The organism is Streptomyces sp. NPDC046866 (assembly GCF_040704625.1).
In the GTDB taxonomy this organism is placed as follows: Bacteria; Actinomycetota; Actinomycetes; order Streptomycetales; family Streptomycetaceae; genus Streptomyces.
Window position 1 is genome coordinate 1 of the sequence record NZ_JBEYXN010000035.1, and the last position, 48,167, is coordinate 48,167.

The following is a 48,167-nucleotide window of genomic DNA, read 5'->3' on the forward strand; positions in this document are numbered from 1 at the left end:
TCGCGAAGCGACGCGACCGCAGGGAGCGCCCTTGACGGGCCGGCGCGAACCGAAAGGACAATGGGCGGCCGGGACGCCCCCGGACACCCACCGACCCCGCCCCACCGTGACCCGCCCCTCCTAGGCACCGCCCAGCAGGGCCACCCCGCCCCACCGTGACCCCGCCCCCAGCCCCCGCCCGGCAGCGCGCCGCCGCCCTTACCCGTACAGTCCCGCGAACCACCCCGCCACAGCCCTCGTGTGCAGGGGGAAGGCGAGCTCCGTCGGGCCGTGCAGCACGTGCCAGCCCGTGGTTTCGTCCGTGGCGGCCGACGGGGGAAGAGAGGCCAGCGGGCGTGTCGGCAGGAGGCCGAAGAGGAGCAGGTGGCCCGCCGGGGAGCTCATCGCGTCGGCCAGGGTGACCTCGGCCGCCGGGGCGTGGATGCCCGTCTCCTCGCGCAGCTCCCGTACGACCGCCTCCCGCCAGTCCTCGCCGAAGTCCATGAAGCCGCCCGGCAGGGCGATTCCGCCCCGGGCCGGCACGATGGTGCGGGTGATCACCACGAGCCCCGTGCCGGACCCGTCCTCGACGGGGAGCAGGGTGACGGCGACCGGGAGCGGGTTGCGGTAGGTGACCGCGCCGCAGGAGCCGCACGTACGCGGCCAGTCGGTGGTGTCGAACAGCACTCCGCAGGTGGAGCAGTGCGAGTCCCTCACGTGTGCCGGCATGCGGCGATGGTATGCCAAGGCACATGCGGATGACGGTGGTTGCAGGGTGTGCGGCGCTGCTGCTCGGCGGGTCGTCGGGGCCTGTGGGATCGGCACGCCCCGGGTTCACGGCGCTGGCGGATGTGGATCCGAGCATCGCGCAGGACATCCGGTACGCGGGCGAGCACAACTTCACGGGCGGGGTCGTCGACGGGTACGAGGAGCCCGTGTGCCTGCTGGCCCGGCCCGCGGCGGAGGCGTTGCGCCGGGCGCAGCGGGTGCTGCTGAGGCGCGGGTACGCGCTGCTGGTCTACGACTGCTACCGGCCGCAGCGCGCCGTGGACCGGTTCGTGCGGTGGGCTGCGGATGAGGGCGATCAGCGGACGAAGGCGGAGTTCTATCCGGACGTCGACAAGGGGCGGCTGATTCCGGAGGGGTACATCGCGGCGAAGTCCGGTCACAGCCGCGGCAGCACGGTGGACGTGACGATGACGCGGCTGCCGTTGCGGCGATCCGTGGACATGGGGACGGCGTTCGACCGGTTCGATCCGCTCTCCCACACGGACGATCCGCGGATCACGGGGGCGGCGCGGGCCAATCGGCGGTTGCTGGTGCGGGTGCTGGGGGCGGAGGGGTTCGTGAACCTGCCGGAGGAGTGGTGGCACTTCACCTACAAGCCGGAGGCGTTCCCCGACACATACTTCGATTTCCCGGTGGCCGTGGCGTCCGTGCGGCGGCCTTGAGAGGTGGCCTGGTGGGGTCGGGCGTACGCAGGCGCGAGTGCCGCACCGAACCCGTGGCCGGTGCGGGCGCACCGTGGCAGACTTCTGACGGATCGTCAGACACTGCTCGGGAGGGGCCTTGGAACGCACACGTACACCCGTCGTGAGCGGGTGGTTCACCGAAGACGACGCGGGCCGCGCGCAGGGCGGGTTCCGCCTGCTCGGCACCCGCTGCTCCGCCTGCTCCGCGGTGTTCTTCCCCCGCGAGGACGCGTACTGCCGCAACCCCCACTGCGCCGGCGACGGCCGGCTGGAGGAGGTCCCGCTGTCCCCGCGGGGCCGGGTGTGGTCCTACACCGACGGGCGCTACCGGCCGCCCGCGCCGTACGTGTCGGATCCGGACGCGCCGTGGGAGCCGTACACGCTGGTCGCGGTGGAGCTCCCGGCCGAGGGGATGGTGGTGCTCGGGCAGGCGGCGCCCGGGATCACGGTGGCGGATCTCGCCGTCGGGATGGAGGTCGAGGTGGTGGGCGGGGTGCTCAACGAGACGGCCGACACCGCGTGGACGACCTGGCACTTCCGGCCGGTGGGCCCGGCCGACCCCACACGACCGGCCGACCCCGCGCGACCGGCGGACCCCGCGCACCCGACACCCCCCGCGCCCACCGGAGGCCGGTCGTGAGCACCGACGTCGCCGTTCTGGGAGCGGGCATGCACCCCTGGGGCAAGTGGGGCCGGAGTTTCGTGGCGTACGGGCGGGCGGCCGCCAAGGCCGCGCTCGCCGACGCCGGGCTGGACTGGACCGACGTGCAGTCCGTGGTGGGGGCGGACACCGTGCGCTCCGGGTACCCGGGCTACGTCGCGGGCGCGACCTTCGCGCAGGCCCTCGGCTGGCAGGGCGCGCGGGTGACCAGCGTGTACGCGGCCTGTGCCTCGGGGGCCCAGGCGATCGGGACGGCCCGCGCGCAGATCCTGGCGGGGCTGGCCGACGTCGTGCTGGTGGTCGGCGCGGATGCGGCGCCCAAGGGGTTCTTCGCCCCTGCGGGCGGGGACCGGCCGGACGATCCGGACTGGCTGCGCTTCCGTGTGCTGGGGGCGACGAACCCGGCGTACTTCGCGCTGTACGCACGCCGCCGGATGGCCGTGCACGGGGACACGCCGGAGGACTTCGCGCTGGTCAAGGTGAAGAACGCGGCGGCCGGCGCGCTCAACCCGCTGGCCCGCTACCGGTCGGCGGTGACCGCGGAGGAGGTCGCGCAGTCGGCGGTGGTGGCCGATCCGCTGCGGCTGCTCGACATCTGCGCCACCTCGGACGGCGGGGCGGCGCTGGTGCTCAGCAGCATGGAGTTCGCGCGTGCGCGCGGGGCGGCGGACCCGGTGCGGATCCGGGCGGTGTCGACGGTGACGCCGACGTATCCGCGTACGGTGCTCGACCTGCCGGACATCGCCACCGACTCGGTGACGGGCGCCGGGGCGGCGCGCGGCGCCCACCGCGCCGGCTCCTTCCGGGCGTCCATCGCCCGGGCCGCGTACGAGGAGGCCGGCCTCGGCCCGGAGGACCTCTCGCTGGCCGAGGTGTACGACCTGTCCACCGCGCTGGAGCTGGAGTGGTACGAGGACATCGGCCTGTGCGGCGCGGGCGAGGGCGCCAAGCTCGTACGGGAGGGGGCGACCGCGCTCGGCGGGCGGATCCCGGTGAACACCAGCGGCGGGCTGGCCTCCTTCGGGGAGGCGGTGCCGGCGCAGGCGATCGCGCAGGTGTGCGAGCTGACCTGGCAGTTGCGGGGTACGGCCGGGCCGCGGCAGGTGCCGGGGGCGCGGGCCGGGATCACCGCGAACCAGGGGCTGTTCGGGCACGGGTCGGCGGTCGTCGCCGTGCGGTGAGCGGGCGCCTGCTGAACAGGCGTTGTTGTGCGAACGCTTGACGGCCCCCGGCCGCAGGTTCACACTCGCTCCACAGTCTCGCGCCGCGCCCGACGCCGCGACCGAGGCCCCTGGTCCCCCCATGTGAGCCGCGGCCCGTACCCCAGTCGGCGGGGGTACGGGCCGCCTCCCGTCACGTCCGTCCCCTCGGTCAGGTCACGTCCGTCCCGTCCGCCAGGTGCCGTCCGGTCCGTCAGGTCAGGTCCCGGCCGTCAGGCTCTGCCGGCGGGCGCGGGCCAGGGACATGGCGTGCTCGACGACCCCGACCAGGACGTCCTTGACCGATTCGCGGTCGCGGGCGTCGCACAGCAGCACCGGCACCTCGGGATCGAGGTCGAGCGCCTCCCGTACGGTCACCACGGGGTGGCGTTCGGCTCCGTCGAAGCAGTTCACGGCGACCGTGAAGGGGATCTCGCGGCGCTCGAAGTAGTCCACGGCGGCGAAGCAGTCGGCGAGCCGGCGGGTGTCGGCGAGGACCACGGCGCCGAGGGCGCCCTGGGCCAGCTCGTCCCACAGGAACCAGAAGCGGTCCTGCCCCGGTGTGCCGAAGAGGTACAGCACCAGGTCCTCGCGCAGGGTGATGCGGCCGAAGTCCATCGCCACGGTGGTGGTGCTCTTGCCCTCCACTCCCCCGGTGTCGTCGATGCCGATGCCCGGCTCGGAGAGGGACTCCTCGGTCCGCAGCGGCCTGATCTCGCTGACCGCGCCGACCAGGGTGGTCTTGCCCACCCCGAAGCCGCCCGCGACGAGGATCTTCAGGGTAAGCGGCTCGACCGGCGACACGGCGTGCATGGCACCGGTGCGGCTAGAGCGCCCGAAGGCCATCGATCACCTCACGCAGAATGGATTCATCGGGCAGTTCGGCCGGCGGCACCGGCCGGGTCACGTGGACCAGTTCCTCGTCGGCCAGGTCCCCGATCAGGACCCGTACGACCCCGACCGCGAGGTCGAGTTCGGCCGCCAGCTCGGCGACGGACTGCGCCCGCCGGCGGCACAGGTCGAGGATGTGGGCGTGTTCCGGGGACAGGGTCATGTCCCAGACCGGATCGTCGGCCGCCGGCTCGGCGATGACGAGCGCGATCAGGTCGAGGCGGTGCCGGCCGGCGTGGCTGGTCCGGCCGCGGGTCATGGCGTACGGGCGCACGACCGGGCCCGCCTCGTCGTCGAACCAGTGCGGGTGCGCGGGCTGCGGCTCCTGCGCCGCGCCCGCGGCACCCGGGGCGTCGTGGACGTCCTCGCCGTGCCGGCCGTCCCGGCCGTCTTGGCTGTTCTGGATGGTGTGGCCGTCCTGGGTGTCCTGGAGGTCGTGGCCCGATTCGCTCATGCGGTACGACTCACCCTCCGGCTGGCCCGGAGCGCGGCGCGGTCGACAGGTGGTCGCCCACCCGCTTGACCATCAGGGTCATCTCGTACGCGACCTGGCCGACGTCGGAGTCGGCGTCGGAGAGCACGGCCAGGCAGCTGCCGTCGCCGGCGGCCATCACGAAGAGGAAGGCCTCGTCGAGCTCGACCACGGTCTGGCGGACGCTGCCGGAGTCGAAGTGGCGGCCGACGCCCTTGGCCAGGCTGTGGAAGCCGGAGGCCACGGCGGCCAGGTGCTCGCTGTCCTCGCGGGTCAGGTCCTTGGAGCTGCCGGTGGGCAGGCCGTCGCCGGAGAGGACCACCGCCTTGCGGATGCTGCCGACCCGGTCGACGAGCTCGTCGAGGAGCCAGTTGAGCTGGCCGGAGCCGCGGCTCCGGGTGTCGTTGCCGGTCTGCGGTGCGGTCATCGACCGTCCCCCTCGTTCTCGTTCCCGCTCGCGGGACCCGTGGCGGCGCTGGTGCCCGCCCCGGGCTCGGACTGCTGTGCGTGCTGTGGCTTCTGCGGCTGGTCGGGCTGCTGGGCCTGGTCTGCCTGGTGCTGCTCTTGCCGGTCCTGCTGTTCGCGGCCCGCCGTCCAGCCCCGCTGGAGGGCGGACATGCGCAGGCGTACGTCCTCGGCGTCGCGCTCGACCACTGCGTCCGGGGCGGCTTCGGCGGGTGCCGGGGCCGCGGCGGTCTTCAGCTGGGGCGCGAGGCTCGCCTGGCGGACGCGCTTGGGCAGCCCGCCGGGGCCGGTGGCAGTGGCCGGCCGGGGGCCCGCCGCGGGCTCGGGCGCCGGCTGCGGGACCACCGAGACGGGGCGGGGCTCGACCCGGCGCCCGTGCTCGGCGACCAGCGTCGGGGCGGGCCGGCGGCGCGGCAGCGGCACGGGCCCGGAGCCGCGGGCGGCCTCGGGGCGGGAGCCGCGGACCGCGTCGGCGCGGTGGCTCTCCAGCCGGACCGGGCCGGTGGGGGCCAGCGGCTCGCGCTCGCGGTCCCGGGTGCCCTTGCGCTCGGGGCGGGACAGGTCGGCGGGGCGCAGGCCCAGCAGGGCGCTGCGCGGGGTGCCGTGGGGCGGGGTCTCGTCGTCGAGCGTGGCCATGGCGGGGCGGCCGCCGACGCCGGAGAGGCCCGCGATGCCGGTGCCGAGCTCGTCGAGGGCGGCGGTGTCGTCGAGCCCGTCGAGGCCGAGGGCGCCGAGCGGGGCCTCGAGCTCGACCGGGCCGCGCGGGCCGCCGGCGGCCAGGGACTTCCCGGCGGAGCCGCGGTGCACGGCTGCGGCGGCGTGGGCGGGGCGCCGGCCGGCGGTGACGCTCCTGCCGTGCTTTCCGCCGTCGCCGAGGCGGGCGCCGGCCCCGTGGGTGTCGGGGGCCTCGGTGAGGAGGACGGCCGGCAGGAACACCACGGCGGTGGTGCCTCCGTACGGGCTGGGCTGGAGGACGACCTTGACGCCGTGGCGCTGGGCGAGGCGGCTGACGACGAACAGGCCGAGGCGGTCGGTGTCGGAGAGCTCGAACTCGGGGGTCTCGGCGAGGCGGAGGTTCGCGTCGAGGAGTGCTTCGGGGTTCATGCCCAGTCCGCGGTCGTGGATCTCGAGGGTGAACCCGTTGGCGACCCGTTCGCCGTGGACCTGGACGGCGGTGTGCGGGGGCGAGAAGACGGTGGCGTTCTCGAGGAGTTCGGCGACGAGGTGGGTGACGTCGGCGACGGCGGGGCCGGTGATGCCGAGGCGGGGCAGGCGGCGTACCTCGATGCGCTCGTAGTCCTCGACCTCGGCGACGGCGGCGCGGACGACGTCCATGAGCTGGACGGGCTTGCGCCACTGGCGGGAGGGGGCGGCGCCGGAGAGGATCACGAGGCCTTCGGCGTGGCGGCGCATGCGGGTGGTCATGTGGTCGAGGCGGAAGAGGTCGGCGAGCTCTTCCGCGTCCTCGGTGCGCCGCTCCATGGTGTCGAGCAGGGTGAGCTGGCGGTGCAGCAGGACCTGGTTGCGGCGGGCGAGGTTGACGAAGACCTCGGAGACGCCCTTGCGGAGTTCGGCCTGCTTGACGGCGGCTTCGACGGCGGCGCGCTGGAGGGTGTTGAGGGCCTGGCCGACCTGGCCGACCTCGTCCTTCTCGTACTCCAGGCGGGGGGCCTCGGTCTCGACGTCGACGTGCTCGCCGGCGGCGAGGCGGCGCATGACCGCGGGCAGGCGGACGCCGGAGACCTCGTGGGCCTCCTTGCGCAGCCGGGAGAGGTCGCGGATGAGGTCGCGGCCGATGCGCACGGACATCACGAGGGAGACGGCGAGGGCGATGAAGCCGAGGACGCCGGCGAGGGCGGCCTGGAGGAGGACGTCCATGGCCACGGGTTCGACGCGCTTCTGGTAGCGGTCGCCGGCGGCGGTGCCCATGGCGGCGAGGTCGTCGAGGACCTTGTTCGCTGCCTCGTCCCACTGGGCGGCGGTGAGGGTGCGCGGGTTCTTGCCGGGGCCGCCGGCGAGGAAGCGTTCCTCCGCGTCCCGCAGGGGTTTGGTCTCGGGGCCGTTCCAGTACTGCTCGAAGAGGGCGCGGTCGGCGCCGGGGAGGATCGCGAGGTTGAACTCGTAGAGCAGGGTGCGGTTGGCGGCGAAGTCGGAGACGTGCCGGATGTCGGTGGCGCTCACGTTGCGGGCGGCGAGGGCCGCGGCGATGACGGCGTCCTCGCGGGAGAGGGTCTCGCGGGCGCGGGTGATGCCGACGAGTGCGCGGCCCTGCTTGTCCATCTCCACGTTCTCGAGGGCGTGGAGGTTCATGAGGAACTCGTAGCAGGGGTCCACGAGCCGGCTGTAGAGGTCGAGCGCCTGGTTGGGGTCGAGGGTGCTCTGGTCGACGGAGCGGCGCAGGGTGCCGATGCCGTGGAAGGCGTCGAGGATGGAGTTCAGGCGCTGGGCGGCGGCGGGGCTGAGCTCTTCGACGACCTCGGGGTCCTTGGCGCTCTTGCTGATCTTGTCGATGAGCTCGTCGGTGGCGGTGCGGCGCTTGGTCAGCTCGGTGGTGGCGGTGGAGGCGCGGGGGTCGCCGAGGACGACGAGGGTCTGGCGGCGTTCCTTCTGGATGACGCGGACGGCGTCCTCGATGGGGTAGCCGACCTTGTCGATGACGTAGGCCACGTCGAGGAGTTGGACGGCTTCGCGGCCGGTGATGACGGTGGCGAAGCTCCACAGGGCGGTGAGGGAGACGAGCGGCACGAGTAGCAGCGCCACGATCTTCCGGCGGATCGACTTCCCGCGAAAGCGCATGGCCTCCCCAGCCTCCCCCAGCTCAACCCCTTTGCCCGGGGTTGGAGTTCCGTCATTTAAACGGCGTGAGCCTACTACTGCCACGGAGCGGCTTCGAAGACGTGTCCGGACGTTTTCGGCCGGACGCCCCGGCGAAGATCACGAGTTGTCCGATACATCCGGTCAAGTGCGGCCCCTTATGTGGCACATGACACGTCGTGGGGCGTCCGTCCCTGCAATGCGATGGATGGCTGGAATTCTTCGTTCCGCGGCGGACGGGGGTGCGGGAGGAGTCCGCATTGCGGGAATCTCGCGGGAATCTCGCGGGAATCTCTCGGCGCCGTCGCACGTCTACCTGTTCGAGGGGATGCGTCGGGCGGAGTCGTTCGGCCGGGAGGCCGGGTAGGCCGGGTGCGGCCGGGTAGACGGGTAGAGGTCCGGCAGTGCGGAGGGGAGGGAGCGTGCCGTGGGTGTGACGGGGATGTACGGGGACGCCGGCGCGGAGGCGGAGGCGCAGACGGCGGGGAAGGCGCAGGCGGCGCGGAAGGCGCTGGCGGCGCGGAACGCGGAGGCGGGCGCGGGCCGCGGTGCGGGTGGCGGAGGCCCGCAGGAGGGTGCGGGGAGCGCGGGTGTGCGGCGGTCGCTGTGGCAGGAGGAGCCGGCCCGGCGGCGAAGGCTGCCGGATCCGGTCCGGGAGTCGGCGGTGCGGGCGGTGCTGATCGTCGCCGTCACGCTGACCGAGGCGACGATCGCCTTCTTCCTGGTGCTCACCGGCTCCTGGCTCGCCTTCCCGATGGGGCTCGGCGCCATAGCGGGGACCGTGGTGGCCACCTGGGGCGTGCTGGACGTGCTGATCACCCGCCAGATGTGGAACCAGCGCAACGGTGTGCTGTCGGAGCCGAGCAGCACCGCGCGCAGCCTGCGCCGCGAGACCCGGCGGGTCCGCCGGGAGGCCCGGACCGCTGCGGACGGCCGGGTGGGCCGAATACCGCGGGGCGGTGCGAGCGGCCCCGGCGGGCGGCCGGCCGTGTGGCCTCCGGCCCCGGCGGGCGCGGACGGGCGCTACGGGGCGGGTTCCGGCCGCCGCTGAGCTCTCCGCGCGGCCCGGGGACGGGCCGCGCGGAGAAGGGTCGGGCGGAGACGGGTCAGGCGCTCGTGGTGGAGCGGCGGAACATGCGGGTGGCCGTGATCTCGCCGTGGATGGTCTCGCCCTCGGCGGACTGCTGGGGCAGACCGGGGCGCAGGTGCTCCTCGACGCTGATGTACTTCAGGCCCGCCCGCAGGTCGGCGTCGTTGCGCAGCCGGATCACCAGCGGGAACTCCGCCAGCGCCGTGGTGTCGAACAGGCCCGTGGTGTACAGGAGCTGGACGCCGAGGGCGTCCGAGACGGCCCGCTGGAGCTCCAGCAGGTAGGTGGCGTTGGCGCGCCCGATGGGGTTGTCGAGGAACAGGGTGCCCGCGTGGCGGTGCTTGTCGCGGCCGCGATCGTTGCTGCGCAGGGCCGCCATCGTGCAGTAGAGGGCGATGGCGGCGGTCAGCAGCTGCCCGCCGGAGAAGACGTCGCCCATCTGGCCGACGGGGACCCGCTCGGCGCGCAGCACCGCGTCCGGCTTGAGGATCTCCACCGAGACGCCCTTCGGCTCGAGGGCCGCCTGTACGCCGCGCAGCAGCAGGGACATGCCGTCGCGCCGGCCCTCGCCGAAGGAGGAGCCGCCGTTCTTCTTCACGGCGGTGCGGGTCGCGTCGTCGATGACCTCGCCGAGGCGTTCGGTGAGGGTGGCCTGGTCGGGCTCCTCGAAGTGGATGCGCAGGAACTCCTGGCCCGACCATTCGCCGAGGCCCTCCGGCAGGCGGGAGAGCCGCTGGGCGGAGCGGAGGGTGGCCAGGGCGGATTCGACCAGCCCGCGCAGCCGGTCGACGATGCTGTCGCGGTTGCGTTCCAGCTGGGCGAGCTCGTCGGTGAGGACGCGCAGGCGGGGCGCGAAGGCCGCTGCCCAGGCCGCGGCGTGCTCGGGCAGCGCGGAGGCGGGCAGTTCGCGGATCTGCTGGCGGGCGGGGGTGCGTACCTGCTCGTAGCGGGTGGCGTTGGCGTGGCGGACGAGGATGTCGCTGGCCTCGCGGACGGCGGCTTCGGCGCCCGAGAGGTCGGCCGCGCAGCCGCGCAGGGAGCGGCGCGTCTCGGCGGCGGACTGCCGGGCCTCCTCCAGGGTGCCCGGGTAGGGGGCCGGCTCCTGCTCCTCCTCCTGCGGGGCGTGGTCGCGCAGCAGGTCGCGCAGGAGGGCGGCGGTCTCGTCGAAGCCGCCGGCGCCGTCCTCGGCGGTGCGGTGGGCGCGCAGCAGGTCGGCGTGGGCGGCCCGGGCGGTCTCCACGGCCGCGGTGTGGGCGGCGAGCTGGGCGGTGGCGGTGCGCAGGAGGGCCTGGGCGTGGTCGACGTGCTCGGGGACGAGGTCCTCCGGCAGCTCGGTGTGGGCCTCGCCCTCGGCGGGGGCGTGGCGCTCGGCCTCGCCGCGCAGTCGGCCGAGCTGCTCGCTGGCGGCGGAGGCGCGGGTCTCCAGCATCTGTACGAGGGCCTCGGCGCGGGCGGCGGCGGCCTGGCGGGAGGGGCCGTCCGCTCCGTCGGTGCCTTCCAGGAGCTGGGCGGCGCGGGTGCGGACCTTGTTGGTGAGCCGGTCGAGCTCGGCGAGGGCGGCGCTCTCCTCACCTTCGGCGCGGGCCTGGTCGGCGCGGAGGTCGGCGCCGACGCCGACCTTCTCGTAGAGCTGGGAGGCGGCCCGGTAGGCCTCGCGGAGGTCGGGCAGCGGACGGTGTGCGGCCGCGGCGGCATCGTCCTCGGGGAGGGCTTCGGGGGCGCCGGCGATCTCGGCGCGCTCGGCGCGCAGGGCGCGGGCGGTGCGGCGGGCGTCGTCGGCGGCGCGCTGGGCGGCGCGGCGGTCCTCGTCGGCGGCCCGGGCGCGGGCCAGGCAGGCCTCGGCGCGGGCCTCGGACTCGGCGGCTTCGTCGGCGAGTTCGCGGACCCGGGCCTGCCAGCCGGCGCGCTCGCGCAGGCGGAAGGCGAGACCGGCGAGGGCGTCGGCGGCGCGGCGGGCGCGCTGGGCGGCGTCCTGGCGCTCGTCGCGGACGCGGGTGGCGTCGGCGGCGGCCTCGTCGGCCTCGGCGCGGGCGGTACGGGCCTCGGCGAGTTCGGCGTCGGCCTCCTCGGCGAAGGCGCGGGCGGCCTCGGCCTGCCGGGCCAGCTCGGCGAGGCGGCCGGGCGGGCAGCCGGTGCGCCAGGAGGCGAGCCGGGCGGCGAGTTCGCGGTCTCCGGCGAGGCGGGCGGCCAGCTCGCGGATCTCGGCGTCGCGGGCGGTGGCGCGGGTGCGCAGCGCCTGGCGCTCCTCGTCGGCGGCGTGCTCGTCGTGCATGGCCGGGTTCGGCGGGACGATGAAGATCCCGGAGGCTCCGGCGTCGGCCGCGTCGGCGGGCGGCACGGGGGCGAGGAGGGCGGCGGCGGTGCCGACGGCGACGGTGGAGCGGGGCAGCAGGGCGGCGCCGCTGAGGACCTCGCGGGCACGGGAGTGGGTGTCGGGGTCGGTGATGACGACGCCGTCGACGAGTTCGGGGCGGGCCGCGAGGACGGCGGCGTGGTCGGCGGGGTCGACGGACTGGGCGAGGTAGCGCCAGCCGGGCAGGGCCGGGATGCCGTGCTCGCCGAGGTACTCGACGGTGGCGAGGACGTCGGGGCCGGGCGGCAGGAGCCCGCCGTCGCCGAGGGCGCCGAGGATGCGGGCGTCGTCGGCGGCGGCGGTGCGCAGGTCGAAGAGCTGGCGTTCGGCGGAGGTGACGGCGTCGCCGAGCAGCCTGCGCAGCTCGTCGGCGCCGCGGTCGAGGTCCTCGGCGGTCAGCGCGCCGGCAGGGGTCGCGGGGGCGGGGCCGGCGGGGGCGCCGTCGCCCTCGGCGCGCGGGTGCGGGACGCGGCCCGTGGAGGCGGGGGCCTCGGCCGGCGCCGGGGCCGACGGCAGGCCGAGGAGTTCGGCCAGGCGGGGGGAGGCGGCCAGCGAGGCGGCGGCCTGCTGCTCCGCGGCGTGGGCGGCTTCGGCGGCGTCGGCCGCGTCCGCGGCGCGGGCGGCGGTGAGTTCGGCGCGGGACTCCGCGGCGGCGGCTTCCCGGGCGGCGTCGGTGGCGGCGCGGGCGGCCTCGCGGGCCTCGTCCCAGGCGGCCACGGCGGCGGTTTCGGCGTCGCTGGCGGCCAGCGCGGCGCGGGCGGGGTCGGCGTCGGGCGCGGAGTCGTCGAGCCAGCCGGCGCGGACGGCCTCGGCGGTCTCCTGCTGGACCTCGGCGAGCCGGGCCCGCAGGTGTTCGGCCTCGCTGCGGGCGCGCTGGGCGGCGGTCGCGGCGGCGGTGGCGTCGCGGTGGGCGTCCTCGCCCGCGGCCTGGAGGGCGGCGGAGCGCTCCTCCTCCTCGTTGGCCACGCGCTCGCCGTCCTCCGCTGCGGTGTGCAGGGCGCGTACGAGGGCTGCGGCGGCCGTGGCGCGGGCGGCGAGGGCCGGGGCGGCGTCCCGTTCGGCCTCCAGGATCGCGGCGGCGACCCGGGCGGAGCGGTCGGCGGCGGCCCGGTGGCGCAGCACGATCTCGGCGGCCTGCCAGGCGGCGTGCAGGGTGCGGGCTTCGAGGAGTTCGCGGCGCTGCGCGGCGGCGGCCTTGTCGGCGACGGCCAGGGCCAGGGAGGCGTGCCGGTAGGCGAGTTCGGCGGAGACGGCGGCGCTGCGCTCGCGGGCGGCCTCGGCGGCGGTGACGGCGTGGGCGGCGCCGGTGACGCGCTGGGCGAGCTCGGCGGCCCGGCCGCGCTCCTCGGCGGCGCGGGCGGAGAGCCGGCGGGCGAGGGTGCGGGTGCGGCGCTCGGCCCCGGCGTGGACGTCGCGGAGCCGGGACCGGGTCGCGGCGGCCTCGACGATCCGGTTCAGGAGGTCCACGGAGCCGGCGGTGAAGTCGCGTTCGGCCATGAGCTCGGCGCGCCGGCCGAGCTTGTTGCCGAAGCCGTGGACGAGGTCGGCGAGGCCGTCGGTGTCGCGGGTGTCGGTGACGGCGCGCAGCAGCAGGTCGGTGAAGTCGGAGTCCTTCTTCACGGCGAAGAGGCCGGCCGCCTCGCCCTCGTCGGCGTTCATCTCGCGCTGGTAGCGGAAGAGTTCGGGGTCGAGGCCGAGCTCGGTCAGGTGCTCGTTCCAGCGGTCGTGGATCTCCTCGAAGTACACCTCGAGGTGCGGGTAGGCCTTGCCGGCCTCGGTGAGGGCGTCGCGGAAGCCCTTCATGGTGCGGCGGCGGCCCTGCGCTCCGGAGGCGCCCTCGGCGGGCGGGCGCACGGCGGTCGCCTCGGCGACGGGGAGGTTGTCCAGGCTCAGGCCGGGTCCCGGGCGGAAGGAGTACCAGGCCTCGGCGAACTTGCGCGGGTCGTTGGAGACCTGGCGGCCGCGCCATTCGCTGACCTTGCCGACGACGACGCACTCGCCGGTCTGCGTGTGCTGCCATTCCAGGGCGACGTGCCCGCAGTCGTCGGCGAGCAGGAACTTGCGCAGCACGCCCGAGCTGGCCCCGCCGAGGGTGTTGCGGTGGCCGGGGAGCATCACCGAGAAGATCAGCTTGAGCAGGACGGACTTGCCGCCGCCGTTCTCCAGGAAGAGCACGCCCGCGGGCGCGGGGCGGCGCGGCGGGCCGGTGGGCTCGTCCTCGAAGAACTCCGCCTGGGTGGGCGCCGGGTGGGGCACCGGCTCGCCGACTCCGCGCAGGTCGAGCACGGTGTCGGCGTAGCGTGCGCCGGCGGGCCCGATGGAGTAGAGGCGGATCCGGGACAGCTCGTACATGGCGGCGGGCTCTCGTGGTGTCTGGTGGTGGTACGGGAGGTGGGGGCTCGGGCGGGCGGGGCCCGGGCGGGTCGGGCTCGGCGGTGCGGCTCAGGCGTGGAAGGGCAGGCCGGCGTCGGGCGCGAGCTCCAGGTCGTCGCCCTCGGGCGGCGGGAGGAGGCTGGCGGTGCCGTCGCTGACGGGGACCACGCCGAGCTCCAGCAGTTCGGCCATGGCCGCGCTGCCCGCCATGTCGCGGACCTGGAGCTGGTAGCGGGGGGTGGTGCGGTAGGTGCCGCCGGCGTCGTCCCCGGTCCGCTGGAGGAAGCCGGAGTCGGTGAGGAAGGCGGTGGCCTTGCCGACGATGCCGGTGGTGGAGCCGGCGAGGCGGCGGGCGTCCTTGGTGGCGCCGGTCGCGCTGCGGCGGGCGTAGACGCGCCAGGCCGCCTCGAGGCCGGGGGCGTCGCTGGCCGGGTCGGTGTTCTCGCCGAGCTCCTCGGCCCGCTCCTCCAGGCGGCGGCAGGCCTGGCGGACGAAGGCGTCGACGCCGTTGACGGTGACGCGGCCGATGTAGCCGTCGTCGGCGAGGTCCTCGGGGCGGGGGAAGGCGAGGGCGGCGACGGCGAGGTGGGCGAGGCCGTGCAGGAACCGGTCGCCGGAGTCGGCCGTGGTGCGGCGGGCGTAGTCGCCCATGCGGACGGCGAAGACGGAGTCCTCCCCGGCGGCGACGGCCATGCCGGCGCGCGGCGACACCTCCAGGACGACGAGGCCGAGGCCGGTGGCGACGGCGTCGGCGAGGCGGCCGAAGGCGGGGTCCTCGCGGTAGCGGCGCAGCAGCTCGGCGTACTCGGCGTCGCGGGCGGGCAGCAGCTTGGGCTGCAGCCCGAACGCGACCAGCCGGGCCGCGTCCGCGGCGTCGGCGGGCGTCACGTGCGAGCCCGCCGGGGCCGCAGCCGACGGGGTGTCGGCCTCGCTCCACGCGGGGTGCTCGGCGTGGTGGTCGCTCACGGGTACTGCCTCTCGTGCGGTGCGGCTGCCGGGACGGACGAGCCCGGTGGGACGGGGTGCGGGGCGGGGTGCTGCGGCGCGCCGGCGCCCGGGTGCGGACGGGGTCGGCGCGGCTGCGGGGGTGTCATGCCGCCTCCGTGCGGTCCGCCGTCATGGCGGCCGCGTCCAGCAGGGCCGTGCCCACGATCAGGTCGGCGCCGCCGAACTCCGGGTCGTCGAGCTGCGTACCGTCGTCCACGGCGAACAGCAGCCGCTCCTCGCCCTGCCGGTACGCCGTGCCGACGGCCGGGCTGGCCGCGTGCACCGCCAGCAGCGCCACCAGGTACGGCAGGTCCGGGTCGCTGCGCCGGGCCTCGGCGAGCAGCCCCGACAGGCGGCGCGGGGCGTCGTGCGGCAGGTCCAGCAGCTCCATCGCGGCAGCCAGCTGCTCCTCGCTGAAGCGGCTGTCGTCGGGGGTGGCGATGAGGTCGGGCTCGGGCATCTCGGCGCCGAGGTGCTCCCGCTCCACCGGCGGGGTGAGCAGTATCTCCACCAGGTCCGCGACCCGTACGGAGACGGGCGTGCGCAGGCCGGTGCCGCGTGCGAAGAAGGCGTCGGTGACGCGGGTGGCGTCGGCGACGGGCAGCGGCAGGACCGGGGCGACCAGCTGCCCGTACAGGTCGATGCCGGAGCGCGGCGCGGGCGCGGCGAAGGCCTGGCGGTCCTGCTCGGCGCGGAACAGCGGGCCGGCGTCGAGCAGCCGGGACTGCAGCTGGGTGTGCCGGCGGATGCAGTCCTTGACGATGTCGACGAGCTCGGCGGCGCGCCGCTTGTTCTCCGGCTCCTCCGCCTCGTCGCGGGCCTTGCGGATGTTGGTGAGGATCGCGTTCTCGTGCCGGTAGCGGTCGGCGACGTGGTCGAGGGCCTCCTCGATCATGTCGGGCACGGACCGGAGCCAGTCCACGGCGCGCACGTTGCGCCGGGTCGCGTCGAGGGTGCGGCGCAGGGTCTCGGCGTACTGGACGGTGCGGTAGCGGGCCTGCTCGGCGGCGAGCTGGGCGTCCGCGAGGCGGCCGCGGCTGACCAGGACCTCCAGCTTGACCTCGGCGGCGATCTGGGCGCTGGTCACGTCGGTGTCGAGGGCGCCGACCAGCACGTTGACGGCTTCGTCGGTCGTGCGGAGGTAGACGGCGCCGCCGTACCCCGGGACCTCCTCGATCAGCTTGAAGTCGTAGTCGCGGCGCACGTAGACGCCGTCGGGGCCGAAGGTGCCGTAGATGGCGCGGAAGCCGCGGTCGACGCTGCCGACGTTGATCAGGTTCTCCAGCACCCAGCGGGCCACCCGCTCGTGCTCGGCGGCGGGCCGGTGCGGGGCCTGGGCGGCGACGCGCGGGAGCAGCCGGGCGACTATCTGCTCGTGGTCGGCGCCGGTGTCGAAGTCCATGTGGAGCGTGACCAGGTCGATCGCTGCGAGCGCGACCTCCGCCATCGCGTAGATCCCGTACTCGCCGGCGAGGTTGGCCTTGCGGACGTCGAGGTCGTGCAGGGGGGCGGTGCAGGCGAGCGCGCGCAGCCGTCGGGCCAGGCCCTCGTCGGCGGCCGGGCCCGGCGCCGGGGAGGGGATGGGCTTCGCCGGGGCAGGGAGAGTCACGGACAAAGATTAGGCGCTGACACGGACAACATCCCAAACGGCATGGTTCGGCCGGATCGGTCCGGGGCGGTGGGGACGGGTCGGGGCGGGTCGGGGCCCCGCGCGGCCGCACGGGGGTTGCCCTACGTTCTACGCTCACGCCATGGCTTCCATGATCACACCTCTGATCGATCTCAACGCCGACCTGGGTGAGGGTTTCGGGCGCTGGACCCTGACCGACGACGAGGCCCTGCTGTCCGTCGTCACGAGCGCCAACGTCGCCTGCGGCTTCCACGCCGGGGACCCGTCCATCATGCGGCGGGTCTGCGAGCTGGCCGCGCAACGGGGCGTGCGGATCGGCGCGCAGGTGTCGTACCGCGATCTGGCGGGCTTCGGGCGGCGCGCGATGGACGTGCCGGCGCAGGAGCTCGCCGACGAGGTGGCGTACCAGATCGGGGCGCTGGAGGTCTTCGCCCGTGCGGCCGGCTCCGGGGTGTCGTACGTGAAACCGCACGGTGCGCTGTACAACCGCACCGTGTACGACGCCGACCAGGCGGGCGCGGTGGTGGCCGGGATCCGCCTGGCGGCGGACGCGGCCGGGGGCGGTGACCTGCCGGTGCTGGGCCTGCCCGGGTCGCTGCTGCTGGCCGCCGCCGAGGCGGCCGGGCTGACCCCCGTACCGGAGGCCTTCGCCGACCGGGCGTACACCGCGGCCGGGACGCTGGTGCCGCGCGGCGAGCCCGGGGCGGTGGTGCACGACCCGGACGCGGTGGTCGCACGGGCGGTCGCCATGGCGGTGGAGGGCGCCGTGACCGCCGCCGACGGCTCGCGGGTGGCGGTGGCGGCCCGGTCGCTGTGCCTGCACGGGGACACGCCGGGCGCCGCGCAGCTCGCGCTGCGGGTGCGGCAGGCCCTGGCGGAGGCGGGCGTACGCGTGGAGGCCTTCGCGTGAGGGCCGTGGTGGTGGGCGGCGAGGCGGTGCTCGTCGAGCTGGACTCGGCGGCCGAGGTGGCCGCCCTCCACGCGGAGGTGCTCCGCCGGCGCGCGGCGGGCGAGCTGGGCGGTGCGGCGGGCGGCGGCGTGCGCGATGTGGTGCCGGCCGCGCGGACGGTGCTGCTGGACGGCGTACGGGAGCCCGCGGCGCTGGCCGAGCGGATCGTGCGCTGGGAGGTGCCGCCGCTGGAGGAGACGCAGGGGCCGCTGGTCACCGTCCCGGTGCGGTACGACGGGCCGGACCTCGCGGAGGTGGCCCGGCTGTGGGGCACCGCCGAGCGGGAGGTGGCGCAGGTCGTCGGCTCGGTGGTCTTCCGGGTGGCGTTCTGCGGGTTCGCGCCCGGGTTCGGGTACCTGACCGGGCTGCCGGAGCGGTTCCACCTGCCGCGCCGGGCCACGCCCCGGACGGCCGTCCCGGCCGGCTCGCTGGCCCTGGCGGGCGAGTACGCCGGGGTGTACCCGCGCTCCTCCCCCGGCGGCTGGCAGCTGATCGGGACCACGGACGCGGTGCTGTGGGACCCGCAGCGCGAGCCGGCGGCTCTGTTCGCGCCGGGGGTACGGGTGCGGTTCGAGGAGGTGGCGGGGTGAGCGGGGGCTCTGTGGCTGCGGTGACGCTGGAGGTGGTCCGGCCGGGGGCGCTGACCACGGTCCAGGACCAGGGCCGGCCCGGGTACGCACACCTCGGGGTGCCGCGGTCCGGCGCGCTGGACGCCGGAGCGTACGCCCTGGCCAACCGGCTGCTGGGCAACCCGCCGGATGCGGCCGCGCTGGAGACCACCGTGGACGGGGTCGGGCTGCGGGTGCGGGGGCCGGCCGGGACCGCGGCGACCGTGGCCGTCACGGGTGCGCCGTGTGCAGTACGGATCTCCGGTCGCCCGGTGGCCTGGGGGGCGCCGGTCCGCGTCCCGGCCGGGGCGGTGCTGGAGGTCGGCCGGGCGGAGTCGGGGGTGCGCAGCTACGTCGCCGTGCGGGGAGGCCTGGGCGTGCAGCCGGTGCTCGGCAGTCGCTCCACGGACCTGCTGTCCGGGCTGGGCCCGGCCGTACCGGTGGCGGGGACGGTGCTGCCGGTCGGCCCCGCCGGGCCGGCCCCGGTCTGCGGGGCGGACGCGCTGCGGGTGCCGGGGGCTCCGGCCGAGCTGGTGCTCCCGCTGGGGCCGGGGCCGCGGGCCGACTGGTTCGAGCCGGCTTCGCTCGCCGCGCTGTGGCGTTCGGCGTACCGGGTGTCCCCGGCATCGAACCGGATCGGCCTGCGCACCGAGGCCGGACCACCGCTGGCCCGCGCCCGGTCCGGGGAGCTCCCGAGCGAGGGGATGGTCCTGGGCGCGGTACAGGTCCCGCCGGACGGCATGCCGGTGGTGTTCCTGGCGGACCACCCGGTCACGGGCGGCTACCCGGTGGTCGGCGTGGTCCCGCCGGGCCCGGCCCTGGACGCGGCGGCCCAGGCCCGGCCGGGCACGACGGTCCGTTTCGTGAAAACCGCGGGGCGGTAGGGGGATGCGGGATGCCCGGTGAGGTCGGCTGAAGAGCGGGGCGGGGGCGGGGGCGGGGGGCGGGGTCTCGGTGGGGCGGGGTGGCCCTGCCGGGCGGTGCCTAGGAGGGGCGGGTCACGGTGGGGCGGGGTCGGTGGGTGTCCGGGGGCGTCCCGGCCGCCCATTGTCCTTTCGGGGCGCGCCGGCCCGTCAAGGGCGCTCCCTGCGGTCGCGTCGCTTCGCGATGGCCTTCGGCCACCCTTGACAGACCGGCACGACCCGAAATGCCAAAGAGCTGCCGGGAAGCCCCCGAAGGATGGCCAGGGGGAACGATTCAAGGACGGCCCTCGCCAGAGACCTCACTCCCCCGCCCCAGGTGCAGAATCCTTCCTCCCCGGATTCCCTTTCCTGCCGGGCACCGGGCATCCGGGAAGCCGAGCCCCAAGGCGCACAAATGGGGCCATCTTCGCAGCCGAGGGGGGCTCCAACCCGCACCAGACGTCAATGAGATGACCATCGGGGGCGGGGAACGCCCCAAATCGCTACGCGCTCCTCTCTTCTCGGCGACTGCCGACCGTCCGTGGCTGGTAGCGCACCAGATCGCTACGTGGCCCGGCACGTCTCAGCGACAGACGGACGTCTGGGGCTGGTGGGCGCGGCAGATCGCTACGTGGTCCGGCACGTCTCAGCGCCTGACGGCCGTCCACGGCCGGGAAGCGCCTCAGGTCGGTACTTGGTGGCTCACGCCTCGGCGCCCGGCGGCCGTCTGGAGCCGAGATGCCGCGGATTGCCGCGCAGTTCACGCAGTTCGGGGACTGACGGCCGCATTGGGCATTTTCGAGGCGCAAGCGCGCTCATTGCTCTTCTGTGGCGGCAGAGTGAAAACGTAAGGGGCGCCAGACGGAGCGTGACGTCAGGAAAGTCGTCATTCGGCTACCTGAGGGCCTCTTCGCCCCCCACAGACGGCCGACTTCCATCCGCAGAGGGTCGAAGAATCCTTCCTGCGACTCTCTCGCACGCACTCAGCCAGGCATCCGCTCTCTGGTGCGCCTATCAGTCGCGGACGGTCGTCTGACGCTGAGACGTGCCGGGCCACGTAGCGATCTGGTGCGTTACCAGCCGCAGACGGCCGTCGGACGCTGAGAAAGGAGGAGCGCGTAGCGATCTGATGCGTCTCCCCGCTCCTGGCGGCCATCTTTTCGTCGTTTCGTGCAGGTTGGAGCCCATCGGCTGCGGAGATGGATGTCTCGTGGGCCTTGGGGCTCGGCTTCCCGGATGCCCGGGGGCGGGGAGGGTGGTGGTTCCGGGAGGAAGGATTCTGCACTTCCCGACCCCGACTGTCCTCTCTGGCGAGGGCTGTCCTTCCATCGTTCCCCCTGGCCATCCTTCGGGGGCTTCCCGGCAGCTCTTTGGCATTCCGGGGTGGGCCGGTCTGTCAAGGGTGGAGCGGAGCGACATCGCGAAGCGACGCGACCGCAGGGAGCGCCCTTGATAGGCCGGCCCGCACCGGAAGGACAATGGGCGGCCGGGACGCCCCCGGGCACTCCCCGACCCGGGTTGACCGTGACCCCACCCCCAGGCACCGCCTGAGCGGACGGTGCGGGTGCAGCATGCCGGCCGCCCCCTGAGCCGCGGGGTCGTTTCCCGCTTGGGCAGCCCGGCCTCGTCTCGGCCGCCCCTGCCGGGCACGCCGCGGCCCGGGCCCCGCGCCGCCGACGGCGGCGACGGCGCCGCGATCCGGCAGGGCTTTGTCGGCCCGCCCCGCGGGAGGGTCTTCCCGTGCGCCGCGGGAGGGGTCTTCCCGCCTCGGGGCCTCCCGGCCTCCGGGCCCTCCGGGCCCCCGGCCTCCGCGCCGCCAGGCTCCTGCCCCCTACACCGCCGACTCCGGCGTGATGCGGCTGCGGACCGCCGACTGGACGTCCTCCTCCTCCGCCGGGTCCGTGGCCAGGCGGCGCAGGCGCGGGGTCACGCGGGCATCTGCGGTTTCGGCGTGGCGGGCCGCGACCTCGCGGGTGGTCTCCTCGCAGTCCCAGAGGCACTCCACCGCGAAGCCCGCCGCGAACGTCGGGTCCGTGCCCGCGAGGGCGCGGGCCGCGCGGCCGCGCAGGTGGGACGAGGCCGTCTCGCGGTAGATGTGCCGCAGTACGGGCGCCGCGCAGCCGATGGAGAGCCGGCCGGCCCCGTCGACGAGGGCGAACAGGCGCGGGGAGTCCGGGCCGGAGCCGCGGACGGTGGAGCGCAGGGCGCCCAGGACGAGCTCGGTGTCCTCGGGTCCGCCGTGGGCGGCGAGGAGCGCGGCGGCGGCTTCGCCGAGGGCGTCGGGGCGGTGGGCCCAGCTGCGGGCCCGGTCGATGGCGGCTGGGCCGCACATGCGCTCGTAGGCGGCGACGGCGGCTTCGTCGGCGGCGGCCTCGATGAGGTCGAGGACGGCCGGGTTCTCGGGTTCGGCGAGGACCAGGTGGTGCAGGGCGGTGGCGCGGGCGGCCTCTCCGTGGGCTCCGGCGGCCGCGGCGAGGATGGTGCCGCGGTCCTCGGGGGAGGCGACGGCGGCCAGGCAGCGCGCGGCGGGCACGTGCAGCGGGGTGCCGCGGCGCAAGCCGTCGGCGGCCCAGTCGAAGACGGCCTGGACGCCCCAGCCGGGCCGGGGCCCGTTGGGGGTGAGCTGGCGCTGCCAGCGGTCGAAGGAGCCCTGGCGGCGGGCGGCGGTGAGGCGTTCGCCGTACTCGGCGGTCTCCTCCCACAGGCACCAGGGCCGGGGCTCGTAGGCGTCGCGGACGGCGGCGGCCAGCCGCGCCTCACCCTCGGCGGTGGCGGGGAATCGGGCGAGGACGGGTGCGGCGAGGGACAGCAGTCCCTCGTCGTCGTCGCGCAGGGCGAGCTCGTCGAGCGCCCAGGCCCAGTTGGCTCCGGCGGCGGCGTACCTGCGCAGCAGGATGAGCGCGTCGTCGCGGCCGTAGGAGGCGAGGTGGCCGAGGACGGACAGGGCGAGGCCCGTGCGGTGTTCGCAGTCGTCGACGAGGTCGTCGGCGCTGAAGAGGTGGCTCTCGATCTCGCCCAGCGGTCCGTCGAGGTCCAGGTACAGGCGGGCGTAGTACAGGGAGCGGTTCTCTACCTGCCAGTCCTGGCGCGGGTCGCGGAGCACGCACTGGTTGAGGGCCGCGAGGGCCTCGGGCCGGGGGGCCGCCAGGGCGTGCAGGGTGCCGTCGCCGCGGCCCCGCTGGAGGAGCCCGAGCAGGGTGCCGCTTGGCGCTATGACTGGTTCGAACATGGGAATGGCCTCAAATCAAGCTGGGGACGCAACCGGGAATCGGGGTTCACAGGGCCGCGTAACAGCATGTGAGGACGTTCGCCGTTGTGTTCCGCTCGATGTAGACCATTGCCTTCTCACTCTCGTCGGTGCTTCGCGACCGGGGGCGGCCGGTTCTGCAGGGGGTGGGGCGCGGACACCCTTCGCGTCCTGCCCCCTCCTGCCCGTCCGCCGTGCTCGCGAATCGAATCCGACGCCATGATGACCCAGCCGGTTTGTGCGCCGCGACCACATTTACGGCCGCCGTGACCAACCCGTGAGGTCGGTGGCCGGTCAGAGCATGCCAGGTCACGGCCAAAAGCGGACTGTTTGGCTCCGACTGCTTGCTAGTTGGCCCCGAACAGGTCCAGCAGCTCGGCCTTGGCGAACATGCGGGCCGTGTCCACGGCGGAGGGGGTGCCGGCGTGCGGGTCGGCGCCGGCGGCGAGCAGGGCGCGGATGACGGCTTCCTCGCCCTTGAAGACGGCTCCGGCGAGCGGGGTCTGGCCGCGGTCGTTGGCGCGGTCGGCCTCGGCGCCGCGCTGGAGCAGGGCGGTGACGGTGTCGGCGTGGCCGTGGTAGGCAGCCAGCATGACGAGGGTGTCGCCGCGGTCGTTGGTGAGGTTGGCCGGGACGCCGGCGTCGAGGTACGCGGCGAGCGTCGCGGTCTCGCCCTGGCGGGCGAGGTCGAAGATCTTGGTGGCGAGCTCGATGACGTCCTCGTCGGGGGCCTCGGGGGCGTCGTGGGAGCCGTTCTCGCCGGGCTGGTGCTCGCTCATCGTTCGTACCGCCTTTCACGGGCAGGGGTGTGCACGGCTGCGTCCGTACGGGTGAATCGCCAGAGTAGCGTCCGGACCTGCACATACGGGGTGCAGGTCGAGGCAAGGATGCCGGTGGGCGCCTGGCCGGCGCCCGATCGGCGCAGGTGGGCCGCGGTGGGTCGGGGAGCGCTGCGCCGCGCGGCCGGGGCCGGGGGCGATGCCGGTGTGCGCCGGCTCCGCCAGCGGGAGTGGGCCGGTCAAGTGAATCGGAGCGGAATTCACCCGTATGCACCTTTTATCGCATTGATACTTCCTGTGAGCCTGGGACAACTGATGGTGACTGTCCCCACTCACCAGGAGAACTCATGATCCTGTCCATCTCGGGCGTCGTCCTGCTCGGCATCATCGCCTTCCTGTTCTTCAAGAAGGACGGCATGAAGCTGTCCCACGCCTTCACCTGCGCGCTCTTCGGCTTCTTCCTCGCGGGTTCCGCCATCGCTCCCAGCATCACGGCGAGCACGGCGAGCCTCGCGAGCCTGCTCGGCGGGATCAAGCTCTAGTCGCCCGCCCCTCCCGTCCCACCACAACTCCAGGAGACGCCCGTGGCCCGGCGCCCACTCCCCCGCATCCCCATCAGCGGCAGCCTGTCGCCGGCCCGGGGGCGCGAGCTTGCCCGCGCGGCAGCCGACCATGCCACGGACGTCCTCCATCCGCTGCTGGTCATCGGGCGCGGCCTGCGCGTCCTGGCGGCGGCGGGGCGGCGCCGGTGGGCCGGGACGCCCAAGGACAAGCGCGGTCCCGCGCTGTTCCTCGGCGCCGCCTGTGTCCTCGTGGTCGCGCTCGTCCCGTACGGGCCCCTGCTCGCGCTCGTCACCCTGATGGCGGCGGCGGCCTGGCGGGGCCGCGACCGCGCCCCGGTCGCGGCGGGACCCACTCCCGCCGAGACCCAGCGGCTGGGCGCGCTCTACGAGGCGCTCGTGCCGTACTTCTCGATCCCGGAGGATCCCAGCCCGCTCTTCTCCCACGGCGGGGACTGGGCCCCGGCCTTCAGCGAGTACGCGTTCGACGGCGCGGGCCGCATCACCCGGCTGCGCATCCGCTACCCCGCCTACTTCACCGACGGCGAGGCCGCCTCGCGGGCGCGCATCGAGGCCCTGCTGCACGCCAAGTCGGGGCGCGGCCGGGAGTACCTCTTCGACTGGAACGAGGAGGCCAACCAGCTGGACCTGCGGGTGCTCGCCGGGCTGCCGACGGGGATCGCCGCACAGCCGTTCGTCACCTCCCCGGGTGAGACCGTGCTCGGGTTCACCGACCCGGACGCGGTGCAGCGCACGCTGCCCGTCCTGGAGGACGGCGAGCCGCGGGACCTGCCGCCGGTGATCTGGCGCACCGGGCCGCGCTCGACGGAGCCGCACCTGCTGGCCGTGGGCCAGCCCGGCAGCGGGGCCTCGACGCTGCTGCGGTCGATCGCGCTGCAGGCGCTGGCCCACGGGGGCGACGTACTGGTCGTGGAGGGCGGGGGCGCCGGCGAGTTCTCCTGCCTGTCGGGCCGCAGCGGCGTGCTCGCCGTGGAGAGCGGGGCGGGCGGGGCGCTGGCCGCGCTGGAGTGGGCGGCGCACGAGACCCAGCGGCGGCTGATCGCCACCCACCGGGCGCGGGAGGCGGGCCGCCCGGCCCCGGAGGACACCAGGCGGCCGCTGTGGATCCTGCTGGACCGGCCCGGGGTGCTCGCGCACCTGGCCGCGGCCGAGGAGGCCCCGGACCCGCTGAGGCGGCTGCAGGTGCCGCTTCGGCACGGGCGCGCCGCGCACGTCACGGTGGCGGTGGCCGAGCAGTTCGACCACCTGGAGCTGCTGGACGAGGCGGTACGGCAGCACGCGCGGGCCCGCGTCGCGCTCGGGGCGGCCTCCGTCCGGCAGCTCACGGAGGTGCTGGGGCTGCCGCCGCACACCACCCCGACCGCGCACGTGCCGCCGGGCCGCGGGTACGTGCGGCTCGGGGCGGGCCCGGTGCACCGGCTGCAGGTGCCCGCGGCCCCGGACCCGTACGACGAGGCCGCGCGCCCGGAGGACCGCCAGGCGGTGCTGGAGCTGCTGCCCGGGCGGGCGGCGGGGATCGCGGGCGGCCCGGACCGGATCGCCCTCGGCAAGCCGCTCCAGGCCCAGCCCCCGGCCCAGGGGCCCCCGGTCGACGCGAACGCCCTGCCGGAGATCGCGGCCGAGGCCCAGTAGGCCCGGCCCAGGGCGGGGGTGCGGTCTTCTGGCGCCGGGTCGCGGGCCGGCCTCCATGCCTGCGCCGGGGCCGGTGGGGGTACCCGGGAACGCGCCGGCCCCCGCACCACGGCGGCCGGCCGGTGCCCGGCCGCGCCCCGGGCCCGTACCCAGCCTGTTCCGGCGGCGCCCCGGGCCCGGGCCCGTGCCTTCGCCCGACCATGGGCCCCACCGGTCCCCCGCCCAGGGCTCCCGGCCGCGGGCGTCAGGCCACGAACGTGCGCGGGGGTTCCGCGCCGCTGCTGCCCGCGCCGGTGCTGACCAGGCGGGCGGCCGCCGCGAGGCGGGCCGCGGCTTCGTCGGCCACCGGGCCGCCGACGGTGAAGGGCAGGCGGACGTAGCCCTCGAAGGCCCCGTCGACGCCGAACCGCGGGCCGGAGGGGACCCGTACGCCGACCCGCTCCCCCACCTCGGCCAGCCGCGAGCCGGAGAGTCCGCCGGCCCGGGCCCACAGGGTCAGGCCGCCCTGCGGGACCTCGAAGTCCCAGTCGGGCAGCTCCCGCCGGATGGCGGCGACCAGCGCGTCGCGGTTCTCGCGGGCCTGGTCGCGGCGGATCTCCACCGCCTCCTGCCAGCCGCCGGTCCGCATCAGCCAGTTCACCGCGAGCTGCTCGAGCACGGGCGTGCCGAGGTCGGCGTAGGCCCGGGCCGCGACCAGGCTGCGGATGACGTCGGGCGCCGCGCGGACCCAGCCGATCCGCATGCCGGCCCAGAAGGCCTTGCTGGCGGAGCCGACGGTGATCACGGTGGAGCCGGCCGGGTCGAAGGAGCAGACGGGCCTCGGCATCTCCACGGCGGGATCGAGCCGGAGCTCCGCCATGGTCTCGTCGACCACGAGCACGGTGCCGGCGGACCGGGCGGCCTCGACCATGGCCCGGCGCTGCTCGGCGGTGGCGAGGGCGCCGGTGGGGTTGTGGAAGTCGGCGACGACGTAGGCGAGGCGGGGCGCGGCGTCGCGCAGCACCTGGCGCCAGGCGTTGAGGTCCCAGCCGGCGAGGCCGTCGGCCATGGCGACCGGGACGAGCCGCAGGCCGGCGGCGCGCATGAGCTGGAGGATGTTGGCGTAGGAGGGGGATTCGACGGCGATGCGCTCGCCGCGGCCGGCGAAGAGGCTGCAGATGGCGTCCATGGCGCCCATGGCCCCGGTGGTGACCATGATCTGCTCGGGCATGGTGGGGATGCCGCGCTCGTTGTAGCGGTCGGCGAGCATGCGGCGCAGGGCGGGCAGGCCGGCCGGGTAGTCGCCGTGGGTGTGCGCGTACGGCGGCAGCTCTTCGAGTGCGCCCTGCACGGCCTTGGTGAGCCAGGGCTCGGGCGCCGGGAGGGCGGCGCAGCCGAGGTCGATCATCGAGCCGAGGGATTCGGGCGGCAGGGGTTCGAGGCCGCGGGCGGGCAGCGGGTTCCCGGCGGGTACGGAGGTCCAGCTGCCGGCGCCGCGGCGGGACTCGAGGAAGCCCTCGCCGCGCAGGGCCTCGTAGGCGGCGGCGACGGTGGTGCGGGAGACGCTCAGGGCGACGGCGAGTTCGCGCTCGGCGGGCAGCCGGGCGGCGACGGGGACGCGCCCTTCGAGGACGAGCAGGCGGATGCCGTCGGCGAGCGACCGGTACGCGGGCAGCTTGCGCGCGCCGGGGATGCCGGGCCGTTCCTGTTGGGAGGTGATGAGCCGTGCGAGCTGTGCGGCGCCCACCGCCGAGGTCCACTCCGCCATGCCGTCCGGTCCACCTTCGTCGAATTGGCTCCTGGGGGCGCCGGTTGCGCCCGGGATTGGATTGGCCGTGCCGCCTCAGGGTGCCACGGGAGGGGCCGCGGGACCAGGGGCGGGCCGGTCGGGAGCGGGCGCGGGGCGCGACGCGGGGGGCGACGCGGGGTGGGGCCCGGGCCGGGGCCCGGGCCGGGGGGAGGTTTCGGAGCGGGGCGCCGGGGCGGGGCTCGAGGAGGCATACTGCCGCGGTGACGCACGTACGCCTGTCCCATCCGTACCTGGACCACCCGGCTCCGATCCCCTTCGCGCACCGCGGGGGCGCGGCGGACGGTCTGGAGAACACCACCGCCGCCTTCCGGCGGGCCGCCGACGCCGGGTACCGGTACTTCGAGACCGATGTGCACGCCACGGCCGACGGCAAGCTGGTGGCCTTCCACGACGCGACCCTGGACCGGGTCACCGACGGCCGGGGCCGGATCGCGGACCTGGCCTGGAAGGACCTGCGCCGGGTCCGGGTGGGGGGCGGCGAGCCGCTGCCGCTGTTCGAGGAGCTGCTGGAGGAGTTCCCCGACGCCCGCTGGAACATCGACGTCAAGGCCGAGTCCGCGCTGCATCCGCTGGTCAACCTGATCGCCCGGGCGCGGCTGTGGGACCGGGTGTGCGTGGGCTCGTTCTCGGAGAGCCGGGTGGCCCGGGCGCACCGGCTCGCCGGTCCCAGGCTGGCGACCTCGTACGGGGTGCGCGGCGTGGTGGGGCTGCGGCTGCGGTCCTGGGCGATCCCGGCGGCGCTGCGCGCCGGTGCGGTGGCGGCGCAGGTGCCGGAGCGGCAGGGCGGGATCCCGGTGGTCGACCGGAGGTTCGTCCGGGCCGCGCACGAGCGGGGTCTGCAGGTGCACGTGTGGACCGTGAACGAACCGGAACGTATGGAGGCTCTCCTCGACCTGGGGGTCGATGGCATCATGACCGACCGGATCGACATCTTGCGCACGGTGCTGGACCGGCGCGGGGCCTGGGCCTGACAGGGCCGGCGGGCTGCGCGCGGGTGCCCGCGGGCCGTGCGGTACGGGGACCAGCGAGGGGGCACTGATGAGTGCGCAGACGACGGACGAAGCGGAATCGGGCTCCGAGGACGGCAGATCGGCCGCGCAGGCGGCTGCCGCGCGCAAGCGGGAGCAGCGGGGCTGGTACTTCTACGACTTCGCGGTGTCGGTGTACTCGGCGAGCGTGCTCACGGTGTTCCTCGGGCCGTACCTGACCTCCGTGGCGAAGGCCGCGGCGGACGCCGAGGGCTATGTGCACCCGCTGGGGATCCCGGTGCGGGCCGGGTCGTTCTTCGCCTACTCGGTGTCGGCCTCGGTGATCCTGGCGGTGCTGATCATGCCGCTGGCGGGGGCGCTCGCGGACCGGACGGGCCGCAAGAAGCCGCTGCTGGCGGTGGCCGCGTACACGGGTGCCGCGGCCACCACCGGAATGTTCTTCCTCGGCGGGGAGCGCTACCTGCTGGGCGGGGTGCTGCTGATCGTCGCGAACGCGGCGCTGTCGGTGTCGATGGTGCTCTACAACGCCTACCTGCCGCAGATCTCCACGCCCGACGAGCGCGACACGGTCTCCTCGCGGGGCTGGGCATTCGGCTACACGGCGGGCTCGCTGATGCTGGTGGCGAACCTCGCCCTGTACCTGGGCCACGACGGCTTCGGCCTGTCGGAGGGTGCGGCGGTGCGGATCTGCCTGGCCTCGGCGGGCCTGTGGTGGGGGGCCTTCGCGGTGATCCCGCTGCGCCGGCTGCGGGACCGGGCGGTGGTGCGGGAGCCGGGTGCGGTCGAGGCGGTGAGCGGCTGGAAGCAGCTGGTGGCGACGCTCAAGGACATGCGGCGCTACCCGCTGACGCTGTCGTTCCTGCTGGCGTACCTGATCTACAACGACGGCGTGCAGACCGTGATCTCCCAGGCGTCGGTGTACGGCTCGGAGGAGCTGGAGCTGGAGCAGTCCACGCTGATCGGGGCGGTGCTGCTGGTGCAGGTCCTGGCGGTGGGCGGGGCGCTGGCGATGGGCCGGCTGGCGCGGACCTACGGGGCGAAGCGGACGATCCTCGGGTCGCTGGCGGCGTGGGCGCTGACGCTGGGGGCGGGGTACTTCCTGCCGGCCCGGACGCCGGTGTGGTTCTTCGCGCTGGCCTCGATGATCGGGCTGGTGCTGGGCGGGAGCCAGGCGCTGTCGCGCTCGCTGTTCTCGCACCTGGTGCCGGCGGGCAAGGAGGCGGAGTACTTCTCCGCGTACGAGATGAGCGACCGCGGGCTGAGCTGGGTGGGTCCGCTGGTGTTCGGGCTGACGTACCAGGTCACGGGGAGCTATCGGGACGCGATCATCTCGTTGGTGGTCTTCTTCGCACTGGGTTTCGTGCTGCTGGCGCGGGTGCCGGTGCGGCGCGCGGTGGCGGCGGCGGGCAATCCTGTTCCGGAGCGGATCTGATCGTGTTCAGGACACGAGCGGAAGCCGCCCGGCACGCGCTCCCGGGCCGGATCTTCCTACGAATTCCGAACGGATTTCGACGTTGAAGCAAAGGGCCGGTAGTGTACGCCTTTGGCCTGCCAGGCGGAGCGTTACTGCGTGCTGAAGAAGTGAAGACGTTGGGTGACATCTGCTGCCAGATGTGACAAAACGGGCATTGGTGGGTACAACAAGGGGCGGCACGACGGGCGACGCATCACCCGGAGCGGGAATCTATACCGCCGACCGGACGTTGACCGGATGACGACGACAGCGACACCTGTCCTGTGGGCGACAAGCCCGGGAGGCACGATTCATGAGTGAGCGAGCTCTCCGCGGTACGCGGCTCGTGGTTACCAGCTACGAGACGGACCGCGGCATCGATCTGGCCCCGCGCCAGGCGGTGGAGTACGCATGCCAGAACGGACATCGATTCGAGATGCCGTTCTCGGTTGAGGCAGAGATTCCGCCGGAGTGGGAGTGCAAGGCGTGCGGCGCCATGGCACTCCTCGTGGACGGGGACGGGCCCGAGGAGAAGAAGGGCAAGCCCGCGCGAACGCACTGGGACATGCTCATGGAGCGGCGTACCCGCGAGGAGCTGGAGGAGGTCCTGGCCGAACGGCTGGCGGTCCTTCGTTCCGGCGCCATGAACATCGCCGTGCATCCGCGGGACAGCCGCAAGTCCGCCTGACGGCCGGACGAAGAGAACAAGCCGAGGGCCCCGCCACCAGCTGGTGGCGGGGCCCTCGGCTTGTTCGTCTGCTCTCGGCCTCTTCGTCTGCTCTCGGCCCTCGGCTTGCGGCTTGTTCCTCTGCCGTCGGCTTGTTCGTCCGTCGGGTTTCGCGCCGTACGCCGCTCCGGAGCCGCGTCAGGGCGCCAGCGGCGGACGGTAGCCGGTGTCGGGTTCCGGGCGGTGCGGCGGCCGGTCCTCGCGGATCACCTCGCCCTGGACGACCTTGCCGTCCGGGTAGTGGATGCGGGCCTGCTGGAAGGCGTCGGCGAAGCTCCCGGACTGCGCCGCGGCCATCCTGCGCTCCAGGGTGCGGGCCGTACGCCGGCCGATCCACGCCCGCACGGGCGGGACGAGCAGCAGCAGGGCAACGAGGTCGGACAGCAGGCCGGGCACGATGAGGAGCAGGCCGGCCAGCATGGTCATGCCGTTGCCGGAGCCCGGTCCCGGCCGCGGTCCTGCGGGCGGGCGGCCCTGCTGCGCCTGCTGGAAGGTGTCGGTCAGGCTCCGGAAGGCCCGGCGCCCGGCCCGCTTGATGACGATCACGCCCAGCACCAGCCCTGCCGCGAGCAGCGCGGTGACGGCGAGGGCTCCGCCCGCGTCGGCGACCAGGCCGAGCAGCCAGATCTCCAGGACCAGCCAGGCGGCGACCGCCAGGGGCAGGAGCGTACGGGCGGGCGAGCGCCGCCGGGGGGCCGTCGAGGTGGGAACGCCGGTCGTCATGCCCTCCAGTGTGCCCGGCGCGGCGTAAAAGCGGCTTCAGCCGCCTCAGCCGCCGGTGCCGGGCCGGCCCTGGCTCTTTCCGTGGCCCTTGTCGTGGCCCGTCAGCTTGGCCGCGTGGACCTGCAGGCCCCACTGGGTGACCCGCCACAGGGCCTCCACCACGATGTCGCGGCTCATCTTGCTGTCGCCGAACTCGCGCTCGACGAAGGTGATGGGCACCTCCACGACGCGGAAGCCCGCCTTCACGGCGCGGCGCGCGAGGTCCACCTGGAAGCAGTACCCGGCGGAGGCCACCTCGGCCAGGCCGAGTCCCTCCAGGGTCTCGCGGCGGAAGGCGCGGTAGCCGCCGGTGACGTCGCGGATCGGGACGTCGAGCATCAGCCGGGAGTACGTGGAGCCGCCGCGCGAGAGGAACTCGCGGCTCTTGGGCCAGTTGACCACCCGGCCGCCGGGCACCCAGCGCGAGCCGAGGACCAGGTCGGCGCCGGCGAGCGCGGTGAGCAGCCGGGGCAGTTCCTCGGGCTGGTGGGAGCCGTCGGCGTCCATTTCGACGAGGACGCCGTAGTCCCGCTCCAGGCCCCAGGCGAAGCCGGCCAGGTAGGCGGCGCCCAGCCCCTCCTTGCCCTTGCGGTGCAGGACGTGCACGTGGTCGTCGCCGGCCGCCAGCTCGTCGGCGAGCTTGCCGGTGCCGTCGGGGCTGTTGTCGTCCGCGACCAGGATGTGCGCCTCGGGGACCGCAGCGCGCACGCGCGCGACGATCGGCCCGATGTTCTCCGCCTCGTTGAAGGTCGGGATGATCACCAAGGTCGTGCCGAGCGGTCCGTGGCCTCGCTGTCCGCCGTCGCTCACTGAGTCCGCCTTCGTGTTCTCGTACGTCCTGTCACAGAGGATGACTTTAGAACAGTGGTCGGGGCCCGCGGTCCTTCGGGCCGGTCGCGTTCGCGCCCGTGGCGGGCGGCCGTGACCGTTGTCTACTGGACCGCGGGGTCCCCGGCACCGGGCCACCCCGCCGCCGGCGGGCGTCCGCCGGGTGGCCGCGGCCGAACCTATCCGGGCCCGGCCCCCGCACCCCAGCCCGGGAACTGCGGGATCACCCCTGTGGCCGTACGAAAACTTCCCGGCCGCCGACGACGGTGGCCAGGCACACGGGCAGTTCGCGGCCGGGGGTCAGGTCGGGCAGTCCGGGGGTGCCGGAGCGGGGGTCGGTCGACCAGCGGGCGACGCGGTCGTCGGGGGCCTGGACGACCAGTTCGCCGGTCTGCCACAGCGCGTAGTCGGCCGGGGCGCCGGGTACGAGCACGCCCGCGCCGTCGCGGCCGAGGGCCCGCCAGCCGCCGCGGGTGTGGGCGGTGAAGGCGGCGCGCACGGAGATGCGGTGCTCGGGGGTGCGGTGGAAGGCGGCCGCGCGGACGGTGCCCCACGGGTCGAAGGGGGTGACGGGGGCGTCGGAGCCGAATGCGAGCGGCACGCCGGCCCTGAGCAGGGCGGCGAAGGGGTTGAGGGTGCGGGCGCGCTCGGCGCCGAGCCGGTCGGCGTACATGCCGTCCTCGCCGCCCCAGGCCGCGTCGAAGGCGGGCTGGACGGAGGCGGTGAGGCCGAGGTCCGCGAAGGCGGCGATGGTCTCCGCGGTCATCATCTCGGCGTGCTCGATGCGGTGGCGGGCGGCGCGGACGCGGTCGAGGCCCACCCGGTCCGCGGCGGCGCGGAAGCCCTCGACGACGGCGCTGAGCGCGGCGTCGCCGATGGCGTGGAAGCCCGCCTGCAGGCCCGCCTCGGTGCAGGCGGCCACGTGCTCGGCGATCTCGGCGGCGTCGAGGTAGCCGGTGCCGGTGTGCCCCGCGTCGGTGTACGGGGCGTGCAGGCAGGCGGTGTGGGAGCCGAGGGCGCCGTCCGCGAAGAGGTCGCCGGCGGCTCCGATGGCTCCCAGGGCCCTGGCCTGCTCCAGGTCGCGGTCGGCCCAGTAGCCGAAGACGCGCGGGCCGGGCCGCTCGCGCGCGAGGTTGAGCAGGTCGGCGAAGTCCTCGGCGGAGGAGATGTCGGGGCCGCCGCATTCGTGGACGGAGCCGATGCCGAGGGAGGCGGCGTGGTCGAGGGCGGCCCGCTGGGCCTCGGCGCGCTGGGCGGGGGTGACGGCGGCGAGCGCGGCCCTGCGGACCGCGTGGTGGTCGTCGCGGGTCAGGGGTTCGTCGCCGCGGACGACGACGGCGGGGACGAGGTCCAGCAGGGCGGTGGTGACCACGGCGGAGTGGACGTCGACGCGGCTGAGGTAGAGCGGGCGGCCGCCGGCGGCCTCGTCGAGCTCGGCGCGGCGCGGGGCCCGGCGTTCGGGCCAGCGGGCGGCGTCCCAGCCGTGGCCGAGCAGGACGCGGTCGGCGGGCCGGCGGCGGGCGTACGCGCGGACCAGGCCCAGGGCCTCGGCGAGGGAGGCGGCGCCGGTGAGGTCGAGGCCGGTGAGGGCGAGGCCGGCGGAGGTGGTGTGGACGTGCGCGTCGGTGAAGGCGGGGGTGACGAGCGCACCGTCGAGGTCGACGACCTCGTCCACGCCCTGCGCGAAGGCGTCGGCGGCGCCCTCGGAGCCGACCCAGGCGATGTGGCCCCGCTCGACGACCATCGCGGTGGCGAACGGGTCGGCGGGGCTGTGTACCTCGCCGCCGCGCAGGAGGACGGTCCGGTCGGGGCCGGGTGCGGGCGAGGGGGCTCCGGCGGCGTCGGCGGAGCGGGCGGTGCGGTCAGTCATGCGCACCAGTCTCCCGGTTCCCCGGGGCCGGCTCGACCGCACCCCCCGGACCCGCAGGGCGGGGCGGTCCGTTCGCGGGTCAGATGCGGGGCGGGCGGGCCTCGTACGGGGTGGAGAGGACCACGGTCGTACGGGTCGAGACGTGGGCCAGGGCCCGCAGGCGGCTCAGCAGGTCCTCCAGCTCGAGCGGGGTGGCGACGCGGACCTTCAGGATGTAGTTCTCGTCGCCGGCGACGCTGTGGCAGGCCTCGATCTCGGGTACGCCGGCCAGCCGGTCGGCGATGTCGTCGGGGGCGCTGGGGTCGAAGGGCTTCACCGAGATGAAGGCCGTCAGGGGCAGGCCGACGGCCTCGGGGTCGACGACGGCCGCGTACCCGCGGATCACGCCCCGCTGCTCCAGGCGGCGTACCCGCTGGTGCACCGCCGACGTGGACAGTCCCGTGGCCTTGCCCAGGTCCGTGTAGCTCATCCGCCCGTCCCGTACCAGCAGGTCGACGATCTGGCGGTCCAGCTCCTCCATAGCGCTCATAGCCGCTCAACCTACGGCCCGAGGCCCCCCGAGGCCCAGTGCTGTCCATCCACAAGTGGCACCTGCGGCGGGCATGTGACCAAAGCCACAAGGGTATGCCCTCCTGTGCCGGGTTGTTGTGGTTACTCGTGCCGCGCGACGGGAAGTGCTTGCTGTGGCCGAGGCCCAAGGACATGCCACGCCCGGCCCACCCAAGGGGGAGTACATCCATGCAGAACACCAAGCGCGCCGGTCGCACCGAACCGGAGCCCCTCGATCCGAGCGCCGTCTCCGACTTCGCGGACGACGCTGACGGCCTCGAGGACGGCGAGGGCTTCGAGATCCACCACGCGATCTGCCCCGACTGCGGCCAGTCGATCGCCCTCGTCGCGGACGAGGAGTACCTGCCGGAGCACGCGCTCTGCCTGACGCCGTGGAACCCGTTCGGGCTCACCGTGTGCGCGGGCACCGGCCGTCCGGCCGTCGAGGCGCTGCCGGCCGCGGGCGCGGAGGAGTCCCAGGACCTCGAGGTCGTGCTGCTGACGCTGCCCCAGGGCCTGGACTGGCGTACGCAGCCGTTCTCGCACGTGGGCGGCCCCGGCTCGCGTCCGATGCGGCTCCTGGCGCCGACGGCGCCGCCGCAGCGCAGCGGACACGCGCAGGCCGCCTGACCGGTCCGGGCCGTACGGGCGGCGCAGGCGCCCGGAGTGCCGGGCGGGGCCGGTGCGTTGAGCGGGGCGGTGGCGGAGTGCGCCACCGCCCCTCACTGCGCAGGGGGCCTTCTGCGGCTGGCACGACGGGCCGTGGTGGGCCGTGAAGCAGCCAGGGCTGCACTGTCCCGGCCACCGGGCCGGGCCCGGTCACCGGTCAGCCCGTCGCCCCGTCACCAGTACGTGCCGCGCACCATCGCGTCGATCGTGGCGTGGTGCAGGATCAGGGCGTCCGGGTCGGCGGGGATCTCGACCTCCCCGAAGTGCGCCTGCCGGTAGGCGATGCGCAGCATCACGATGCCGTGGCGCAGGGCCGCGTACAGGGTGTGGAACTCCATGTCGCGCGGGGTGTGGCCGGTGAGTTCGGCGTAGCGGCGCTCGAGGTCGTCGCGGCGCAGGAAGCCGGGCAGGCCCGGCTGGCCGAAGCCGGTGGTCAGGTCCTGGAAGAAGCGGTGGAGGTAGACGGTCCAGCCGAGGTCGACCTCGCGCGGGGCGCAGGCGGCCATCTCCCAGTCCAGGACGGCGGCCGGTTCGAAGCCGTCGTAGACGATGTTGCCGATGCGGGCGTCGCCCCAGTTGAGGACGGCGGGCCCCTCGTCGGCGGGCCACAGCTCCTCCAGCCGGTCGAAGGCGCGTTCCAGGAGGGGGGAGGGGGCGAGGCCGTCGACCACCCAGGAGTAGTAGGCGCGTTGGGAGTCGACGTGTCGGCGCAGCGGACTGCCGGGGCCGTCCGGCAGCAGGAACTCGGCCTCTTTGGCCGGGAATTGGTCGTGCAGGCGGGCGAGGAGGGAGATGCTCGCCTCCTGGAGGGCGGCGCGTTCGGCGTCGGTGGCCGCGTGCAGCCAGTTGCCCTCGTACGTGTAGGGCATGACGTCGGGCGGGACGCGTCCTTCGGCGCGGGCCATGACGAAGAACGGGGCTCCGAGGGGTGCGGGGTCCTCTTCCAGCCACAGCACGCGCGGGACGGGCACGTCGGTGTGGGCCGCGACCAGGCTCATGACGCGGTGCTGGCGCGGCATGTCGTAGGAGGGGAAGACGCTGTAGGCGGCCGGGTCGGCGGCGAGGCGCAGGGCGCAGGCGCGGACCGGGGTCTCGGGGTGGTCGATGTCGAAGAGCAGGGTTTCGCTGGACATGCCGTTGGAGGCGGGGACGCGGACGCCGGTGACGCGTGCGCCGGGGAGCCGGCCGTCGAGCCAGGCGGTCAGGCGCCGGGCGAGTTCCTCGGGTGTGCGGGTGGAGGTGCGGGGACGTGGTGCGGGTGCTGCCATGCCTGCCCCTTTGCTGGTCGGTCCTGGTGGGCCGGCCGGGTCGGCCGGGCCGGCTTGCCGCTGGTTTCGGGTGCTGCTACGGGGCGACCGAGCCGTAGTCGGTGAAGCCGCTGGGGTCGTGGCGGCCGAAGGTGCCGTGCTCGAAGATGCCGTGGCCGGTCTGCCCCTCGAGGGTGAAGCGGGCCGCGTGGTCGGTGACGCCGAAGGCGGCCATGGGGTGGGCGGCGGGGTCGGAGAGGTCGTAGGTGCGCCGGTCGGTCCAGTCGCGGCCCTGCCAGGTGCCGTGCTGCCAGTCGGTGGCGGGCGGGTAGCCGGCGCCGACGGCGAGCGGGGAGGAGGCGAGGATCTCCACGCCGAGTTCGAGGGGTTTGCGGGCCGGGTCGGTGAGGTGGACGACGGCGCTGACGGGGTGGCGCGTGCCGGGGCGGTAGCGGATGTCGGTGTGCGGCCAGCCGAGCTGGACGTCGTGGCGGCCGCTGTCCTCGGGGAAGACCTGGACGGCCTCGTTGAGGGTGCGGTGTCCGTCGGCGTCCTCCTGGACGATGACCATGACGAACCGGTCGGGGAAGCGGACCGGGATCCAGAGCCAGTGGAAGCCCTCGGGCCGGTGCTCCTCGGCGGCCCGGCCGCCCTCCTCGCCGGCGATGGGGCGCACGCCCCAGCTGCGGTCGCGGGTGCCGGTCCAGTCGGTCGGGGTGAGGGTGAACTCCTCGCCCTTGGCGCGCAGGGTGCCGGTGACCTGGCCGGCCTGGACGAAGCGGCGGCCCTCCAGGATGAGGCGGTCGCCGCGGCGCTGGGTGTGGTGGGGCTCCCAGAGGGCCGGGAACTCGGCGGTCCAGGTGATGTCGTACGAGAGGCCGTCGGGGTCGGCGGGGTCGGGGTCGCAGCGCAGGGAGATCCGGCGGAGCGGTTCGTCGACGGTGATGCGCAGGGGCCCGACGGCGAGGTTCATGCGGTCGTCGGTGAGGGCGTCGGAGGCGCGGACGGCGAGGAGTTCGTCACCGATGCGGAGGGTGGCGTAGGCGTCGATGACGCCGGTGTTGGGGTAGACGCCGAGGCCGAGGATGAGGACGGCGCGGCCGGCGTGGTCGAAGACGTGGAAGATGCAGCGGTCGTAGGCGTTGCGGTCTCCGCTGACGGTGTGCTTCATCGACAGCGGGGCCTGGTGGACGGGGTACTCGTCCAGGGGTACGGGGCGGTCCGCGGGCATGGCGAGTCTCCTGGGGGCGCAGGGGCGCAGAGCGTGTGCGCGGAGTACGGGGGTGTGGCGCGACGGATATGACGGTACGTCAGAAACTCTGCTCGGGGCCATACTTCTGGCACTTCCTGACAGCCCGGCACGCCTGGCCACCGCCCCGGCACCGACCCGTGCGGCGGGACGGGGACAGCTCGAACGGATCCCCGGGCAGCCCGCTCGATTACCCGCAGGACGGGCGGCGCGTTGGCGCGGTATGACCGCACTCGACACCCCCGCACCGCCGATGGGCGGCCGGCGCCGTCGCCCGACGCCGTACGAGTACGAAGAATCGGTTCGGCAGCCGGCTCAGCCCCGGCAGCCGGACCCGCCGATCTACCGCGCGCTGCTCGCCCGCTGGGCCGCGGCCGGGCGGACCCTGCCGGGCCACGGCGATCCGGAATGGTCCCGGGTCGCGGCCTCCCCGATCTGGCCGAGCGGCCCCCTGTTCGGCGGCTGACGCCCCGCCCCTCGGGTCAGGAACCGGTGAGCGCCCGCTCCAGCAGCTCGCGCAGGACGCCCTGCTCCTGCTGATCGAGGCCGGACAGCGGGGACTCGGCGGCGAGGAGCCCGAGGAGCCGCTCACGCAGGGCGGTGCCCTCGGCGGTGAGCACGAGGTGCTTGGCGCGGCGGTCGGTGGGGTGCGGGTGGCGCCCGATCAACCCCTGCTTCTCCAGCTTGTCGACCACGAAGGTGGTGTTGGAGGGCTCGCAGCACATGCGCTCGGACAGCTCCCGCATGGTCATCGGCCCGCTCATCTCGCGCAGTGCGGTCGCCTGGGACGAGGTGAGCCCCAGGGCGGCGGCACGGTTGCGCACGTGCTCGGCGATGCGCTGCGCCAGCCCGTTCACCAGGCCGCACAGCTGCCGCTCGGCGAGGACCTGCGGCTCCGGTGAAGTCGTCATGCCGCCACCCTAACAAGTCCGTCAAGCCAAAACATTTACAGCTTGAATGATTTGAACTTGATGCATTTGCTGCCTATGGTGGGCGCCGTCGCCGCGGAAGATCGCGGGGGCCGCACCTGACGACACCTCACAAGGGGGCAACCATGGCCGACTTGACACTGGACCAGGGCCAGGACCAGAACCAGCGCGACAACCAGGACCGGGACGAACGACTGCGCCGGCCGTCGGGGATCCGCTCGATACGGCTGGGGGACGTGAAGGTGTCGTACGTACCGGACGGCGACGTCCGGCTGCGGCCGCTCCGGCTGCTCCCGGACACCACCGACGCGGTGTGGGCCGAGCACCCGGAGTACCTGGACGGCACCGGTCACCTCGTGGGCAGCGTCGGCGCCCTGCTGGTGGAGCACGGCGACCGCGCGCTGCTGATCGACGCGGGCTTCGGCCCCCAGGCGCTGGAGCTCCCGGAAGGCCCGCTGCACGCGATCCGGGGCGGCGCCCTTCCGGCCGGGCTGGCGGAGCTCGGACGCCGCCCGGAGGACATCGAGGCGGTGGCCTTCACCCACCTCCACGCCGACCACCTGGGCTGGGCCTGCCACCCGGTCCCCGGCGGCGACCGCCCCCTCCTCTCCCGCGCGGAGTACCTGATCTCCGAGCAGGAGTGGGACCGGCGGGACCTCCTGGAGGAGCAGGGCATGTCCGACCAGGTCGCGGCCCTGGCGGAGCGCGTCCGCACCATCGCGGACGGGGAGGAGATCTTCCCGGGCGTGCGCGTCCGGATCACCCCGGGCCACACAGTCGGCCACGCCGAGTACGTCATCACCGGGGGCGGCCGCCGCCTGATCGCCTTCGGCGACGCCATGCACTCCCCCGTCCAGGTCGACCACCCGGAGTGGTCCTCGGGCTTCGACCACGACCGGACCGCGACCGCCGGCCACCGCCCCCGCCTCGTCGCCGAACTGGCCGAGCCGGACACCATCGGCTTCGGCGTCCACTTCGCCGACGTGGTCTTCGGCCGGGTCGACCGGAACGGCGAGGGCCCGGCCTGGCACCCCGTGGACGCCTGACCTGGCCCGGCACGGCACCCCCTGACGGAATGCGGTTCGGCTCGGGAACCCCTGTCGACAGAGTCCGGCCGTGACGTGCGTCGGGTGTCGGACACGAGATGCGGCAGTCACTGGGGGCGGAACATAATTGAAGGTGCTCCTTTGAGGATGCGGTCTTTGGTGTGGACCCGCCGGGCGGGCAGGTGGTGAAGCCGGCCCGGTGGCCCTGCCCCGCAACGCTGTTCGGTGGCGTCCACCGCCGCCCCCAGTGCCTGACGAGCCACCAGTTGTTTGCACCCCGGCGGGACGTCACGCCACCGTGTTGGCCGCTCCCCCACCGTTGTGGTTCGCGAAGCCACCCAACGTCGTCCGGAACTTCAGAGCGTATGGGCGGTCAACAGCCTTGACGCCTCCCGCGTTTGACCAAAGGGAGCAATGGAGTGTTCGCGATGGTCCGGCTGCGGGCATCCCAGGGACGCGCCCACCGCTGGCCGGCCGAAACCGAAAGGCCAAACATGCCGATCAAGCCCAAACGGAGAATGTTGTGCGCCGCTGCAGCGGCAATAGGCGTAGCAGGGCTCTTCACGGGACCGGCCCCAGCGCAGGCGGACCCGACGCTCCCGCTGGCGCCCCCATGTGACTACGAGTTTCCTGCGCTTCTCCAACTCACCCAGGACAACGGTATTACCGTGCAAGTTCCCGTGTCCGGCTCCCCGCGACGGTCTGTCGGACCGGGGAAGGCCATGTACGCCATAGTCGGAAAAACAGCAGGGACGTTCGGCACGGTCTACGGAGGAATGAGCGGGCGCAGCATCAATTTCACCGCACACTGGGATCAAGGGCCGGGCGCCGGACTCACCAACACCTATACGGGCCAAGTGGGCGACGACGGCTTTGCGAGCGGCACCACCAGGAACAACCAGAACGCCACCAACAGCTGGCGCTCCAACGAGAAGATGTCCTGTGTATACAAGCCGCCGCCACCACCGAATCCTCCCCCGCCGCAGAATCCTCCCCCGCAACAGGAGAAAAAAACGGCAACGGTGACCGGTGAGGACGTAGACGTTTACAACGCCAAGAACGAGCCGGACGGTGCCGGGCAGGTGATTGGCATCCTGCGCGTCGGTCAAACAGTTGAGCTCGTAGGAGACTGCGCACCGGAATCCTGGTGCCAGGTCGCCGGAGACAACGTCCCCGGTGGCAAGGGCTGGGTTTGGGGGCACCTGAAGTTCTGAGCCGGGCCGGACGGCTAGAGCCGGAGCAGGCCCGCTGTCGTCGGGTGGAAGCCGCAGCGGGCGTAGAAGGGCTCGAGGTGGGGCTCGTAGTCGACGTGGAGCCAGTGGGCCCCGGCGGTCCGCGCCTCCTCGGCGGCGGCGCGGACCAGGCGGACCCCGAGGCCGCGGCGGCGCTCGTCCGGGTGGACGGTGGTGTCCAGGATGAACGCGTGGGCGCCGCCGTCGCCCGCGACGTTCACGTAGCCGACCAGGCGGCCGGCCCGCCGGGCGGTGATCCACGCGGTGCTGCGGGCCAGGACCGGCCCGAAGCGTGCCGCGCGGTGCCCCGGCCAGGCGGCGGCGAACAGCTCGTTCAGCTCGGCGTCGGCCAGGCCGGCCGGGCGCACCTCGAGGACCACCGGCTCCATCAGCGCGACTCGGGACCCGCCAGGTGGCGGGCGATGACCATGCGCTGGATCTGGTTGGTGCCCTCCACGATCTGGAGCACCTTGGCCTCGCGCATCAGCCGCTCGACCGGGAAGTCCGCGGTGTAGCCGTAGCCGCCGAGGACCTGGACCGCGTCGGTGGTGACGGACATGGCCGCGTCCGTGCAGAACAGCTTCGCCATGGCCGCCTGCCGGGAGAACGGCTTGCCGGCGTCGCGCAGGCGGGCCGCCGCCAGGTACAGGGACCGGCCCGCCTCGATCTTGGTCGCCATGTCGGCGAGCATGAAGCGCAGCCCCTGGAAGTCGGCGATGGGGTGGCCGAACTGCTTGCGGCACAGGGCGTACGAGAGGGCCTCGTCCAGGGCGGCCTGGGCGATGCCGATGGCGCAGGCGGCGATCCCGAGGCGGCCGGCGTCGAGGGCGGCGAGGGCGATGGTGAAGCCCTGGCCCTCCTCGCCGATGCGGCGGGTGTCGGGGACGCGGACGCCGTCGAAGTGCAGCTGGGCGGTGGGCGAGCCCTTCATGCCCATCTTCTTCTCGGGGGCGGCGGCCGTGAGGCCCTCCGCGTCGCCGGGGACGAGGAAGGCGGTGATGCCCTTGGGGCCCTCGCCGCCGGTGCGGGCGAGGACGGTGTAGAAGTCGGCGACGCCGCCGTGGGTGATCCAGGCCTTGGTGCCGGTGATGACCCAGTCGTCGCCGTCGCGGACGGCCTTGGTGGTCAGCGAAGCGGCGTCGGAGCCCGAGGCGGGCTCGGAGAGGCAGTAGGCGCCGAGCAGGCCGCCGCCGAGCATGGTGGGGAGGTGGGCCGCCCGCTGCTGCTTGGTGCCGTAGCCGGCCAGGCCGTGGCAGGAGAGGGAGTGCACGCTGACGCCGAGGCCGACGGTCAGGCGGGCCGCGGCCAGCTCCTCCAGGACCTGGAGGTAGACCTCGTACGGCTGGTCGCCGCCGCCGAACTCGCTGTCGTACGGCAGTCCCAGCAAGCCTGCCTCGGAGAGCAGCGTGAAGACCTCGCGGGGGAAGTGCCCGGCGTCCTCCTGCTCGGCCGCCTGCGGGCGGATCTCGCGCTGGGCGATGTCTCGTACGAGCGCCAGCAGGTCCCGGGACTCCTCGGTGGGCAGCTGTCGGTCCACCGGCTGCGGGGCGCGGTCGTTCATGGCGGCGCTCTCCTCCCTGGTCGGGCACGGCGGCGACGCGTGAGGTGTGGGACGCGCCGCCGGGGATCGGTGCTCTCACAGCCGATACTGCCCTCCCGGGTTGCGGAAGGGGCTGTTCAGCGGCTGCGGCGGCTTGAGTATGCCCGATCAGGGCCGTCCCGTCACCGGGGCAAGATCACCAGGATTTCGCCGCCTGAGCTGCGAGAACGGGCGGGTGCGGACACTCCGGGACGAACTTCCCGAGCGGTGCCGGTTCCGGTCCCGGCCGATGGGCCGACGGGGCTGCGGCCCACGGGGCTGTCGGCCAACGCGGGCCGCGACGGCCCGCGTTGCGGATTCGGGCGGGGTCAGATCAGGCCGATCTGCGTGACGAACATGGCGACGACGACCACCAGCGTCCATCCGAGGACGTGCTCGAGCCAGGACGGGGAATCGTCCTGGGGGCCGCCGGTGCGGGCCTTGTTGCGGGCGCGGGCGGTGAGGGCGGCGCTGAGTGCGGTCATGCCGTCCAATGTGCCAGCGTTTGCGGCTTTCGCGGTAGAGAGGTCCGGGGTGGCGCGTATCACGTCGGGGGCACTCCTGCGACCGGGCCCCGGCCAGCTCGCGGTCGGGGCCCGGCGCGCCGGACGCAGAGGGTCGGGCGGTCAGACGGCCGTGCCGCGGTCGCGGCGCGCCATGGCGGCCATGGCCAGGGCGCACAGCAGGGCGACGGCACCGGTGATGATGTTGTTGACGACGGTGCGGGTCGTGTCGACGTTGCCCGCGATGACCCAGGGAGCCACGATCGTCCAGGCTCCGATGGCGACTGCCGTCCACGCCATGGCGTGGGTGCGCTCGTAGGCGGAGCCGAGTCCGCTCATGCACAAGCAGTACGCCAGGCCGGCGATCAGGTTGTTGACCGCCAGCGAGGTGAGGCCGCTGAATCCGGCTATCCACGGCGACGCCGCCAGGTACAGGCCGGTGACCAGGGCCAATGCCTCCACGGCCTGAGCTGCCGGGGTGCTGGTGACCCGCTCGAACCGTGAGCGCATCTCGGCGAGGTCGGGGTGGTGTTCGATGCTGCTGTGAGTGGTCATGGCGGGCCGCCTCCTGCGAAGACATTTATGTGCCCTTTACGCCTTTATGTTGCGCTTATCCCCTCTCCCGGTCAACGGCGGGATCCGCCGCGCTCACAGCACTCCCACCGCCCTGAGCGCCAGGATCTGGGCGAGGGTGGGGCGCGCCGGGGCGTAGAGGTAGCAGATGCCGCCCGAACCGGAGGCGACCTTGCCCGAGGCGTTGTGGCGCTTGGTGCGCAGCCACACGTTCTCCCACTCGCGGCGCTTGTAGACCCGGCGGACGGAGGGGTTGTCCGGCGAGTTCGGGTCGTTGGCGACCACGTCGCCGGAGGCGGTGAAGCCGATGACGGTCATCAGGTGGCCGGAGGTTCCGTAGCCGGCGCCGGTGAGCTCCTCGGCGCGGAAGGACTGCGAGGTGATCGCCGGGATGCCGGCCCGGACGAGGGTCTCCAGCTGGGCGAGCGAGGTCAGCCGGGTGACGACGCCGGCGAGTCCCTCGTAGGTGGCGGCGTAGGCGGCGTTGAAGGGCCAGTTGCCGCAGCCCTTGTAGGCGTGGTCGTACGTGAAGCGGGCGGCGTGGCAGACCTGGGGGTCGGTGAAGCCGGGCTTGACCCAGGCCAGGTCCTTCCGGGCGGGCTTGCGGCCCCAGTACTCGATGACCATCTGGGAGGAGGTGGGGCTGCACCAGGCCTCGCCCCCGTTGTCGTACTCGGGGTACTGGCCGACGTGGACCTCCTGCGAGTAGCGGGGCACCGGCAGCTCGTGCGCCGGGCCCAAGGGGGCGGACGCGGGCACCTCGAAGCGGTCGGGGACGTCGGAGGCCATGGCGCCGGCCAGCCACACGGTCGGGCCGGAGCCGGCTGGGGAGCCGGGCTTGCGGTAGAGGGTCAGCCGCAGCTGCCAGTCCTTGATCCGCAGGCCGGCCGTCCGGGCGGGCACGTCGAGGGCGAGGGTGTCGGTCCACACGGTGGAACGGCCGTCGGTCTGCCCGTTCACGGAGGTGCGGCGGATGTCGGCGTCGCCGGAAGCCCAGCGGCCCATCACGTACCAGGGGGTGGCGCGGCCGTCGCTGTACGTGCCCCGCAGCTCGGCCTGGATCCAGGTGCCGGCCGGGGTGCGGGCGTTCCAGGAGGCGATCACCTCGGTCCCCGGAACGGTGGAGCGGTGCACCGGGGAGGTCCAGACGGCGTACTCCCAGGCGGCCTTGCGCCCGGTGTGCGGGTCGGCGTACTCGGAGCGGCCGGCCGGGGCGGCGATCTGCAGCCCGGGGCGGGGGCCGGTGAGGACGGCGGTGCCCTGGTGGGTGCCGGCCTGCCAGTGGGCGGCTGAGTACCAGAACCTGTTGTCGACCGTCGGGCGGCCCACGGCCCGGGCAGCGGCCGCGGCGTCGCCGTCGGCTGCTGCGGCGGCGGCCTGCGCGCCGTCGGGGCCGGCGGCCGCGGACGCGCCGGCCCCGGCCCCGGCTCCGGGGGCGGCGGGGCGGGGCCCGCCCGGCTGCCCGACGGCCGGCCGGCCTGCGGCCGCGGCCCGGCCGACCGGGACGGTGGCCGCGGCGACGGCCGCGAGGGCGACGGCGAGCAGGGACCTGCGGGGCGTGGGTGCGGTCATGGACTCCCCCAGACGTCGGTGTGCGCTGCGCCGCGCGCCCGAGCGGTGGGCTCTGCGCGCTGCGGGCGCGGTGCGCGGGTGCGGATGCGGATGCGGATGCGGTGTGGGTGCGGATGCGGATGCGGATGCGGTGAGCGTGCGGTGCGGGTGCGTGCGGACGGGTCTGCTTCTCGGCCTTCCACCCTTGCAGTTCCCCGCGCCCGGACGTCGATGCCACGGGCCGTGTCGGGGGTGATCCGCGGGCCGGTCGTAGGCTGGCCGGGTGGAGTCGCACCAGTCCCTTGCCTCACTCGCCCGCGAGATCGGCGCCCTGCCCCCGTCCCTCGGCCCCGTACGGCTGATCGGCATCGACGGGCACGCCGGGTCCGGCAAGAGCACCTTCGCCGGGCGGCTCGCCGAGGCCCTGGGCGGGGTTCCGGTGCTGCACCTGGACGACGTCGCCACCCACGAGGAGCTCTTCGCCTGGCCGGAGCGCTTGCGCGCCCAGGTGCTGGAGCCGCTCGCCGCCGGGTGCGCGGCCCACTGGGCCCCGTACGACTGGGTGGAGCGCCGCTTCGGCCCGGCGCGCGTGCTGGAGCCGGTGCCCGTGCTGCTCGTCGAGGGCGTCGGGGCCGGGCGGCGGGCGCTGCGCCCGCACCTGGCGCGTCTGCTGTGGATGGAGACGCCGCGCGCGCAGTCCTGGGGGCGCGGGCGAAACCGGGACGGGCGTGAACTTTCCGATTTCTGGGACGGGTGGGAGCGCGCGGAGCTCGCGCACTTCTCGGATGATCCTTCGCGCCCCTTCGCCGACACTCTGGTACGCCAGAGCGGTACGGGATACGAGTGGACTTCCGGGGCGGGAGCGACCGCTGGAAGGACCGGTTCCGTCACCGAAGGTGACGGACTCCCCCTGGCCTGAGCCCCTCCGGAAAACCGCTTGCGCAGCCCTTCACCGACCCGCTTGACCTGGGCCCCGGAGCGGCCTTACGTTCTGAATGCGCGGTCTTTCCAGGCCGCAGCGGACGCGAAGCCCCCGATTGTTCCCCCGTGATCGGGGGCTTCGTTCTGCCCCGGGCCGCTTCGGGGCCCCCTCCGCACCGGCATGGCCTCCCCAGGATCTTCACCCTGAGTCACCTCCGGGGCCGCCGACGCGCCGAGGACCCGCGCCCGCCGCACCCTACGTAAGGTGCGTAACCGCAGGTACGATGCAGCCCTGATTTCATCGGCGCAGTGGGCAACTCGCGGGCGCGGCGCGAGGGTTGCCCTGGCTGCGTACCACGGGGGCAGGCTTGTGGGGGATGTGATGGATTTCGGCACGCCGGGCAGTGGGCACGCCCCGGCCGAACTCGCCTGGCTGCGCGGCGTGGACGCCTGCACCATGGGCGCCTACCCGCAGGCCGAGGAGGAGTTCCGGACGGCCGTCCGGCTCGATCCCTCGATGGCCGACGCCTGGCTGGGCCTGCATGCGCTGCGGGTGGACACCACCAACGCGTTATTGCGCATGTACGCCCACCGCGACCGCTTCGGCGAACAGCGGGCCCGCCACCGCCGGACCCTCAACTCCTGGTACTGGCTGGGATGGTGGGTCCAGCCCGTGCTGGAGAGCCGGCGGGACCTGCTGCTCGCCCACGCCTCGCACTGGCTCGACGGCCGGCACGTACCCGAGCTGGACCAGGCCCTGGCCGCCCTGCCGCCGGTCGATGCGGACCCCCAGGTGCGGTTCCTGCACGCCTGCCGGGCCTACCTGGTCAAGGACTGGGAACAACTCGTGCGGCACACCGAGCCGTTGGTGGACGACCCGCTGCTCGGCATCGAGGCGGGCCTCTTCGGCGGAATGGCCAGGGTCCGGCTGGAGATGTACGGGCAGGCCGAGCCGATGCTCTCCGTGGCGCTGATGCGCTGCCGCAGCGAGCAGCCCCAGCGCAAGGAGCTGCGGTACTGGCTGGCGCGGGCCCACGAGGGGACGGGGCGCAGCGCGGCCGCGCTGCCGCTGTACCGGGCGGTGCACCGGGTGGATCCGGCGTTCATGGACACCGCGGCGCGGCTGACCGCCATCGAGGACAGCGAGGACGTCGACGGGTACGCCGGGTACGCGGGCTCCGGCTACGAGGGGTACGCCGGGCACGGGCTGTCCCAGGTCGGCGGGGACTTCGCGGCGGTCGCGCTGGGCGGCGGCGGCCCGGTCCAGGACGTCGCGGCGGACGGCCAGGTGGACCAGCCGGACCCGCTGTTGCCGCCCGAGCCGCCGGAGCCGCGGTTCGGGGGGCCGCCGGCCGGGGGCGGCCGGGCCGCGGGCGCGGGCGGCGTACGGCGCAAGGTGCCGCTGCCGGTGCAGGGCGGGGCGGGCGGTGGCCCCGGGGACCTTCCGGGCGGGGTGCCCGGGGACCTTCCGGGCGGACTGCCCGCGGGTCCGGCCGATCCGGCGCTGCTGGCCGAGGCGCTCGCGGAGCTGGAGCGGATGGTGGGCCTGGAGCCGGTGAAACGGCAGGTCAAGGCGCTCTCCGCGCAGCTGCACATGGCCCGGCTGCGGGCCGGGCAGGGGCTGCCGGTGCAGCCGCCGAAACGGCACTTCGTGTTCTCCGGGCCCTCCGGGACGGGCAAGACCACCGTCGCGCGGATCCTGGGGCGGGTGTTCTACGCGCTGGGGCTGCTGGGAGGCGACCACCTGGTGGAGGCTCAGCGGGCCGACCTGGTCGGCGAGTTCCTCGGGCAGACCGCGGTCAAGGCGAACGAGCTGATCGATTCGGCGATCGGCGGGGTGCTGTTCGTGGACGAGGCGTACAGCCTGTCCAACTCCGGCTACAGCAAGGGCGATGCGTACGGGGACGAGGCGCTGCAGGTGCTGCTGAAGCGGGCGGAGGACAACCGGGACCACCTGGTGGTGATCCTGGCCGGCTACCCGGCCGGGATGGACCGGCTGCTGTCGACGAACCCGGGGCTGTCGTCCCGGTTCACCACGCGGGTGGACTTCCCCAGCTACCGGCCGGCCGAGCTCACCGCGATCGGGGGCGTGCTGGCGGAGGCGAACGGCGACGGGTGGGACGAGGAGGCGCTGGAGGAACTGCGGAGCATCAGCGCGCACGTGGTGGAGCAGGGCTGGATCGACGAGCTGGGCAACGGCCGGTTCCTGCGGACGCTGTACGAGAAGAGCTGCGCGTACCGGGATCTTCGGCTGGCCGGGTTTCCCGGGGAGCCGTCCCGGGACGACCTGGCGACGCTGCGGCTGCCGGACCTGATGCAGGCGTACGGGGAGGTCCTGTCGGGCCGCGGGCCCGCCAACCGCGACCGCCAGGACCCGCCGCCGCCGCTCTAGCCGCGGCCGCCTCGCCGCTACCGCTGTCCCGCTGCGCGGAGCCGTTCCCCTCCCCGCCCCTTCCCGAAACCGGGTCCTGCGGCCCCGGCCCCCGCCGCGGGGCCGCGCCCCCGCGCCTCAAACGCCGGCGGGGCTGAATTCAGCCCGCGCGGCGTTTGAGCGCACCGGGCGCGAAGCGCCCAGATCGGAAGGGCGTCGGGTAGGGCAAGAGTGGGATATGCGAGG

Annotated in this window: 40 protein-coding genes and 1 pseudogene; 18 read left to right on the forward strand and 23 right to left on the reverse strand. The window is 74.5% G+C overall.

The features are described from left to right. Positions 1 to 198: 198 nt before the first annotated feature. On the reverse strand, positions 199 to 708 hold the full coding sequence (locus AB0953_RS32240) for an NUDIX domain-containing protein (RefSeq protein WP_366863130.1): 510 nt from the start codon (positions 706 to 708) through the stop codon (positions 199 to 201). 11 nt (positions 709 to 719) lie between these two features. On the opposite strand from AB0953_RS32240, the gene AB0953_RS32245 reads away from it, so the two are divergent. The 3 genes and pseudogenes from AB0953_RS32245 (at position 720) to AB0953_RS32255 (ending at position 3,293) form a co-directional block, all read left to right on the forward strand. Further along, complete coding sequence (locus tag AB0953_RS32245) at positions 720 to 1,430, forward strand: M15 family metallopeptidase (RefSeq protein WP_366863131.1); 711 nt, start codon at positions 720 to 722, stop codon at positions 1,428 to 1,430. A 118-nt stretch (positions 1,431 to 1,548) separates the two neighbouring features. After that, positions 1,549 to 2,001, forward strand: a pseudogene (locus AB0953_RS32250) (zinc ribbon domain-containing protein); the annotation flags it as partial. An 86-nt stretch (positions 2,002 to 2,087) separates the two neighbouring features. Continuing rightward, the gene (locus AB0953_RS32255) at positions 2,088 to 3,293 is read left to right on the forward strand and encodes a lipid-transfer protein (RefSeq protein ID WP_366863132.1); all 1,206 of its coding nucleotides are present in this window, start codon (positions 2,088 to 2,090) and stop codon (positions 3,291 to 3,293) included. Positions 3,294 to 3,530: 237 nt separating this feature from the next. On the opposite strand, the gene AB0953_RS32260 is transcribed toward AB0953_RS32255, so the two are convergent. The 4 genes from AB0953_RS32260 to AB0953_RS32275 form a co-directional block, all read right to left on the reverse strand. Beyond that, the gene (locus AB0953_RS32260) at positions 3,531 to 4,157 is read right to left on the reverse strand and encodes an ATP/GTP-binding protein (protein ID WP_366863133.1); all 627 of its coding nucleotides are present in this window, start codon (positions 4,155 to 4,157) and stop codon (positions 3,531 to 3,533) included. Further along, complete coding sequence (locus AB0953_RS32265) at positions 4,138 to 4,476, reverse strand: DUF742 domain-containing protein (RefSeq protein WP_366863166.1); 339 nt, start codon at positions 4,474 to 4,476, stop codon at positions 4,138 to 4,140. The genes AB0953_RS32260 and AB0953_RS32265 overlap by 20 nt, the downstream gene beginning before the upstream one ends. A 190-nt stretch (positions 4,477 to 4,666) precedes the next feature. Further along, entirely contained in the window at positions 4,667 to 5,101 is a 435-nt protein-coding gene (locus AB0953_RS32270) for a roadblock/LC7 domain-containing protein (RefSeq protein WP_362177105.1), read from the reverse strand. Next, a complete protein-coding gene (locus AB0953_RS32275; protein WP_366863134.1) occupies positions 5,098 to 7,935 on the reverse strand; it encodes a nitrate- and nitrite sensing domain-containing protein in 2,838 nt (945 codons plus the stop codon). Before AB0953_RS32275 ends, AB0953_RS32270 begins: the two co-directional genes overlap by 4 nt. A gap of 445 nt (positions 7,936 to 8,380) precedes the next feature. Between AB0953_RS32275 and AB0953_RS32280 the strand changes: the two genes are divergently transcribed. After that, entirely contained in the window at positions 8,381 to 9,004 is a 624-nt protein-coding gene (locus AB0953_RS32280) for a hypothetical protein (protein ID WP_366863135.1), read from the forward strand. A gap of 55 nt (positions 9,005 to 9,059) precedes the next feature. Here the strand turns inward: AB0953_RS32280 and AB0953_RS32285 are convergent, their stop codons facing one another. The 3 genes from AB0953_RS32285 to AB0953_RS32295 form a co-directional block, all read right to left on the reverse strand. Further along, positions 9,060 to 13,748: a hypothetical protein gene (locus tag AB0953_RS32285; RefSeq protein WP_366863136.1), complete on the reverse strand. Its 4,689-nt coding sequence runs from the start codon at positions 13,746 to 13,748 to the stop codon at positions 9,060 to 9,062. Between the two features lie 90 nt (positions 13,749 to 13,838). Then, positions 13,839 to 14,735 carry a hypothetical protein gene (locus tag AB0953_RS32290; RefSeq protein WP_366863137.1) on the reverse strand — a complete coding sequence of 299 codons (897 nt, stop codon included), beginning with the start codon at positions 14,733 to 14,735 and terminating at the stop codon, positions 13,839 to 13,841. Positions 14,736 to 14,859: 124 nt separating this feature from the next. Then, positions 14,860 to 16,365 carry a hypothetical protein gene (locus AB0953_RS32295; protein WP_366863138.1) on the reverse strand — a complete coding sequence of 502 codons (1,506 nt, stop codon included), beginning with the start codon at positions 16,363 to 16,365 and terminating at the stop codon, positions 14,860 to 14,862. A gap of 163 nt (positions 16,366 to 16,528) precedes the next feature. Between AB0953_RS32295 and AB0953_RS32300 the strand changes: the two genes are divergently transcribed. From AB0953_RS32300 to AB0953_RS32310, 3 genes are read left to right on the forward strand one after another with little or no spacing between them, the layout of a single operon-like run. Continuing rightward, entirely contained in the window at positions 16,529 to 17,296 is a 768-nt protein-coding gene (locus AB0953_RS32300) for a 5-oxoprolinase subunit PxpA (protein WP_366863167.1), read from the forward strand. Continuing rightward, a complete protein-coding gene (locus AB0953_RS32305) occupies positions 17,293 to 17,925 on the forward strand; it encodes an allophanate hydrolase subunit 1 (protein WP_366863139.1) in 633 nt (210 codons plus the stop codon). Before AB0953_RS32300 ends, AB0953_RS32305 begins: the two co-directional genes overlap by 4 nt. Continuing rightward, the gene (locus AB0953_RS32310; protein ID WP_366863140.1) at positions 17,922 to 18,827 is read left to right on the forward strand and encodes a biotin-dependent carboxyltransferase family protein; all 906 of its coding nucleotides are present in this window, start codon (positions 17,922 to 17,924) and stop codon (positions 18,825 to 18,827) included. Before AB0953_RS32305 ends, AB0953_RS32310 begins: the two co-directional genes overlap by 4 nt. Before the next feature lie 1,849 nt (positions 18,828 to 20,676). Here AB0953_RS32310 and AB0953_RS32315 read toward each other — a convergent pair. Both AB0953_RS32315 and AB0953_RS32320 read right to left on the reverse strand, forming a co-directional pair. Then, positions 20,677 to 22,074: a HEAT repeat domain-containing protein gene (locus AB0953_RS32315; RefSeq protein ID WP_366863141.1), complete on the reverse strand. Its 1,398-nt coding sequence runs from the start codon at positions 22,072 to 22,074 to the stop codon at positions 20,677 to 20,679. Between the two features lie 365 nt (positions 22,075 to 22,439). After that, entirely contained in the window at positions 22,440 to 22,871 is a 432-nt protein-coding gene (locus tag AB0953_RS32320) for an ankyrin repeat domain-containing protein (protein ID WP_366863142.1), read from the reverse strand. A gap of 347 nt (positions 22,872 to 23,218) precedes the next feature. Here AB0953_RS32320 and AB0953_RS32325 point away from each other — a divergent pair, with 347 nt between their 5' ends. Together AB0953_RS32325 and AB0953_RS32330 are read left to right on the forward strand one after the other, a co-directional pair. Continuing rightward, positions 23,219 to 23,413, forward strand: a complete 195-nt coding sequence (locus AB0953_RS32325; protein WP_361913771.1) for a hypothetical protein — start codon at positions 23,219 to 23,221, stop codon at positions 23,411 to 23,413. Between the two features lie 42 nt (positions 23,414 to 23,455). Beyond that, complete coding sequence (locus AB0953_RS32330; RefSeq protein WP_366863143.1) at positions 23,456 to 25,084, forward strand: hypothetical protein; 1,629 nt, start codon at positions 23,456 to 23,458, stop codon at positions 25,082 to 25,084. Between the two features lie 244 nt (positions 25,085 to 25,328). Here the strand turns inward: AB0953_RS32330 and AB0953_RS32335 are convergent, their stop codons facing one another. Further along, positions 25,329 to 26,831, reverse strand: a complete 1,503-nt coding sequence (locus AB0953_RS32335; RefSeq protein ID WP_366863144.1) for a PLP-dependent aminotransferase family protein — start codon at positions 26,829 to 26,831, stop codon at positions 25,329 to 25,331. A gap of 242 nt (positions 26,832 to 27,073) precedes the next feature. Between AB0953_RS32335 and AB0953_RS32340 the strand changes: the two genes are divergently transcribed. The 3 genes from AB0953_RS32340 (at position 27,074) to AB0953_RS32350 (ending at position 30,003) form a co-directional block, all read left to right on the forward strand. Next, entirely contained in the window at positions 27,074 to 27,844 is a 771-nt protein-coding gene (locus AB0953_RS32340) for a glycerophosphodiester phosphodiesterase (protein WP_366863145.1), read from the forward strand. Positions 27,845 to 27,911: 67 nt separating this feature from the next. Next, entirely contained in the window at positions 27,912 to 29,294 is a 1,383-nt protein-coding gene (locus AB0953_RS32345; RefSeq protein WP_366863146.1) for an MFS transporter, read from the forward strand. A 334-nt stretch (positions 29,295 to 29,628) separates the two neighbouring features. Beyond that, positions 29,629 to 30,003 carry an RNA polymerase-binding protein RbpA gene (locus AB0953_RS32350; RefSeq protein WP_007262928.1) on the forward strand — a complete coding sequence of 125 codons (375 nt, stop codon included), beginning with the start codon at positions 29,629 to 29,631 and terminating at the stop codon, positions 30,001 to 30,003. 177 nt (positions 30,004 to 30,180) lie between these two features. Here the strand turns inward: AB0953_RS32350 and fxsA are convergent, their stop codons facing one another. The 4 genes from fxsA to AB0953_RS32370 all read right to left on the reverse strand — a co-directional run bounded on the left by fxsA (position 30,181) and on the right by AB0953_RS32370 (position 34,022). Beyond that, a complete protein-coding gene (gene fxsA, locus AB0953_RS32355; protein ID WP_366863148.1) occupies positions 30,181 to 30,765 on the reverse strand; it encodes an FxsA family membrane protein in 585 nt (194 codons plus the stop codon). Between the two features lie 45 nt (positions 30,766 to 30,810). Further along, positions 30,811 to 31,614, reverse strand: coding sequence for a polyprenol monophosphomannose synthase (locus AB0953_RS32360; RefSeq protein WP_366863149.1), 804 nt, complete (start codon positions 31,612 to 31,614; stop codon positions 30,811 to 30,813). 241 nt (positions 31,615 to 31,855) lie between these two features. Continuing rightward, positions 31,856 to 33,502: an amidohydrolase gene (locus AB0953_RS32365; protein ID WP_366863150.1), complete on the reverse strand. Its 1,647-nt coding sequence runs from the start codon at positions 33,500 to 33,502 to the stop codon at positions 31,856 to 31,858. Between the two features lie 79 nt (positions 33,503 to 33,581). Then, a complete protein-coding gene (locus AB0953_RS32370) occupies positions 33,582 to 34,022 on the reverse strand; it encodes an Lrp/AsnC family transcriptional regulator (protein WP_361913816.1) in 441 nt (146 codons plus the stop codon). A gap of 218 nt (positions 34,023 to 34,240) precedes the next feature. Here AB0953_RS32370 and AB0953_RS32375 point away from each other — a divergent pair, with 218 nt between their 5' ends. After that, positions 34,241 to 34,681 (forward strand): hypothetical protein, encoded by a 441-nt coding sequence (locus tag AB0953_RS32375; protein ID WP_366863151.1) that lies wholly within the window; start codon positions 34,241 to 34,243, stop codon positions 34,679 to 34,681. A gap of 212 nt (positions 34,682 to 34,893) precedes the next feature. Here AB0953_RS32375 and AB0953_RS32380 read toward each other — a convergent pair whose 3' ends face one another. Further along, a complete protein-coding gene (locus AB0953_RS32380) occupies positions 34,894 to 35,988 on the reverse strand; it encodes a phosphotransferase family protein (RefSeq protein ID WP_366863152.1) in 1,095 nt (364 codons plus the stop codon). A 76-nt stretch (positions 35,989 to 36,064) separates the two neighbouring features. Beyond that, complete coding sequence (locus AB0953_RS32385) at positions 36,065 to 37,198, reverse strand: hypothetical protein (protein ID WP_366863154.1); 1,134 nt, start codon at positions 37,196 to 37,198, stop codon at positions 36,065 to 36,067. A 241-nt stretch (positions 37,199 to 37,439) separates the two neighbouring features. Here AB0953_RS32385 and AB0953_RS32390 point away from each other — a divergent pair, with 241 nt between their 5' ends. After that, positions 37,440 to 37,682, forward strand: a complete 243-nt coding sequence (locus AB0953_RS32390) for a hypothetical protein (protein WP_366863155.1) — start codon at positions 37,440 to 37,442, stop codon at positions 37,680 to 37,682. 16 nt (positions 37,683 to 37,698) lie between these two features. On the opposite strand, the gene AB0953_RS32395 is transcribed toward AB0953_RS32390, so the two are convergent. Then, positions 37,699 to 38,127 (reverse strand): MarR family transcriptional regulator, encoded by a 429-nt coding sequence (locus AB0953_RS32395; protein WP_366863156.1) that lies wholly within the window; start codon positions 38,125 to 38,127, stop codon positions 37,699 to 37,701. A gap of 143 nt (positions 38,128 to 38,270) precedes the next feature. On the opposite strand from AB0953_RS32395, the gene AB0953_RS32400 reads away from it, so the two are divergent. Further along, the gene (locus AB0953_RS32400) at positions 38,271 to 39,191 is read left to right on the forward strand and encodes an MBL fold metallo-hydrolase (RefSeq protein ID WP_366863157.1); all 921 of its coding nucleotides are present in this window, start codon (positions 38,271 to 38,273) and stop codon (positions 39,189 to 39,191) included. A gap of 722 nt (positions 39,192 to 39,913) precedes the next feature. Continuing rightward, the gene (locus tag AB0953_RS32405; RefSeq protein ID WP_366863158.1) at positions 39,914 to 40,405 is read left to right on the forward strand and encodes a hypothetical protein; all 492 of its coding nucleotides are present in this window, start codon (positions 39,914 to 39,916) and stop codon (positions 40,403 to 40,405) included. Between the two features lie 14 nt (positions 40,406 to 40,419). Here AB0953_RS32405 and AB0953_RS32410 read toward each other — a convergent pair whose 3' ends face one another. The 5 genes from AB0953_RS32410 to AB0953_RS32430 all read right to left on the reverse strand — a co-directional run bounded on the left by AB0953_RS32410 (position 40,420) and on the right by AB0953_RS32430 (position 44,650). Next, on the reverse strand, positions 40,420 to 40,812 hold the full coding sequence (locus AB0953_RS32410) for a GNAT family N-acetyltransferase (protein WP_366863159.1): 393 nt from the start codon (positions 40,810 to 40,812) through the stop codon (positions 40,420 to 40,422). After that, complete coding sequence (locus AB0953_RS32415; protein ID WP_366863160.1) at positions 40,812 to 41,984, reverse strand: acyl-CoA dehydrogenase family protein; 1,173 nt, start codon at positions 41,982 to 41,984, stop codon at positions 40,812 to 40,814. The genes AB0953_RS32410 and AB0953_RS32415 overlap by 1 nt, the downstream gene beginning before the upstream one ends. 347 nt (positions 41,985 to 42,331) lie before the next feature. Beyond that, positions 42,332 to 42,487, reverse strand: a complete 156-nt coding sequence (locus tag AB0953_RS32420) for an SCO1431 family membrane protein (protein ID WP_366863161.1) — start codon at positions 42,485 to 42,487, stop codon at positions 42,332 to 42,334. A 141-nt stretch (positions 42,488 to 42,628) separates the two neighbouring features. Continuing rightward, complete coding sequence (locus tag AB0953_RS32425) at positions 42,629 to 43,060, reverse strand: SPW repeat protein (RefSeq protein WP_366863162.1); 432 nt, start codon at positions 43,058 to 43,060, stop codon at positions 42,629 to 42,631. 93 nt (positions 43,061 to 43,153) lie between these two features. Beyond that, on the reverse strand, positions 43,154 to 44,650 hold the full coding sequence (locus tag AB0953_RS32430; RefSeq protein ID WP_366863163.1) for a C39 family peptidase: 1,497 nt from the start codon (positions 44,648 to 44,650) through the stop codon (positions 43,154 to 43,156). Positions 44,651 to 44,912: 262 nt separating this feature from the next. Here AB0953_RS32430 and AB0953_RS32435 point away from each other — a divergent pair, with 262 nt between their 5' ends. Next, positions 44,913 to 45,548 carry a hypothetical protein gene (locus AB0953_RS32435; RefSeq protein ID WP_366863164.1) on the forward strand — a complete coding sequence of 212 codons (636 nt, stop codon included), beginning with the start codon at positions 44,913 to 44,915 and terminating at the stop codon, positions 45,546 to 45,548. 384 nt (positions 45,549 to 45,932) lie between these two features. Continuing rightward, on the forward strand, positions 45,933 to 47,942 hold the full coding sequence (locus AB0953_RS32440; protein WP_366863165.1) for an AAA family ATPase: 2,010 nt from the start codon (positions 45,933 to 45,935) through the stop codon (positions 47,940 to 47,942). The last annotated feature ends 225 nt before the right edge of the window (positions 47,943 to 48,167 follow it).

Bases quoted from the DNA above. Each gene is read 5' to 3' on its own strand.
- AB0953_RS32240 (WP_366863130.1), bottom strand. From the start codon at position 708: ATGCCGGCACACGTGAGGGACTCGCACTGCTCCACCTGCGGAGTGCTG.
- AB0953_RS32245 (WP_366863131.1), top strand. From the start codon at position 720: ATGCCAAGGCACATGCGGATGACGGTGGTTGCAGGGTGTGCGGCGCTG.
- AB0953_RS32260 (WP_366863133.1), bottom strand. From the start codon at position 4,157: ATGGCCTTCGGGCGCTCTAGCCGCACCGGTGCCATGCACGCCGTGTCG.
- AB0953_RS32270 (WP_362177105.1), bottom strand. From the start codon at position 5,101: ATGACCGCACCGCAGACCGGCAACGACACCCGGAGCCGCGGCTCCGGC.
- AB0953_RS32275 (WP_366863134.1), bottom strand. From the start codon at position 7,935: ATGCGCTTTCGCGGGAAGTCGATCCGCCGGAAGATCGTGGCGCTGCTA.
- AB0953_RS32285 (WP_366863136.1), bottom strand. From the start codon at position 13,748: ATGTACGAGCTGTCCCGGATCCGCCTCTACTCCATCGGGCCCGCCGGC.
- AB0953_RS32315 (WP_366863141.1), bottom strand. From the start codon at position 22,074: ATGTTCGAACCAGTCATAGCGCCAAGCGGCACCCTGCTCGGGCTCCTC.
- AB0953_RS32320 (WP_366863142.1), bottom strand. From the start codon at position 22,871: ATGAGCGAGCACCAGCCCGGCGAGAACGGCTCCCACGACGCCCCCGAG.
- AB0953_RS32325 (WP_361913771.1), top strand. From the start codon at position 23,219: ATGATCCTGTCCATCTCGGGCGTCGTCCTGCTCGGCATCATCGCCTTC.
- AB0953_RS32335 (WP_366863144.1), bottom strand. From the start codon at position 26,831: ATGGCGGAGTGGACCTCGGCGGTGGGCGCCGCACAGCTCGCACGGCTC.
- AB0953_RS32345 (WP_366863146.1), top strand. From the start codon at position 27,912: ATGAGTGCGCAGACGACGGACGAAGCGGAATCGGGCTCCGAGGACGGC.
- AB0953_RS32350 (WP_007262928.1), top strand. From the start codon at position 29,629: ATGAGTGAGCGAGCTCTCCGCGGTACGCGGCTCGTGGTTACCAGCTAC.
- fxsA (WP_366863148.1), bottom strand. From the start codon at position 30,765: ATGACGACCGGCGTTCCCACCTCGACGGCCCCCCGGCGGCGCTCGCCC.
- AB0953_RS32365 (WP_366863150.1), bottom strand. From the start codon at position 33,502: ATGACTGACCGCACCGCCCGCTCCGCCGACGCCGCCGGAGCCCCCTCG.
- AB0953_RS32370 (WP_361913816.1), bottom strand. From the start codon at position 34,022: ATGGAGGAGCTGGACCGCCAGATCGTCGACCTGCTGGTACGGGACGGG.
- AB0953_RS32375 (WP_366863151.1), top strand. From the start codon at position 34,241: ATGCAGAACACCAAGCGCGCCGGTCGCACCGAACCGGAGCCCCTCGAT.
- AB0953_RS32380 (WP_366863152.1), bottom strand. From the start codon at position 35,988: ATGGCAGCACCCGCACCACGTCCCCGCACCTCCACCCGCACACCCGAG.
- AB0953_RS32385 (WP_366863154.1), bottom strand. From the start codon at position 37,198: ATGCCCGCGGACCGCCCCGTACCCCTGGACGAGTACCCCGTCCACCAG.
- AB0953_RS32390 (WP_366863155.1), top strand. From the start codon at position 37,440: ATGACCGCACTCGACACCCCCGCACCGCCGATGGGCGGCCGGCGCCGT.
- AB0953_RS32395 (WP_366863156.1), bottom strand. From the start codon at position 38,127: ATGACGACTTCACCGGAGCCGCAGGTCCTCGCCGAGCGGCAGCTGTGC.
- AB0953_RS32400 (WP_366863157.1), top strand. From the start codon at position 38,271: ATGGCCGACTTGACACTGGACCAGGGCCAGGACCAGAACCAGCGCGAC.
- AB0953_RS32405 (WP_366863158.1), top strand. From the start codon at position 39,914: ATGTACGCCATAGTCGGAAAAACAGCAGGGACGTTCGGCACGGTCTAC.
- AB0953_RS32410 (WP_366863159.1), bottom strand. From the start codon at position 40,812: ATGGAGCCGGTGGTCCTCGAGGTGCGCCCGGCCGGCCTGGCCGACGCC.
- AB0953_RS32415 (WP_366863160.1), bottom strand. From the start codon at position 41,984: ATGAACGACCGCGCCCCGCAGCCGGTGGACCGACAGCTGCCCACCGAG.
- AB0953_RS32420 (WP_366863161.1), bottom strand. From the start codon at position 42,487: ATGACCGCACTCAGCGCCGCCCTCACCGCCCGCGCCCGCAACAAGGCC.
- AB0953_RS32425 (WP_366863162.1), bottom strand. From the start codon at position 43,060: ATGACCACTCACAGCAGCATCGAACACCACCCCGACCTCGCCGAGATG.
- AB0953_RS32430 (WP_366863163.1), bottom strand. From the start codon at position 44,650: ATGACCGCACCCACGCCCCGCAGGTCCCTGCTCGCCGTCGCCCTCGCG.
- AB0953_RS32440 (WP_366863165.1), top strand. From the start codon at position 45,933: ATGGATTTCGGCACGCCGGGCAGTGGGCACGCCCCGGCCGAACTCGCC.